Origin of the sequence: Streptomyces sp. NPDC002773, from assembly GCF_040295605.1 — a bacterium.
In the GTDB taxonomy this organism is placed as follows: domain Bacteria; phylum Actinomycetota; class Actinomycetes; order Streptomycetales; family Streptomycetaceae; genus Streptomyces.
The window spans coordinates 1-57,671 of record NZ_JBEOVO010000025.1; the positions used below are offsets into that span (position 1 = coordinate 1).

Sequence of the window (57,671 nt, forward strand, 5' to 3'; positions counted from 1 at the left end):
TGCAGGGGGGACCCTGTGGGAGAGTAGGACGCCGCCGAACAATCATTGTGGGAAAGCCCCGCACCTTATGGTGCGGGGCTTTTCTGCGTTTACGGGCCGAAACCCTTTCGGAGGGGATGCGCCGTCGCCGTTGCCCTCGTCAGAGGCGGCCGGCTGCTTTCAGGGCGAGGTACGCGTCTGCCAGAGCGGGCGCGAGGGTGTCGGGGGAGGCGTCGACGACCGTGACGCCTCGGCGCTGGAGCTGCTCTGCCGTGCGGGCGCGCTGGGACTGCGTCTGGGTGGCTGCCGCGGCCTCGTAGACGCCCTCGATCGTGCCGCGGGTGGTTGCCATCCGGGCGATGTGGGGGTCGGAGACAGAGGCCACAAGCACGGTGTGGCGCTGGGAGAGCTGCGGCAGGACGGGGAGGAGGCCCTCCTCGATCGGGGCCGCGTCGAGGCTCGTCAGCAGGACGATCAGAGAGCGGCGGGGAGCGCGTGCGAGGGCGGTCGCGGCCAGGCCGCGGGCGTCGGTCTCCACCAGTTCGGGTTCCAGCGGGGCGAGGGCGTTGACCACGGCGGGGAGGACGTCGCCGGCGGAGCGGCCCTGGACCTGGGCGCGGAGACGTCGGTCGTAGGCCAGGAGGTCCACGCGGTCACCGGCTCGGGAGGCGAGCGCGGTGAGGAGGAGTGCCGCGTCCATGGAGGCGTCCAGACGGGGGACGTCGCCGACGCGGCCGGCCGAGGTGCGGCCGGTGTCGAGGACGATGAGGATGCGGCGGTCGCGCTCCGGGCGCCAGGTGCGGACGGCGACCGTGGTCTGGCGGGCGGTGGCTCGCCAGTCGATCGAGCGGGTGTCGTCGCCGGGGGCGTACTCGCGGAGGCTGTCGAACTCCGTGCCCTCGCCGCGGGTCAGCACGCTGGTGCGGCCGTCGAGTTCGCGGAGCCTGGCGAGGCGGGACGGGAGGTGCTTGCGGCTGGTGAAGGGGGGCAGGACGCGGACGGTCCAGGGGACCTCGTGGTTGCCCTGGCGGGCGGCGAGACCGAGGGGACCGTACGAGCGGACCGTCACCCGTTCGGCGTGACGGTCGCCGCGGCGGGTCGGGCGCAGGTTCGTGGTGAGGCGGCGACGCTCGCCGGCGGGGACGGTGAGCCGCTGGCGTGAGGAGGCCTGCTCGGTGCCGGGGCGCCAGCTGCTGGGCGGCCAGGCGTCGCGGAGCTGGGCGCGGAGGGTGCGGCGGGACGGGTTGGTGACGGTGAGCTGGACGTCTGCCGCGTCACCGAGTCGAACGGATGTATCACCACTTCGGGTGAATTGGAGCGTTCGTACTGGCGCCGCCAGGGCGTAGTCGCACAGAATTGCGAGGGAGAGAGGCGCGTTCACTGCGAGCATCCCCGTCCAGCCGGGGGCGAGGATGCCGACGGGGAGCGATCCGAGGGCGGCGAGCAGCGCGGTTCGTCCGGTGAGGGCCATGGGGCGCCGTTCTCAGCGGGGGACGGGGACGTGGGCGAGGATCGAGTTGATGACGGAGTCGGGGGTTACCCCCTCCATCTCGGCCTCGGGCCGCAGGTGGATGCGATGACGCAGGGTGGGGAGAGCGAGGGCCTTCACATCGTCCGGGGTGACGTAGTCCCGGCCGGTGAGCCAGGCCCAGGCGCGGGCGGTGGAGAGCAGGGCGGTGGCGCCTCGGGGAGAGACCCCGAGCGTGAGTGAGGGGGATTCACGCGTGGCACGACAGATATCGACGACGTAGCCGGCGATCTCGGGGGAGATCGAGACCTTGGCGACAGCGGTCCGGGCGGCTTCGAGTTCGGCGGGGCCCGCGACGGGGCGGACGCCGGCGGCCTTCAGGTCACGCGGGTCGAAGCCCTCGGCGTGACGGGTGAGGACCTGGATCTCGTCCGCGCGCGAGGGCAGAGGGACCGTCAGCTTCAGCAGGAAGCGGTCCAGTTGGGCCTCGGGGAGGGGGTAGGTGCCCTCGTACTCGACGGGGTTCTGGGTCGCGGCGACCAGGAAGGGCTCGGGCAGGGGGCGCGGGGTGCCGTCGACCGTGACCTGGCGTTCCTCCATCGCCTCCAGGAGGGAGGACTGGGTCTTCGGGGGCGTGCGGTTGATCTCGTCGGCGAGCAGGAGGTTGGTGAAGACCGGGCCGGGCTGGAAGGAGAACTCGGAGGTCCGGGTGTCGTAGACGAGGGAGCCGGTGACGTCGCTCGGCATGAGGTCGGGGGTGAACTGGACGCGCTTGGTGTCGAGTTCGAGAGCGGCGGCGAGCGAGCGGACCAGGAGGGTCTTGGCGACGCCCGGTACGCCTTCCAGGAGGACGTGGCCCCGGCAGAGCAGGGCGACGACGAGACCGGTGACGGCGGGGTCCTGGCCGACCACCGCCTTCGCGATCTCGGTGCGCAGGGCCTCCAGCGAGGCGCGGGCGCTGTCCGAGTCCACGGCGGTCTCGGGGGTCGGGGCGCTCATGAGGTGCGTACCTCTCTTTCGAGGGCGTCGAGTTGGTCCGCGAGGCGGATGAGAGTGGTGTCGTCGGCGGGGGTCGGGCCGAAGAGGAGGTTCCTGGGGTCCGCGGTGGTCTCGGGGAGACGGGCGGAGAGTGCGGGGAGGAGGCGCTCGGGGGAGTGGGCGTCCTGGGAGGGGACGCCGAGCGCGGGGGCGATCCGGGACCGGGTCGCGGTGCGCAGGACGGTGGCGGCGCGGTCGCGGGCGTTCGCCTTGCGGTAGAGGCGGGCTCGGCCCTCGGTGGTCTCGGAGGCGCGGAGGGCGACGGGGAGGCGCTCGGTCACCAGGGGGCCGAGACGGCGACCGCGCCAGATGGCGGCGAGCAGGGCCGCGACCGCGAGTTGGAGGGTGCCCCACAGCCAGCCGGAGGGGATGAGGGCGAGGAAGTTGCCCGTGGTGTCGTCGTCGGGTGCGTCGACGGCGGAGGTGTCGGAGAGCGAGGGGAGGTACCAGACGAGATGGGGCCGGGAGCCGAGGAGTTGCAGGGCGAGAGAGGCGTTGCCCTGCTGGTCGAGACGGTTGTTGTAGAGGATGTCGGGCGAGCCGAGGAGGACGGTGTCGGTGGCGTCGGGGCCGGGGATGCGGACCAGGGACGGCAGGCCGTCCGAGGGGTAGCAGGCGTCGGCACCCGGGACGGTGAGGTAGCGCTCGCCGCCGAGGTCGACGCTGCCCGCGCGGTTGGCGGCCTCCAGCGTGCAGGAGGGGGCGCGGTTCTCCACGGGGGTGCTGGTGGCGCTGGTGACGTCCGGGGCCAGGGTGGGGAGGGAGGGGTGGCCGGCGCCGAGGAGGACGGTGCGGCCCGCGGTTCCCGTGATGGTCCGGCGGAGCGTGGACTGTTGAGTGTCCGTCAGCAGATCGGGTGCGGTGACGAGGAGGGTGCTCGCGGTGTCGGTCGCGGCGGTGGCCTCGTCGAGGGTGGTGGCGAGGGTGATGGTGACGCCGCGGGCCTTGAGGAGTTCGGCGACGGCGCGACTGCCGTGGGGGTCGGCGGAGCGGGGGTCGAGCGCGCCGTGGGACCCCGTGGATCGCATGGTCGCCAGGACGATGCCGCCGATGATGACCAGGGCGAGGACGAGGGCCGCGCCGCGGGCACGGGTCCAGAGCTGACGGGGTGTGAGGGCGATCGACGTGGTGCCGGTGGCCGGGCGGCTCATGCGGGTGTCCCCGTGGAGGTGGTGTCGAGGGTGGGGCGGGTCCGCTCCAGGACGGTGTCCAGTTCCTCGATGCGGCGGTACGCGGGCTCGTCGGCGGTCCGGCCGCCGTATGCGACGTCGTCGAAGGCGCGGGCCGCGAGGCGCAGTTCGTCCGCGTGGGAGGGCAGGGAGCGGCCGGCCTCGGCGGCGGCCTCGTCGGCGGTGCGGCCGGGGCGGGGGTCGAGGAGGGTGCGCTCTTCGAGGGAGCGGACGACGGCCCGCATGCGTTCCTGGAGCGCCTGGTTCCAGCGGCCGGCGGCGGCGTGCCGGGCGGCGGCGGCCCGGTGGTCGCGGGCGGTGCGGGGGCCGCCGGCGAAGAGGGAGTCGCCGGTGGTGCCGGGGGCCCGGCGCGGGGTGCCGAGGCGCCACCAGAGGGCGGCGGCGAGGGCGGCTACGAACAGGACGACCGCGACGAGGCCGACGACGCCGCCGGGGGTGGCCCCGGACGCGGCGCCGAACAGGTCGCGGAGCCACTCCCAGAAGCGGTCGAGGCCGCGCTGGAGGAGGTTCGGGTCGTTCTCGTGGTACATCGGCTTGGACAGCTCCCGCTCCGCCGCCTCGCGGGCGGGGAGGCGGGAGATGTCCACCGGTACGTCGACGTCGGCGCGCAGCCGTACCGGTGTCGCGGCCGTTCCCCCCGGGGCCGTCACGGCATCAGCCTCCGACGGTCTGGTCGCCCGGTGTGGGGCCGTAGCCGGGGAGGCCCGCGGCCCGAGCCAGTTCGAGGTCCAGGGCTTCGCGGCGGATGCGCTGGTCCACGTAGAGGAGCACCGTCACTCCGGCGGAGATCGGGTAGGTGATCGCGCTGGTGATCACACTGCCGATGCCGGTGATGATCAGGAATGGCCAGCCGAAGGTGGCCGTCGAGCCGGAGAGGAGGCCGGAGAAGCCGTCGGTGTCGGCCGCGATGCCGGCTATCGCGAACGGGATCGCGATGATCATGGAGAAGACGAGGATCAGCAGCTGGGTGAGGAGGATGATCCCGCACATCCGCCACCACGAGCCCTGGACCAGCTTGGCCGAGCGCTTGAGCGAAGGGATCACGCCCTGGCGCTCCAGCATCAGGGCGGGGGAGGCGAGGCTGTAACGGACGATGAGCCAGGCTGCCGCCGCCAGGCCGCCGAAGCCGCCGAGGAGGAGCAGGACCGCGCCCGCGGCGCCTCCGATCAGGAGGCCGGGGAGCATGCCGGTGAGGACGACGGCCGCGGCCATGGCCGCCAGCAGCAGCGTGAGACCGATCAGCTGGAGGAGCCGGGGGCGGGCCTCCTGCCAGGCCGAACTCAACGAGACCGGGCGGCCGAGTACGGCGCGGCTGATGACGACGGTCAGCAGGGCGGCACAGGCCACGGAGGCCATCAGCGTCACGAGGAGGACGGGGCCGAGACCGATCAGGGAGGCCTGGGCCGAGTCGAGGGACTGTTCGAGCGCTTCGGCGGGGGTGGCGTCGGGGTTCGCCGCCGGGGCCGCCGGGACGAGATAGCGCTGGGCGAGGATGCTGGCGACCTGGGTGATCACCGCGACCGTGACGGAGATCGTCAGGACCGTGCGCCAGTAGGTGCGCAGCGTCTTCACCGCGCCGTCGAGGATCTCGCCCACGCCCAGCGGGCGGAGCGGGATCACCCCGGGCTTCGCGGCCGGAGGCCGGCCCCAGTGGGCGTTTGGAGGCGGGCCGCCCCAGCCCTGGCCCCGTACCGGGGGTCGCGGCGGGGCCGGGGTCCGCCCGGTGGGCGGGGACCACTGGCCGGCGGGCGGCTGGTCCTTGGACCACTGCGGGGCGGAACCGTTCGCGTCGGCCGGAGCGGGCCCGGGAACCCGGGATCCGTCCTGGTCGTCGGAGGGGGCGGATCCGGGCGAGGTCCAGCCCGGAGTGTCATTCACGGTCGTCCACCTCGGAGGAATGGTCGCGGTGCCGGATCGGCGGACCGGCTCGGTCACGGCGGCCGACACCTGACACGGCGGCGGGCCGGGTGCCATCGTGCCACGCGGGGCCCGCCCGTGGGCGGGACCGGCCTTGTCCTTCGTACGTTCGTCCGGACCTTCATTGTGCGGGCGGCAGGCTGCACACTGTGCGGATACCCGATCATCTCGCGCGAACCGTGCGATGGCGGGCCGAGCGGGCCGCGGTCGACGGGATCGCGGTCCGGGCTGGGGGAGGCGCTGTGGGACAGGTCACGGCAGGTAACGATTGGCTAATGGGATGATGTCGATATGAAGGGACGCGTTCTTGTCGTCGACGACGACACCGCACTGGCCGAGATGCTCGGCATCGTGTTGCGGGGTGAAGGGTTCGAGCCGTCGTTCGTCGCGGACGGTGACAAGGCGCTTGCCGCATTTCGGGAGGCCAAGCCTGACCTGGTGCTGCTCGACCTGATGCTGCCCGGTAGGGACGGCATCGAGGTGTGCCGCCTGATCAGGGCCGAGTCGGGTGTGCCGATCGTCATGCTCACGGCCAAGAGCGACACGGTGGACATCGTCGTGGGTCTGGAGTCCGGGGCCGACGACTACATCGTGAAGCCGTTCAAGCCGAAGGAGCTCGTCGCCCGTATCCGGGCGCGGCTGCGGCGGTCGGAGGAGCCGGCTCCGGAGCAGCTCACCATCGGTGACCTCGTCATCGACGTGGCCGGGCACTCCGTGAAGCGGGACGGGCAGTCCATCGCGCTGACCCCGCTCGAGTTCGACCTGCTCGTCGCGCTCGCGCGCAAGCCGTGGCAGGTCTTCACCCGTGAGGTCCTGCTGGAGCAGGTCTGGGGCTACCGGCACGCGGCCGACACCCGGCTGGTGAACGTGCACGTCCAGCGGCTGCGCTCGAAGGTCGAGAAGGACCCGGAGCGCCCGGAGATCGTGGTCACCGTCCGTGGTGTCGGGTACAAGGCGGGGCCGAGCTGACATGAGTACGGGCAGTGCTGCTCCGAAGCCCGGGGATCCGGGAGTCCGTACGGGGCGGACTGCCGGACCGGGGCGGGGGGGCTCGCGTTCCGGCCGTCCGCCTCGCGGTGGACGGCTGTTCCGGGACGGGGCGCCGGGTGGACCGGTGCTCCGCCTCTTCGCGCGCTGGGTGCGTCGGCCGCTGCTGCCCGCTGTGCGGCTGTGGCGGCGGAACATCCAGCTGAGGATCGTCGCGGGCACCCTGCTGATGTCCCTCGGAGTGGTGCTGCTGCTCGGCCTGGTCGTCATCGGCCAGGTCCGCAACGGTCTGCTCGACGCCAAGGAGAGGGCCGCCCAGGGCCAGGCCGCGGGTGGCTTCTCCGCCGCCCAGGACAGGGCGGCGACCACCTCGTCGGCGCCCGGTCAGCAGGTCGGCGGGCGGACCGGTTCGTCCGTGAACTGGCGCTCCACCCTGGTGGAGCAGCTCGCCAGCGGTGGCCAGAGCGCCTTCAACGTGGTGGCGCTCTCCCTCGACAGCGATGACACCGCGAGCCGTGGTGTGCGTGCCTCCGGCGAGGTCGACCCGGCCGCGAGCATTCCCGCCGATCTGCGGCACGAGGTCGCCCAGGGCGCGGACACCCTCCAGAAGTTCACCAGGATCCACTACACGAGCGGCAAGGCGTCCGAGGTCGGGCTGGTGATCGGCAAGCGGCTCAACGACGCCGACGGCACCCAGTACGAGCTGTACTACCTCTTCCCGCTGACCCAGGAGGAGGACTCCCTCACCCTGGTCAAGGGCACTTTGGCGACCGCCGGTCTGTTCGTCATGGTCCTGCTCGGTGCCATCGCCTGGCTCATGGTGCGCCAGGTCGTCACGCCTGTACGGATGGCCGCCGGGATCGCCGAGCGGCTCTCGGCCGGCCGGCTCCAGGAACGCATGAAGGTCACCGGCGAGGACGACATCGCCCGGCTCGGTGAGGCCTTCAACAAGATGGCGCAGAACCTGCAGGGCAAGATCCAGCAGCTGGAGGAGCTGTCGCGGATGCAGCGGCGGTTCGTCTCGGACGTCTCGCACGAGCTGCGCACCCCGCTGACCACGGTCCGGATGGCGGCCGACGTCATCCATGAGGCGCGGGTCGACTTCGACCCCATCACCGCCCGTTCGGCGGAACTCCTCGGCGATCAGCTCGACCGTTTCGAGTCGCTGCTCTCCGACCTTCTGGAGATCAGCCGCTTCGACGCGGGCGCGGCGGCCCTGGAGGCCGAGCCGATAGACCTGCGGCAGGTCGTGCGCCGGGTCATCGGCGGCGCCGAGCCCCTGGCCGAGCGCAAGGGGACCCGGATCGTGGTCGTCGGCGACCAGCAGCCCGTGGTGGCCGAGGCGGACGCCCGCCGGGTCGAGCGGGTGCTGCGCAACCTCGTCGTCAACGCCGTCGAGCACGGCGAGGGCCGGGACGTGGTGGTGAAGCTGGCCGCCGCGGGCGGGGCCGTGGCCGTCGCCGTACGCGACTACGGGGTGGGACTGAAGCCGGGCGAGGCGACGCGGGTGTTCAACCGGTTCTGGCGGGCCGACCCGGCTCGGGCCCGGACCACCGGCGGCACCGGCCTCGGTCTTTCCATCGCGGTCGAGGACGCCCGGCTGCACGGCGGCTGGCTCCAGGCCTGGGGCGAGGCCGGTGGCGGCTCGCAGTTCCGGCTCACCCTGCCGCGTACCGCGGACGAGCCGCTGCGGGGCTCCCCGATCCCGCTGGAGCCCGAGGACTCGCGTCGCAACCGTGAGCAGACGGCCGTCGGGCGCGCCCAGGAGGGTGCCCGGCTGGCGTCGGTGCCGGAGCAGTCCGCCGGCGACCGGCAGCAGTTCCCCGTACCGCCGAGGCTTCCGGCGTCGCCGCGGGCCTCCGTCGACCCGACGGCCCTGCCCGGCAGCGGCGCACGGGTCGTGGCGCGCGCGGCGACGGACGGCGACGGCTGCGGGGTGGGTCCGGCGGCGGCGGCCGGCGGAAACGGGAACGTGGAGCGGGAGGACGGGACACGTGGGCGCTGACTCCCGAGAGGGACGCGCGGGGCGGGGCTTCCGAGTGGGGCCGGCGGTGCTGGGCTTTCGGGTGGGGCCGGCCGTGCTCGGTTTCCGAGAGGGGGCGGCGGTGCGGGTGCGGAGTACGCGCGCGGTGGTGTTCGCCGTGTGCGGCGGGCTCCTGGTGACCGGTTGCGCGACGATGCCCGACAGCGGCGACGTCCAGACCGTCAAGGGCGCCAACCAGGGCGACTCGCAGGTCCGGGTCTACGCCGTCGCGCCCCGGGAGAACGCGGACCCGGACGAGATCGTCGACGGCTTCCTCGAAGCCATGACCAGTGACGACCCCGGCTTCGCCACCGCCCGCAAGTACCTGACGAAGCACGCCGCGCGGACCTGGAAGCCGGAGGAGAGCATCACCGTGCTCACCACGGCGCCCGCCCGCGACCCTGCCGACCGCAACGCCGACCCCGACAACCAGGGCCGCGCCTACCCGCTCTCCGGCCGCAAGATCGCGACCGTGGACGCCCGTCACGCGTACCAGCCGAACAGCCCCGCCGCGTACCTGCAGTCGATCCATGTCGTGCAGCAGCCCGGCGCCGACGGCAAGGGCAAGGAGTGGCGCATCGACAGCCTGCCGCCCGGGCTGGTGCTCGGCGAGGCCGACTTCCTGCGCAACTACCGGTCGGTGAACAAGTACTACTTCGCCTCCGGGGAGGACTGGGTCGTCGCCGACCCCGTCTACATCCGGCAGCGGCAGGACCCCGTCACCCGGATGGATCCGGTGACGCAGACGGTCAAGGCGCTCCTCGAAGGCCCCACGAACTGGCTGAAGCCGGCCGTGGACTCCCGCTTCCCGTCCGGTACGGAGCTGCAGAAGGGCGTCACCACGCTGACGACCGACGACCAGTCCACGCTGAAGGTGCCGCTCAACGCCAAGGCGGACCGGGTCGGCGGCGAGGCGTGCCGGCGGATGGCCGCCCAGCTGCTGTTCACCCTGGGCGACCTGACCTCCGTCCGCGTCGAGCAGGTGGAGCTCCAGGGGGCGAAGGGCCAGTCGCTGTGTCGCCTCGGCAAGGGGCAGAAGACCGAGTTCGCCGCCGTCCGGAACACCGATCGACAGGAGAACCCGTACTTCGTCGACGACCACCACAGGCTGAAGATGTTGGTCGTCGGGGACAAGGAGGCGAACGCGTCCGTCGAGGTGCCCGGACCGCTCGGCAAGGGCACGACGCCGCTCCGCTCGATCGCCGTCGACCGGGGCGAGACCCGCGCCGCCGGGGTGGGGGAGAACGGCCGGGAGCTCTTCGTCTCCTCCATCACCACGGAACAGGAGACCCTGCCCGCGGTCCTGACCAGCAAGGCCGTCAAACCCGACGACGGGCTGTCCGCGCCCAGCTGGGACGGCCGGGGCGACCTGTGGGTCGCCGACCGCGACCCCGCCGCGCCCCAGCTGTGGATGGTGCCCGACGGCAGCGGTGACCCCGTCAAGGTACGGACGCCGTGGCTGGGGGACGACGCGAGGATCACGTCCCTGCGGGTCTCCGCCGACGGGGTCCGGATCGCGCTGGTGGTCACCCGCGGCGAGCGCACGACCCTGCAGATCGGCCGGATCCAGCGGCAGACGACGGGCGAGGAGCAGGTCGTCTCGGTGCTCGACCTCCAGCCCGCGGCGCCCCGGATGGAGTCGGTGACGGCCGTCTCCTGGGCCGGGCCGAGCCGGCTCGTCGTCGTCGGCAGGGAGGCGGGGGGCGTCCAGCAGATCCGTTACCTCCAGACGGACGGCTCGACCTCGGCGACCTCGGTGCTCCCCGGTCTGAACGGGGTGACTTCGGTGGCCGCGCCGCACGGCGACTCCGTGCCGCACGACGACTCGGCGCCGGTGGTCGCCGACTCCGGCGACGACGGCATCGTCCGGCTCGCTCCGGGCACGAACTGGCAGCCGATGGTCAAGGACGGCACCTCGCCCGTCTATCCGGGGTAGCGGGGAGCCCTGGGGGCCTCGACCTGACGTACTCCGGGGCGCCACGGAAGTCCTCGGACAACCGGCCGGAAGCCGGCGTTCCGGGGGTTTTCCACAGGGGTGGCCCGCGGGCTCCGAAAGGCGCACAGTGGAGCCATGCGGGGGTGGTGGCGCGAGATCGCCGGGCTGGTGCTGCCGGTCGCCTGCGGAGGCTGCGGCAGACCGCGTACAGAGCTGTGCCCGTCCTGCGCCGCCGTGCTGACCGGGGCGGAGGCGGGGCCGCGCCGGGTGCGGCCCTCGCCCGAGCCCGCCGGGCTGCCCGTGGTCCACGCCGTGGCGCCGTACGCCGACGCCGTGCGGGAGCTGCTGCTCGCCCACAAGGAGCGTGGGGCGCTCACCCTGGCCCGGCCCCTGGGCGGCGCCCTGGCCATGGCCGTGCAGGCCGCTGCCGGGGGCGGTGACGGCTCTTCGGCGGCTCCGCTGCTCCTCGTACCGGTGCCGTCCTCCCGGCGCTCCGTACGGGCGCGTGGCCACGATCCGACGCGGCGGATCGCGCTGGCGGCGGCGGCCCGGCTGCGGTCCCTGGGGCGGCGGGCGCGGGTCGTTCCCGTGCTGCGGCAGCGGCGGTACGTGGCCGACCAGGCGGGGCTCGGGGCGCGCGGGCGGCTCGCCAACCTCTCCGGCGCACTGGAGGTCGTGCCGGGCGGCGAGCGGCTGCTCCGGGCGGGAAGGGTGGTGCTCGTCGACGACCTGATGACCACGGGCGCCTCGCTCGCGGAGGCGGCGCGCGCCCTCGGAGCCGTACACCGTCCGTTCATTCCTGAATTACCGCACGGTTTTCCGGGCGGTTCGGCGCAGCACGGATTCGAACAGCGGGCGGCGGCTGTGATCGCATCCTCTCCCGCCTCGTTCGAATTAAACCGGAACTCCTCGGGAACTTGGATCGTTGCAGGTGGTGAGAGGTGAAAGCACCCGTACGGAGGTATGTCGCGGTAGCGGGTGCCGACACCCGTCAGGAGGGGCTATGTTCGGTTGTGAGGAATGGTGGAAGCCATCGCCTCGACGAATACTGGTTGCGCCTACAGGACAGGAGTTCAGGGCGAATTAACCTCTTGTCGATGGGGTGGGGATCATGTCGGCTGGGGAGGAGGAGGTGAAAGTCGCCAAGTCCGAGCTCCGGTAATCCACCGGAGTCTGGTGCAAAAGGAGAAGCCCGGCGGCCGAGGAGCCGATCAGGGCGATCCGGGAACGGAGTTCTGCGTGGACATCGTCGTCAAGGGCCGCAAGACCGAGGTGCCCGAGCGGTTCCGCAAGCACGTGGCCGAGAAGCTGAAGCTGGAGAAGATCCAGAAGCTCGACGGCAAGGTGATCAGCCTCGACGTCGAGGTGTCCAAGGAACACAACCCGCGGCAGGCCGACAGGTCCGACCGCGTGGAGATCACCCTCCACTCCCGAGGCCCGGTGATCCGGGCGGAAGCTGCGGCAGGCGACCCGTACGCAGCGCTCGACCTCGCGAGCGACAAGCTCGAGGCGCGACTGCGCAAGCAGCACGACAAGCGGTACACCCGCCGTGGGAACGGCAGGCTTTCGGCGGCGGAGGTCGGGGACGTGGTGCCCGGCGTCGCCCAGTTCGACGGGGATGGCAAGCTCGTCGCGGACGAGACCGACGCGGTGCCGACCAAGATGGTGGGCCCGATCGAGGTCCAGGGCGAAGGCCCGCTGGTGGTCCGGGAGAAGACCCACAAGGCCGCACCGATGACGCTCGACCAGGCGCTCTACGAGATGGAGCTGGTCGGGCACGACTTCTATCTCTTCGTCGACTCCGACACGAAGCAGCCGAGCGTCGTCTACCGGCGACACGCGTACGACTACGGCGTCATCCATCTGGAGAGCGACCCGCTCGCCGAAGGACGCGGCGCCGGCGGTGCGCTCGGCGGCTGACAAAGCCCGCCGCGCACCACACACACCTCAGTTGCCCCACACACGGTGCCCCTGGAGCGCTCTTCGCGCCCCCAGGGGCACCCCCGCGCGTCCATGGAACACGCCGTCGCCGCCCGGGCATGAAATCATGGCGTGCACGCCAACCGGTGCTCTGTGAGCACCGGTTGGAGGACCGGAAACGAATTCAGGCCACGGCCTTCAGGGGGAGGAACGATGGCGGACAGCTTCGGGCCGGTGCTCAGCGGGCGCGAGCACGGAAACGCGGTCCCGGAGGGATCGGATTCGGACAGCGACGCATGCCGCAAGGAGCCCATCCGGGTCCTGGTCGTGGACGACCACGCCCTCTTCCGCCGCGGACTGGAGATCGTCCTCGCGCAGGAGGAGGACATCCAGGTCGTCGGTGAGGCCGGTGACGGGGCCGAGGCGGTCGACAAGGCCGCCGATCTGCTGCCGGACATCGTCCTGATGGACGTACGGATGCCTCGGCGCGGCGGCATCGAGGCGTGCACCTCCATCAAGGAGGTGGCTCCCAGCGCGAAGATCATCATGCTGACGATCAGCGACGAGGAGGCCGACCTCTACGAGGCGATCAAGGCCGGCGCCACCGGCTACCTCCTCAAGGAGATCTCCACCGACGAGGTCGCGACGGCCATCCGCGCGGTCGCGGACGGGCAGTCGCAGATCAGCCCCTCGATGGCGTCGAAGCTGCTCACCGAGTTCAAGTCGATGATCCAGCGCACCGACGAACGCCGGCTCGTGCCCGCGCCCCGGCTGACCGATCGCGAGCTGGAGGTGCTCAAGCTCGTCGCGACCGGGATGAACAACCGGGACATCGCCAAGGAACTGTTCATCTCCGAGAACACCGTGAAGAACCACGTCCGGAACATCCTGGAGAAGCTGCAGCTCCACTCCCGGATGGAGGCCGTGGTCTACGCGATGCGGGAGAAGATCCTGGAGATCCGCTAGGCGCCGGAGGCCAGGCGGACCAGCTCCGGTGCCAGTTCGGGGTGGTTCATCCGGTCCGGTACCACCGACACCGCGTCGCAGCCGACCCACTCGGCCGCCTCGCGCAGCGCCGTCGCCACCGCGGGCACGGCCTTCGGGCCGTCGAGGGTCACCTGCCTGGCGACGAGCGTCCTGCCCTCGCGGGCGGGGTCCACACGGCCGACCAGACGGCCGCCGGCGAGGACCGGCATCGCGAAGTAGCCGTGGATCCGCTTCTGCTTCGGCACGTACGCCTCGAGGCGGTGGGTGAAGCCGAAGATCCGCTCCGTGCGGGGCCGCTCCCAGATCAGCGAGTCGAACGGCGAGAGCAGCGTCGTACGGTGCCGGCCGCGGGGCTCCGAGGCCAGCGCCGCCGGGTCGGCCCAGGCGGGCTTCCCCCAGCCCGCCACCGTCACCGGCACCAGACCCGCCGCCTCGACCACGGCGTCGAACTGCTCGCCCTTGATCCGGTGGTAGTCGGCGATGTCCGCGCGCGTGCCCACGCCGAGCGCCTCACCCGCCTGCCGCACGAGGCGCCGCACACACTCGGTGTCGTCCAGCTCGTCGTGGAGCAGCGCCTGCGGGATCGCCCGCTCGGCCAGGTCGTACACCCGCTTCCAGCCGCGCCGCTCGACCACGACCACCTCGCCGAACATCAGTGCGCGCTCGACGGCGATCTTGGAGTCGGACCAGTCCCACCACTCGCCCTTGTTCTTGGCGCCGCCCAGCTCGGTCGCCGTCTGGGGGCCCTCGGCCCGCAGCTGGTCGATCACCTTGTCGTACGCCCCGGCCGACAGCTCGTGGTGCCACTGCGGGCGGTCGCGGTAGGCGCGGCGGCGGAAGGCGAAGTGCGGCCACTCCTCCACGGGCAGGATGCAGGCCGCGTGCGACCAGTACTCGAAGGCGTGCGCGTCGGACCAGTAGGCGTCCTCGACCGTCGTACGGCCGACGGCGCCCAGACGCGCGTACGGAATGAGCTCGTGCGAGCGGGCGAGGACGGAGATGGTGTCGAGCTGGACCTGGCCGAGGCCGCGCAGCACCCCGCGCACCCCGGCGCGTCGGTCGGGCGCGCCCAGGAAACCCTGGGCGCGCAGCGCGATCCGGCGTGCTTCGTCGGCGGACAGTTCGGCGGCGGGGCGCGGCACAGTCGTCATGGACGGCACCCTAGGCCCCGGCACTGACAGCCGGGCCCGGGAGGGCGGTACGTCAGGCCTGGGTGGGCTGGTCGCGGGTCGTGAGGTACGGCAGGGGGCTCGGGAGGCCGAAGTCGGAGGGGAGCAGGGCGCCGACCCAGGCGTCCCTCAGCGTGCCCTTGTTGGTGAGGGCGGCGCGCTGGGCGCCCTCCATCACGAAGCCGACGCGCTCGGCCACCGCGCGCGAGCCGACGTTGCCGACCTCGGCCCGCCACACCAGGCGGGTGCAGCCGAGCGCGGTGAAGGCCCAGTGGGCCAGGGCCCGGACGGTCTCCGTCATATAGCCGCTGCCCCGGTGCTCCTCGGCCAGCCAGAAACCGACCTCCCAGACGCCCATGCCACGGCTGCTGAGGGCGACGGCGGCGAGCAGCGGGCCGCCGGCCAGCGGTTCCACCGCGAAGGCGTACTCGGTGTCGTCGCGCCAGCCGTCGGGCACGAGCTGGTGCAGGAAGAACTCGGCGTCCTGCCGGGTGTAGGGGTCGGGGACGACGGTCCAGCGCAGGATGTCCGGGTCCTGACAGATGGCGTACACCGCGTCGGCGTCCTCGGGAACCCAGTTCCGCAGGCGCAGTCGGTCGGTGGTGAGGGTGATCGGCTCCATGCCTGGATTGTGGTGAGCGGCCGCACGGGAAGCGAACACTTTTCGGGTGGGGCGGCACCTTCCGCCCACCTCGTGCGTTCTCTTTCCGGGCGGACGTACGGCTCCGGCACTGTGGGCCTCCCTTCACGAGGGCGGTCTCGCTTACGATGGCCGTTGCGGTGGGGACCACCTGCCGTGCCCGCGCTCGCGTCCATGACAAGACCCAGTGCCAGGCCCGACCGGCAAGGAGACCAGCCTCAGTGTCCGTCTTCAACAAGCTCATGCGTGCAGGCGAAGGAAAGATCCTGCGCAAACTGCACCGCATCGCGGACCAGGTCAACTCCATCGAAGAGGACTTCGTCAACCTCTCCGACGCCGAGTTGCGGGCGCTCACCGATGAGTACAAGCAGCGGTACGCCGACGGCGAGAGCCTCGACGACCTGATGCCCGAGGCCTTCGCGACGGTGCGCGAGGCCGCCAAGCGTGTCCTCGGTCAGCGCCACTACGACGTCCAGCTGATGGGTGGCGCCGCCCTCCACCTCGGCTATGTCGCCGAGATGAAGACCGGTGAGGGCAAGACCCTCGTCGGCACCCTCCCGGCGTACCTCAACGCGCTCTCCGGCAAGGGCGTCCACCTGATCACGGTGAACGACTACCTGGCCGAGCGCGACTCCGAGCTCATGGGCCGGGTGCACCGCTTCCTCGGCCTGAGCATCGGCTGCATCCTCGCCAACATGACGCCGGCCCAGCGCCGCGAGCAGTACAACTGCGACATCACGTACGGCACGAACAACGAGTTCGGTTTCGACTACCTGCGCGACAACATGGCGTGGTCCAAGGACGAGCTCGTCCAGCGTGGCCACAACTTCGCCTGTGTCGACGAGGTCGACTCCATCCTCGTCGACGAGGCCCGTACGCCGCTGATCATCTCCGGCCCGGCCGACCAGGCGACGAAGTGGTACGGCGACTTCGCCAAGCTCGTCACCCGCCTTTCCAAGGGCGAGCCCGGCAACCAGCTCAAGGGCATCGAGGAGACCGGCGACTACGAGGTCGACGAGAAGAAGCGGACCGTCGCCATCCATGAGGCCGGTGTCGCCAAGGTCGAGGACTGGCTCGGCATCGACAACCTCTACGAGTCGGTGAACACCCCGCTCGTGGGCTACTTGAACAACGCCATCAAGGCGAAGGAACTGTTCAAGAAGGACAAGGACTACGTCGTCATGGACGGCGAAGTCATGATCGTCGACGAACACACCGGCCGTATCCTCGCCGGCCGCCGCTACAACGAGGGCATGCACCAGGCGATCGAGGCGAAGGAAGGGGTGGCGATCAAGGACGAGAACCAGACCCTCGCCACCATCACCCTGCAGAACTTCTTCCTCCTGTACGACAAGCTCTCCGGCATGACCGGTACGGCCATGACTGAGGCCGCCGAGTTCCACCAGATCTACAAGCTGGGCGTCGTCCCGATCCCCACGAACAGGCCGATGATCCGCAAGGACCAGTCGGACCTGATCTACCGGACCGAGGTCGCCAAGTTCGCCGCCGTCGTCGACGACATCGCGGAGAAGCACGAGAAGGGTCAGCCGATCCTCGTCGGCACGACCTCCGTCGAGAAGTCCGAGTACCTCTCGCAGCAGCTCTCCAAGCGCGGTGTCCAGCACGAGGTGCTCAACGCCAAGCACCACGACCGCGAGGCCAGCATCGTCGCCCAGGCCGGCCGCCGCGGCGCCGTCACCGTCGCCACGAACATGGCCGGTCGCGGTACGGACATCAAGCTCGGCGGCAACCCGGACGACCTCGCCGAGGCCGAGCTGCGCCAGGCCGGTCTCGACCCGGTCGAGCACGTCGAGGAGTGGGCCGCGGCCCTTCCCGCCGCCCTGGAGCGCGCCGCGAAGGCCGTGAAGGCGGAGTTCGAGGAGGTCAAGGACCTCGGCGGCCTGTACGTGCTCGGCACCGAGCGCCACGAGTCCCGCCGTATCGACAACCAGCTGCGCGGTCGTTCCGGCCGTCAGGGCGACCCCGGCGAGTCCCGCTTCTACCTCTCGCTCGGCGACGACCTGATGCGTCTGTTCAAGGCGCAGATGGTGGAGCGCGTCATGGCCATGGCCAACGTGCCGGACGACGTGCCGATCGAGAACAAGATGGTCACCCGCGCCATCGCCTCCGCGCAGTCGCAGGTCGAGACCCAGAACTTCGAGACGCGTAAGAACGTCCTGAAGTACGACGACGTCCTCAACCGGCAGCGTCAGGTCATCTACGGCGAGCGCCGCCGCGTCCTGGAGGGCGAGGACCTGCAGGAGCAGATCCAGCACTTCATGGACGACACGATCGACGACTACATCCGCCAGGAGACCGCAGAGGGCTTCGCGGAGGAGTGGGACCTCGACCGCCTGTGGAACGCCTTCAAGCAGCTCTACCCGGTGAAGGTCACCGTGGAGGAGCTGGAGGACGCGGCCGGGGACCGGGCGGGCATCACCGCCGAGTTCATCGCCGAGTCCATCAAGGGCGACATCCACGAGCAGTACGACGCGCGCGAGAAGCAGCTCGGCTCGGAGATCATGCGTGAGCTGGAGCGGCGCGTGGTCCTGTCCGTCCTGGACCGCAAGTGGCGCGAGCACCTCTACGAGATGGACTACCTCCAGGAGGGTATCGGCCTGCGCGCCATGGCGCAGAAGGACCCGCTGGTCGAGTACCAGCGCGAGGGCTTCGACATGTTCACCGCCATGATGGAGGGCATCAAGGAGGAGTCCGTCGGCTACCTGTTCAACCTGGAGGTCCAGGTCGAGCAGCAGGTCGAGGAGGTCCCGGTGCAGGCGAGCGCTCCTTCGCTCTCCAAGGAGGACGCCCCCGCCGCGGCAGCGGCTCGTGACACTGCGGCGCCCGCCGGGCGTCCGGAGATCCGCGCCAAGGGCCTTGAGGCCCCGCAGCGGCCGGACCGGCTGCACTTCTCCGCGCCGACCGTGGACGGCGACGGCGGTGTCGTCGAAGGTGACTTCGCCTCCGACGACGCGGACGCCGGTGACGGGATGACGCGGGCGGAGCGGCGCAAGGCGCAGAAGAACGCGGGCGGCGGGCGTCGCCGTAAGAAGTGATGCCGTGCCGGTAAGCCGGTGATGCTTTGTGGTTGAGGGGTCGGTTGCCCGGTGGGCGGCCGGCCCCTTCGTCATGCGAGGTGGGGGGCCGTGCCCAGACCGTCCAGCTCGACCGCCGCGCAGCGCCAGCGCTGGTCCTCGCCCCGCTCGAGGCGGAACGCCATGGCCCGTACGCGGGCGCCGGTGGCGATCGTCGCGAAGGCCTCCACCGCGGTGCGGTCGTCGTCCACCTGGACCGAGCAGCGGCGCAGGACCGGGCGGGGGCCGAGTGAGCGCAGGGGTGTCTCCGGGGCGATCCGGACGAGCTGCTCGTACGCCTCGCCGACGGTGTGGCCGAGCATCCAGTGGACCGGGCGTTCGCCGCTGAGCACGGCGAGGAGGCGTTCGGCGAAGACGGTGTGCGGGGGCAGGGTGCGGGGGCGGCTCGTGCGGGGGCGGCTCGTGCGGGGGTGGGTGCCCGCCGGGCCGCGGGGGCGGCTGCCGGCCGGGCCGCATGGGGCTGAGCGGGGGCGCGGGGCGTGCGGAGGGCTCGGCCGGGTCGTGGCGGCGGTGGTGGTGGTGTGGGCGGGCGTCGGTGGGACGGTGGTGGTGAGCGTGGTCTGCATGGCGGTCCCCTGTCGTTGCGTGACCGGTTGGTACCGGTCAGTAACTTCCGTTGGGGATCTTGTACGGGCGGGGCGGGAGCCCCCGCAAGGAGTCCGGTGCGGTGGGGTGGGCCGAAACGTGAATCACCTATCCGGGTGATCCGGAGGAAAATCAGCTCTCCGGGGCTGGGGCGAGGTCCTTCCGCGGTGGACGCGGGCCTGCCGCGGCCGGCCACCCCGAAGGGGGACTCCGCACGTATCCTGAGGGCCTCTCCGTCGACGAAAAGTGGCCAGCCATGCGTGTGTACGTCCCCCTGACGCTCCCCGGTCTCGCACAGGCGCACAAGGCGGGCGAACTGGGTCCCGGGCCGCTGACGGCCTACGCCGTCACCCCCGCCCTGCGTGAGTGGTACGTCTCCGACGACATCGAGGAGCTGGAGTACGCGGCGCTCAACCGGGCCGCGTCCGCCTCCCTGCGCCTCCTGGCCGGCGACCCCGACGCGCCCCGGCGCCGGATCGTCGTCGCCGTCGACGTGCCCGACAAGGACGCGGCCGCGGACCCCGACCGGGGGCTCGACGCCGGTTCCGTCGGCGAGGTCCGGATCGCCGGAGCCGTACCGCTCGCCAAGGCGGCCGCGGTGCACGCCGACGCGGACGACGCGGTGGCGGACGTGACGGCCGCCGCCGGTGCGCTGGGGGCGGCGGACCAGGGAGACGACGACGCGCAGTTCGTCGTGGACGGGGCCGAGGACCACGAGCTGCTGTGGTTCGGGGTGCAGGAGATTCCGGGGCTGCTGGGCTGATCGGCCGCCGTCGCCGTTCCCACCGCCGCTCAGTCTTCGCTGTCGGTGCCGCCGGGTACCGTCTTTCCATGGGGAAGCACGACGGCTTGCGCGGCAAGCATCTGGTCTGGGACTGGAACGGGACACTGCTCGACGACACCAGCGCGGTCATCGGCGCGACGAACGCGGCCTTCGCCGAGCTCGGGCTCGAACCGATCACGCTGGAGCGGTACCGCGAGCTGTACACGGTGCCGGTGCCCAAGTTCTACGAGCGGCTCATGGGGCGGCTGCCCACCGACGCCGAATGGACCCTCATGGACGGGGTCTTCCACCGGCACTACCGGCTGCGCGCCGAGAACTGCGGGCTGACCTCCGGGGCCGCGGAGCTGCTCGCGGCGCGGCAGGCGTCCGGGTTCACGCAGTCGCTGCTGTCCCTCGCGCCGCACACGGATCTCGTCCCGCTGGTCCAGCGGTACGGGATCGCCGAGCGGTTCCTGCGGATGGACGGGCGGGTCGACACCTCGACGGACGGGAAGTCCGGGCACATGGTGCGGCACCTGGCCGCGCTCCAGGGGGTCCCGGCGGACCGGGTCGTCGTCATCGGCGACGCGGCGGACGACGCGGTGGCGGCGGCGCACGTGGGGGCGCGGGCGGTGCTGTACACCGGCGGGTCGCACAGCCGGGCGTCGCTTGAGCGGGTGGGGGTGCCGGTGGTGGACTCGCTGGAGGAGGCGGTGGCGGTGGCGGAGGAGCTGGTCTAGGCGCCGGCGGGTGCGGGACGCCACAGGTGGCGCCCGCAGCCCCCTGGGGCGTCAGCCCTTCGTGCGGAGGACCTTCAGGAATTCGCGCATCCAGGTGGGGTGGTCCGGCCAGGCCCGGGAGGAGACCAGGAGGCCGTCCACGACCGCCGCGCTGTCCTGGAAGGTCGCCCCCGCCGCCTGCATGTCGAGTTCGAGCGCCGGGTACGCCGTGACCCGGCGGCCCTCGAGCCCGCCGACCGCCGCCGTCAGGAGCGGGCCGTGGCAGATCTGGGCCACCGGCTTGTCCGCGTCGAAGAAGGCCTTGAGCACCTTGCGGAGTTCCGGGTCGTTGCGCAGGTACTCCGGCGCCCGGCCGCCCGGGATCACCACCGCCACGTACGCGCCCGGGTCGACCTCCGAGAAGGCCAGGTCCGCGGGCCAGGTGTAGCCGGGCTTCTCGGTGTACGTGTCGAAGCCGGGCTCGAAGTCGTGGACGACGAACCGGAGCTGCTTGCGGGCCGGGGCCGCGATGTCGACCTCGTATCCCTCCTCGAGCAGCCGCTGGTAGGGGTACATCACCTCCAGCGACTCCGCCGCGTCCCCGGTCACGATCAGGATCTTCGCCATGGCTCTCCCAGATCACAGATGGTCGGTCTGCCGTGCCGCGCCCGTGCTCCCGTACACGCTGCCCGTGGCGGGGCACTTTGCCAAGAGGACATGTGTCGCTGTCCATAACGTCAAACTTCCACCCCCTCTTTTGTACACATACGGACCATGACGGTGTGGGGGGCGAGGGCGATAGGCTTTTCCCGTGATCAGCGCGATACGCCGAGGGGGCAATGCAGCCCCCGGCTGCCGCCCGGCCCGCTCCAGGGGCCGGGCCGACCGTGCGTTCGCCGATCCTCTCCGTCCGGGCGCGCCGCTCTCCGTGGCCGATAACGACCCGGGCATCTCTCATCCGGGCATAACGTCGTCTTCGACCGGTATCACCGCGTCGTGGCGTTGTGCCCTTTCTTCCACCGACGTCACGCAACGGCGCGCGACAGGAGTCAGAGGACATGCAGACCAAGCTGGACGAAGCCAAGGCCGAGCTGCTCGAAAGGGCCGCGCGGGTAGCTGAGCACAGCCCGGTCGGGGGGCGACTTCCGACGGGCCCGGAGGGTGCTGGGGAGCGCCCCGACCGGGACGCCGTACTCGAGTACCTCCAGCGCTACTACCTCCACACGGCGCCGGAGGATCTCGGTGACCGGGACCCGGTCGACGTGTTCGGTGCCGCGCTGTCCCACTACCGGCTCGCGGAGAACCGTCCGCAGGGCACCGCGAACGTGCGCGTCCACACTCCGACGGTCGAGGAGAACGGCTGGACAAGCAGCCACTCCGTCGTCGAGGTCGTCACCGACGACATGCCGTTCCTCGTCGACTCGGTCACCAACGAGCTGTCACGCCAGGGCCGCGGCATCCATGTCGTGATCCACCCGCAGGTCCTCGTCCGCCGTGATGTCGCGGGCAAGCTGATCGAGGTCCTCTCGGCCCAGATCCACGGCGAGCTGCCGCACGACGCGCTCACCGAGTCCTGGATCCACGTCGAGATCGACCGTGAGACCGACCGCGCCGACCTCAAGCAGATCACCGCCGATCTGCTGCGCGTCCTGTCCGACGTCCGCGAGACGGTCGAGGACTGGGACAAGATGCGCGAGGCCGCCCTGCGGATCGCCGACGGCCTCCCGGGCGAGCCCACCGCGACCGACCTGCGCCCGACCGAGGTGGAGGAGGCCCGCGAGCTGCTGCGCTGGCTCGCCGACGACCACTTCACCTTCCTCGGCTACCGCGAGTACGCCCTGGTCGACGGTGACGCCCTGTCCGCCGTCCCCGGTACGGGCCTCGGCATCCTGCGCTCCGACCCGCACCACTCGGGCGACGACGAGGGCCACCACGCCCACCCCGTCTCGCCGTCCTTCAGCCGGCTGCCCGCGGACGCCCGCGCCAAGGCGCGTGAGCACAAGCTGCTGATCCTGACGAAGGCCAACAGCCGGTCGACCGTGCACCGCCCCTCGTACCTCGACTACGTCGGTGTGAAGAAGTTCGACGCCGACGGCAACGTCATCGGTGAGCGCCGTTTCCTCGGCCTGTTCTCCTCGGCCGCCTACACCGAGTCCGTCCGCCGCGTCCCCGTCGTCAAGCGGAAGGTCCAGGAGGTCCTGGAGGGCGCCGGCTTCTCGCCGAACAGCCACGACGGCCGCGACCTGCTCCAGATCCTGGAGACGTACCCCCGCGACGAGCTGTTCCAGACCCCGGTCGACCAGCTCCAGTCCATCGTCACCAGCGTCCTGTACCTCCAGGAGCGGCGCCGGCTGCGGCTCTACCTGCGCCAGGACGAGTACGGCCGCTACTACTCGGCCCTCGTCTACCTGCCGCGCGACCGCTACACGACCCGCGTCCGGCTGCGGATCATCGACATCCTGAAGGAGGAGCTCGGCGGCACCAGCGTCGACTTCACCGCCTGGAACACCGAGTCGATCCTGTCCCGGCTGCACTTCGTCGTCCGCGTCAAGCCCGGCACCGAGCTGGCGAAGCTCACCGACGCCGACGTCGACCGCATCGAGGCCCGGCTCGTCGAGGCCGCCCGCTCCTGGTCCGACGGCTTCGCCGAGGCGCTGAACGCCGAGTTCGGCGAGGAGCGCGCCGCCGAGCTGCTCCGCCGCTACGGCAACGCCTTCCCCGAGGGCTACAAGGCCGACCACTCGCCGCGCTCGGCCGTCGCCGACCTCGTCCACATGGAGGCCCTCGCCCGCACCAGCGGCAAGGACTTCGCGCTCTCCCTGTACGAGCCGGTCGTCGCGGGCCCCGGCGAGCGCCGCTTCAAGATCTACAAGACGGGCGACCCGATCTCGCTCTCCGCCGTCCTGCCGGTCCTCAACCGGCTCGGCGTCGAGGTCACCGACGAACGTCCGTACGAGCTGCGCTGCGCCGACCGTACGCACGCCTGGATCTACGACTTCGGTCTGCGCCTTCCCGTCTCCACCGGCAACGGCGGCGACTCCTTCGGCGACGACGCCCGCGAGCGTTTCCAGGAGGCCTTCGCCGCCACCTGGACCGGCGAGGCCGAGAACGACAACTTCAACTCGCTCGTCCTCTCCGCCGGGCTCACCTGGCGCGAGGCGATGGTGCTGCGCGCGTACGCCAAGTACCTGCGCCAGGCCGGTGCGATGTTCAGCCAGGACTACATGGAGGACACCCTCCGCGACAACGTCCACACCACCCGGCTGCTCGTCTCCCTCTTCGAGGCCCGGATGTCCCCGGAGCGCCAGCGCGCCGGCACCGAGCTGACCGACGGCATCCTGGAGGAGCTGGAAGGCGCCCTCGACCAGGTCGCGAGCCTGGACGAGGACCGGATCCTGCGGTCCTTCCTCACCGTCATCAAGGCCACGCTGCGGACGAACTTCTTCCAGATGACGCAGGACGGCAAGCGCCACTCCTACGTGTCGATGAAGTTCGACCCGCAGGCCATCCCCGACCTCCCGGCGCCCCGCCCGGCCTTCGAGATCTGGGTGTACTCCCCGCGCGTCGAGGGCGTCCACCTGCGCTTCGGCAAGGTCGCCCGAGGCGGTCTGCGCTGGTCCGACCGCCGTGAGGACTTCCGTACGGAGATCCTCGGCCTGGTCAAGGCGCAGATGGTGAAGAACACCGTCATCGTGCCGGTCGGCGCCAAGGGCGGCTTCGTCGCCAAGCAGCTCCCGGACCCGTCCGTGGACCGTGACGCCTGGCTGGCCGAGGGCATCGCCTCGTACAAGACGTTCATCTCGGCGCTGCTCGACATCACCGACAACCTGGTCGCGGGCGAGGTCGTGCCGCCGGTCGACGTCGTCCGCCACGACGAGGACGACACGTACCTCGTGGTCGCCGCCGACAAGGGCACCGCGACCTTCTCGGACATCGCCAACGGGGTCGCGGAGTCGTACGGCTTCTGGCTCGGTGACGCCTTCGCCTCCGGCGGCTCCGCCGGCTACGACCACAAGGGCATGGGCATCACCGCCCGCGGCGCCTGGGAGTCCGTCAAGCGCCACTTCCGCGAGCTGGGCCACGACACCCAGACCGAGGACTTCACGGTCGTCGGTGTCGGTGACATGTCCGGCGACGTCTTCGGCAACGGCATGCTGCTCTCCGAGCACATCCGCCTGGTCGCCGCCTTCGACCACCGGCACATCTTCATCGACCCGAACCCGGACGCGGCCGTCTCCTACGCCGAGCGCCGCCGCCTCTTCGACCTGCCCCGCTCGTCCTGGGCCGACTACGATGCGACGCTGCTCTCCGCCGGCGGTGGCATCCACCCCCGCAGCGCCAAGTCGATCCCGGTCAACGCGCAGGTCAGGGCCGCCCTCGGCATCGAGGACGGCGTCACCAAGATGACCCCGGCCGAGCTGATGAAGGCGGTGCTCCACGCACCCGTCGACCTGCTGTGGAACGGCGGCATCGGTACGTACGTCAAGTCGACCGCCGAGTCCAACGCCGACGTCGGCGACAAGGCCAACGACGCCATCCGCGTCGACGGCCAGGACGTCCGCGCCAAGGTCATCGGCGAGGGCGGCAACCTCGGCGCGACCCAGCTGGGCCGCATCGAGTTCGCCCGCGTCGGCGGCCCCGAGGGCCACGGCGGCAAGGTCAACACCGACGCCATCGACAACAGCGCCGGCGTCGACACCTCCGACCACGAGGTCAACATCAAGATCCTGCTCAACGGGCTCGTCGCCGAGGGCGACATGACCGTCAAGCAGCGCAACAAGATCCTCGCGGAGATGACCGACGAGGTCGGCACGCTCGTCCTGCGCAACAACTACGCGCAGAACACGGCCCTGGCCAACGCCGTCGCCCAGTCGCCCTCGCTCCTCCACGCCCACCAGCGGTACATGCGCCGCCTGGGCCGCGACGGAGCCCTCGACCGGTCCCTGGAGTTCCTGCCCAACGACCGCCAGATCCGCGAGCTGCTCAACAACGGCAGGGGCCTCAGCCAGCCGGAGCTCGCCGTCCTCCTCGCGTACACCAAGATCACGGTGGCCGACGAGCTCATCGCCACGGGGCTGCCGGACGACCCGTACCTGCGCGGGCTGCTCCACGCGTACTTCCCGACGCTGCTGCGCGAGAGGTTCCCCGAGGCCGTCGACAACCACGCCCTGCGCCGCGAGATCGTCACCACGATCCTCGTCAACGACACCGTCAACACCGGCGGCTCGACCTTCCTGCACCGCCTCCGCGAGGAGACCGGCGCGTCGATCGAGGAGATCGTCCGGGCGCAGACCGCCGCCCGCGTCGTCTTCCGCCTCAGCCAGGTCTGGGACGCCGTCGAGGCCCTCGACAACCGGGTGCCGGCCGAGGTCCAGACCCGGATGCGGCTGCACTCGCGCCGGCTCGTCGAGCGCGCCACCCGCTGGCTGCTCAACAACCGGCCGCAGCCGCTCCAGCTCACCGAGACCATCGAGTTCTTCGCCGAGCGCGTCGACGAGGTCTGGGAGCAGCTGCCGTCGCTGCTGCGCGGCGCCGACCTGGAGTGGTACCAGTCGATCCTGGACGAGCTGACCGCGTTCGGTGTGCCGGAGGAGCTCGCGCTGCGGGTCGCCGGCTTCTCGTCCGCGTTCCCGATCCTCGACGTCGTCGCGATCGCGGACCGCACGGGCAAGGAGTCGCTCGCGGTGGCCGAGGTCTACTACGACCTGGCCGACCGGCTGCGGATCACCGACCTGATGGACCGGATCATCGAGCTGCCGCGCAGCGACCGGTGGCAGTCGATGGCCCGCGCCTCGATCCGTGAGGACCTGTTCGCGGCGCACTCGGCGCTGACGGCGGACGTCCTGGCGGCGGGGAGCGACACGGCGAGCCCGGAGGAGCGGTTCAAGGCCTGGGAGGAGAAGAACGCGGCGATCCTGGGCCGCGCGCGGACGACCCTGGAGGAGATCCAGGGGTCGGACACCTTCGACCTGGCGAACCTGTCGGTGGCGATGCGGACGATGCGGACGCTGCTTCGTACGCACAGCTAGGGGTGTGAGAGGGAAGGGCCCCGCCGGTGGTCCGGCGGGGCCCTTCCCTATGCCGCCTCCTCTGGAGGTCCCGTGACCGTCGACGTCCACAGGCGGCGGGCGGCCAGCAGTGCCGCCGCGAGCAGGAGGCCGTTGCGGAGCACCATCACGGTCAGCCCCTGGTTCGTGCCGGCGACGACCTCGTCGTAGAGGACGGGGTACGCGAGGGAGCTCAGCGCGGCCGCCGGGAGCAGCAGCAGCGCCACCGGGCGCATCACGGTGGCCCGGGACGTCAGACAGACGGCGGCGAGTCCGAGCAGCCAGATCATGTACTGGGGGCTGATCACCCGGCTGGTGGCGGTGAACAGCAGGACGGCGGCGAGGGCCGCGTCGAGCGGGGTGGCGGGGGTCCAGCGGCCGGCCCGTACGCGCCACAGGAGCAGCCAGCCGAAGGCGATGACGGTGAGCAGCAGGGAGAGGTGGCCGAGGGTGGAGACGTACGGGCCGACGTACTCGAAGGCCCCGTAACGGAACTCGACCCTGCCGGGCCAGGTGCCGGCGGCCCCGGCGAGCGCGAGGACCGTGCCGCCGAGGGACTCGATCTGGATGCCGCGGCCGCCTTGCTGGCGCAGGAAGCCGAGGGGTCCGGAGAAGAAGAGCGCGAGGGTGGCGAGGAGGGCGAGGGCGGCGACGGCCGCGGCGGTCCACGCCTCGCGGGTGGTACGGCCGCGGGGGGTGCCGATCAGGGTGAGCACCGGCCAGACCTTGACCATCGCGCCGAGGCCGGCGAGCGCTCCGCCGAGCCGCTGGGAGGCGGTCGAGCGGGCGCCGACGGCGAGCAGGGCGAGTACGGCGAGGGCGGTGGTCTGCACGTCGTACCGGGCGAGGGGCAGGTGCAGGAGGAGCGGCAGGCCGCAGACCCAGACCCAGGCGCCGTGGGTGAGGCGGGCGCTGTCGGCGCGCGCCAGGGCGAGGGCGACGACCGCGTCGGCGAGGAGGCTGAGCACGACGAACGCCTGGAAGTACGTCAGCCAGGGCACGAGGCCCGGCGACATGATCACGAGCCCCGCGCCGGGCGGGTACTGCCAGGTGACGTCGCCGGTCGGGAAGGTGCCCTGCGCGAACTGCGCGTACCAGTGCCGGTAGAGGTCCACCTCGCGGCCGACCCCGCCGATGCCGAGGGTGTCGCGGACGAGCAGCACGACCATCCCGACGCGGGTGAGGAGCCAGACGGAGGCGAGGGCGAGATAGGGGCCGTTGCCGACGGTGACGAAGGTGGCGGAGGTGAAGGTGTCCGAGTCGAAGGGGGAGCCGGTGAGGGAGGGGAGCTCGGTGCCGGCGCGGGGCGGGGGCTCGGTGCTCTCGGGCCCGGGCCGGGCCTCGGTGCCGGGCTGCGGTGGGGGCTCGGCTGCGCTCCCGGGCTCGGGTCCCGTCGCGGGCGGCGGCTCGGGTCCCGTCCCAGGGGGTGACTCGGTTCCCGGTCCGGCGGGCGACTCGGTTCCCGTACCGGGTGGCGACTGAGGGTGATCGTTCGTCATCCCTCCGTACTGTAGACCTCTATGTCTTATTTGCCCCGTTCCTTCGCCCCTGTATGGGTGAACTCCTCGTACGCCGCCACCACCTCGTCCGCGGGGCCGTCCATCCGCAGCGTGCCCGCCTCCAGCCACAGCGCCCGCTCGCAGGTCTCCGTGATGGTGGAGTTCGAGTGGCTGACCAGGAAGACCGTCCCCGCCTCCGCCCGCAGCTCGTCGATCCGTCGGCGGCTGCGGCGGCGGAAGCGCGCGTCGCCGGTCGCCAGGGCCTCGTCGATGAGCAGGACGTCATGGCTCTTCGCGGCGGCGATGGAGAAGCGCAGCCGGGCCCCCATCCCGGAGGAGTACGTCCGCATCGGGCGGGAGATGGCGTCGTCCTTCTCGTTGATGCCGGAGAAGTCCACGATGCCGTCGTAGCGCTCCCGGACCTCCGCGCGGCTCATGCCCATCGCGAGACCGCCCAGGATCACGTTCCGCTCACCCGTCAGATCGTTCATCAGGGCCGCGTTGACGCCGAGGAGCGAGGGCTGCCCCTGGGTGTAGATCCGGCCCCGCTCGACGGGCTGGAGGCCCGCGACCGCCTTCAGGAGGGTGGATTTCCCCGATCCGTTCGAACCGATCAGGCCAATTGCCTCGCCCCGGTACGCGACGAAGCTGACCCCCTTCACGGCGTGGACGCGCCGGGCGGCCGGAGCCGGGCCGCCGCGGCGCAGGACGCGGGCGAGGGCGGCCGTCGCCGCGCCGCGGCCGGCGGAGTGGCCACCGTTGACCGTGTACGTGATGTGGACGCCGTCGGCCACGACGGTCGGGGCCCTTCGGTCGATGATCGGGTCGTCAGCCACGGCCGTACGTCTCCTCCGCCTTCCAGAACCAGATGAAACCGCCCGCGAAGGCCAGGCCGGCCCAGCCGGCGGCGAGCGCCCAGACGTGCGGCGGCAGCTGCGCCGCGGTGTAGCTGTCGATGAGGGCGAAGCGCATGAGGTCGATGTAGACCGCCGCCGGATTGCACTGGAGGGCCAGCACCACGCCGTCCGGGAAGCGGCCGCCGCTCGCCAGGTTCTGGATCGACCACATCGCGCCCGAGGCGTACATCCAGGTGCGGAGCACGAACGGCATCAGCTGTGCGATGTCCGGGGTACGGGCCGCGATCCGGGCCAGCACGAGCGCGAGGCCCGTGTTGAACAGCGCCTGGCAGAGGAGCGCGGGGACCGCGAGCAGCCAGCTCCAGGCGGGGAACTCGCCGAAGCAGAACAGGATCACGGCGAGCGCGACGAGTGAGAGGAGCAGCTGCTGGAGCCGCTGGAGCGCGAGCGACACCGGCAGGGCGGCGCGCGGGAAGTGGAGGGCGCGGACCAGGCCCAGGTTGCCGCTGATCGCCCGGCTGCCGGCCATGAGCGAGTCGGAGGTGAACGTCCACACGAAGACGCCGGTGAGGAGGAACGGGACGTAGTCCGGGATGCCGTGCTGGGCGTTCATCAGGACGCCGAAGATCACGTAGTAGACGGCCGCGTTGAGGAGCGGGGTCATCACCTGCCAGACCTGGCCGAGGCGCGCCTGGCTGTACTGGGCGGTCAGGCGGGCGGTCGCGAACGCGCCGATGAAGGCGCGGTGGGACCAGAGCTGCCGGACGTAGGCGGGGAGCGAGGGCCGGGCGCCGCTCACGGTGAGGCCGTGGCGCAGGGCGAGGGCGCGGAGGTCCGATGGGGGCGCCGGCCGGGCGGGGGGCGGGGCCGGGGGCTCGGGTGGGGCGTACGGGGTCGTGGGCTGTGGGGCTAGGGGCTCGGGTGTGGCGTACGGGGTGGGGTGTGGGGCGAGGGTCTCGGGGGTCACGAGGGGCACGCTTTCGACGAAGGGTGCGGGCGTCGTCGGCGATGGAACGGGTCCGTATCGTCGCTACGTGGACAGTAGGGGGGTGTGCGACGGAACGCAACCGTATCGTCGTGACGGCCTCGGGCCGTCGCCGTTGGTTAGGATGCCGTTCATGACCGAACCGCCCCCCCGCCGCGCCCCCGCCGGGGCCGCCGTACTCCGCGAGGACGTGACCGAGGCCATCCGCGCCGCCGTCTTCGAGGAGCTCGCGGCCGTCGGCTTCGCCCGTATGTCCATCGAGGGCATCGCGCGCCGCGCGGGCGTCGGCAAGACCGCCGTCTACCGGCGCTGGAAGTCCAAGCTCTCCCTCGTCCTCGACCTCGTCGGCGCCTTCGCGGCCCAGGGCATGCCGGCCCCCGCCACCGGCTCCCTCCACGGCGACGTGCGCGCGCTCCTCGAAGTGGCCTCGGGCGCCCTGCGCCACCCGGTCGCCTCGCAGGTCATCCCCGACCTGCTCGTCGAGGCCGCCCGGCACCCCGAGATCGCCGACGCCGTCACCGCCGCGCTCCTCGACGGCCAGCAGGGCGTCATGACCCGGATCGTCCGCGAGGCCGTCGCGCGCGGCGAACTCCCGGAGGGCGCCGACCCGGGCCGTGCCCTCGACCTGGTCGTGGGGCCGCTCTACTGGCGGCTCGCCGTGGTCCGTACGCCGCTGCCTCCGGGGTACGTGGACGATCTCGCGCGGTCGGCGGTGGCGGCGCTCAAGGCCTGAGCGAGCACGACCGGGCCTGGCCGCGCCAGACCGGGGGGCTACTTCACCGCACCCGCCATCACCCCGGACGCGAACTGCCGCTGGAAGGCGAAGAACACCACCAGCGGCACCACCATCGACACGAAGGCCCCCGGCGCGAGCACGTCGACGTTGTTGCCGAACTGCCGTACCTGCTGCTGGAGCGCCACCGTGATCGGCGGCGACTGCGAGTCCGCGAAGATCAGCGCGATCAGCATGTCGTTCCAGACCCACAGGAACTGGAAGATCCCGAGCGAGGCGATCGCGGGACCGCCGAGCGGCAGCACCACCCGGGTGAAGAGGCGGATCTCGCCCGCGCCGTCGAGGCGCGCCGCTTCGAGCAGCTCGCGCGGGATCTCCGCGAAGAAGTTCCGCAGCAGGAAGATCGCGAACGGCAGCCCGAAGGCGGTGTGGAAGAGGACCACCCCGAGGGTCGTCTCGAAGAGCCCCACCGCCCCGAACAGCTTCGACACCGGGACCAGGGCGACCTGCACCGGTACGACGAGCAGGGCGACCACGCCCAGGAACCACCAGTCCCGGCCCGGGAACTCCAGCCACGCGAACGCGTACCCGGCGAACGAGCCGATGACGAGCACGAGCAGCGTCGCCGGGACGGTGATCAGGATGGTGGAGCCGAGGGAGCCGGTGATCGTGTCGTTCGCGAGGAGACGGCTGTAGTTCTCGGTGGTCAGCTGGGCCGGGGCGGTGAGCACCTCCCACCAGCCGCTCGCCGCGATGTCGGACGGCGAGCGGAGCGAGGAGAGCAGCAGCCCGACCGTCGGCAGCAGCCAGAACAGGCCGGTCAGGACGAGGAAGACACGTACCGCGCCCCCGGCGGCGCGGGCGGCGACCCGCGCGACGAGGGGGCGGGACGACCGGGCGTCGGGGGTACCCACCCGGGACGACCGGACGTCGGGGGTACCCACCCGGGACGACCGGACCTCGGAGGAACTCATCGGCGGGCCTCCTGGCGCAGGCGGCGGATGTTGAAGACCATCACCGGGACCACCAGGAGCAGCAGCAGGACGGCGATGGCCGAGCCGACCCCGAGATCGGCGTCCGTACCGAAGGACGAGCGGTACAGCTGGAGCGCGAGCACGTTCGCGTCGTCCTGGGCGGAGCCCGGCGCGATGACGAAGACCAGGTCGAAGACCTTGAGCACGTTGATCATCAGGGTGACGAGGACGACCGCGAGGACCGGGGCGAGCAGCGGCACCGTGATCCTGCGGAACACCTGCCACTCGTTCGCCCCGTCCACCCGCGCCGCTTCGAGCAGCTCACGCGGCACGGCGGCGAGCCCGGCGCCGATCAGCACCATCGCGAACCCGGCCCACATCCACACGTACGCGCCGATGACCGCGGGGGTGACGAGCGAAGGCCCCAGCCACTCCACGCCGTTGTACTGCTCGCGGAAGTTGCTCGCCGGCAGCCGCAGTACGGCTCCGTCGACGCGGTCGGCGGGCAGCGTGAAGGTGCCGTCGGCGCCGGCCGTGGCCCTGGCGACGACCTTTCCGTCCCGTACGGCCTCGATCCGCAGCCCCGCGAGGCCCAGTTCGGCCGGGTCGACGGCGTTCGGCCGCCCGCCGCCGCCCCGGGTGAAGTCCAGCCAGGCCGTACCGGTGACGGTGTCCGGTGAGGGCGTGTTCTCACGGGCCGGGCGGGCCTCCTCCGGCATCTGCCCCGGTGCCACCCCGATCAGCGGAAGCCGTACGGGCTCCCCGGCGCGCACCGGATCCTTCGTGACGAACGCGCCGCCGCCCGCCGCCTCCAGCGGATGGACGGGCAGTGGCCGGGCCCGGGGGAAACCGGACGACTCGGCGAAGGTGTCGTGGACCCCGACCCAGACCGCGTTGGCGACCCCCCGGTCCGGATCCTGCTCGTAGACGAGCCGGAAGATGATCCCGGCGGCGAGCATCGAGATCGCCATCGGCATGAAGACGACCAGCTTGAACGCCGTACCCCAGCGCACCCGTTCGGTGAGCACGGCGAAGACCAGACCGAGAGCGGTCGCGACCGCGGGGGCGAGAACCAGCCAGATCAGGTTGTTGCGGACGGCGGTACGGAGCGAATCGTCGGTGACGAGGGCGATGTAGTTGTCCAGACCGACGAAGGAGTCGCCGGAGCGGTCGAAGAGCGAGCGCTGGACGGAGTACCCGATCGGGTAGACGACGAGCGCGCCGAGCAGGAGCAGGGCGGGGAGCAGGAAGCCTGCGGCGACAGACCTGCTCCTGTTGCCGCTCCTGACGCCGTGGTGGTGTGTCCTCGGCATGCCGGGGCCTCAGCTCTTCGCCGCGGCCCGGTACGCCTTCTCCGCGTCCGCCTCAAGACGTGCCTGAGCCCCCGCGATGTCCTTCGGGTTCTTCAGGAAGTCCTGGAGCGCCTTCCACTCGCCCTTGCCCGGCGTCCCGCCGAAGGACTGCGGCATCTGGTCCGACATGTCGAAGCGGAAGGAGTCACCGGCGCCGATGAGCGCCTTCGCGATCTCGCGCTGGACGTCGTTCGGGTACGCCGCCGGGTCCAGGTTCTTGTTGGGGGAGAGGAAGCCGCCCTCGGCCGCCCAGATCTTCGCCGCGTCCGGGGAGGCGAGGAAGGCGAGCAGCGCCTTCGCGCCCTTGGTGTCCTTGAGGGCCACGGCCGCGTCGCCGCCCGTCACCACCGGGCTCGACCCCGCGCCGACGGTGGGGAACGGGAAGACCTTCGCGTCCGTACCGATCTTCGCCTTCGTCTGCGCGATGTTGACGGCGGCGAAGTCGCCCTCGAAGACCATCGCCCCCTTGGGCTGGTCCCCGCCGGTGAAGGTCTGGGTGACCGAGGTCGGATACTCCGTCTGCAGCGCGCCGCTCGTCCCACCGGCGAGCAGCGCCGGCTTGCCGAACAGTTCGGCGAGCGTGGTCAGGGCCGCGGTGACCGACGGGTCGGTCCACTTGATCTCGTGCTTCGCCAACTGGTCGTACTTGGCCGGGCCCGCCTGGGAGAGATAGACGTTCTCGAACCAGTCGGTGAGGGTCCAGCCGTCCGCGCCGCCGACCGAAACCGGGGTGACGCCGGAGGCCGAGATCGTCTCGGCCGTGGCGAGGAACTCCTTCCAGGTCTTCGGCTCGGTGGCGCCCGCGTTCTCGAAGACGGCGGAGTTGTACCAGACCAGGGACTTGTTGGCGGCCTTGAAGTAGACGCCGTACTGGGTGCCGCCGACCGCGCCGAGCTCCTGCCAGCCGCGCGAGTAGTTCGCCGCCAGCTGGGCCTCGGCGTCCGGGCCGACCGGTTTGAGCCACTTCTGGGCGGCGGCCTGCTGGATCGCGCCCACCTGCGGGAGCATCGCCACGTCCGGCGGGGCGCCGCCCGCGATCTTCGTACCGAGGAAGTTCACGATCGGGTCCTGGGCCGGCACGAAGGTGACGGTCGCGCCCGTGCGCTTCTCGAACTCCTTCAGAACCTTGGTGAAGTTCTCCTGCTCCGGGCCCGTCCAGACGGCCGCGACCTCGATCTTCTCGCCCTTGAGGGGGAGCGCGCCGCCACTGGGCGCGGAGGTCCCCGGATCCTTGTCGGCGCCGCCGTCGCCGCCACCGCCGCATGCCGCGAGGGTGAGTGCGGCGAGCGCGGCGAACGCCGTCATGCTCACCGCGGCCTTGCGTGGACGAAGAGTTGTACGCATCGCTGCCCCGTCTCTCCCGTGCGCTTCGCTGTCCCGTGTCGACAGGTCTACGCCGGGTGGCGGGGCCCCGCAATACCGCCTTCCGTGTCAAGCGGGGGATCGTGACTGCCTCGTGACGTGACGTCAGCTGTGGGACGCGGGGGTCAGCGGGGGCACGGGGGTCGCCTCGACCGAGCGGGCCGCCCGGTCGAGCGCGCTCGCCAGGAGGGCCAGATCCGTCGGTCCGTTGCCCAGCTCGCGGACCGGGCGGCGGGTCGGCGGATCACCCATCCGCTCCCACTCCAGCGGGACCACCGTCGGGCGGAGCGTCGCCGTCCGGGGGATCCGGCCGGTGACGCGGCCCGCCTGGAAGGGGGTGACCCGGCCGTCCGGATGGCCGAGGCGCCCGCGCCCGGCCGCCGGCACGTCGGGCCCGGCGGTCACCGGCGGCGCGTCAAGCACGATCCGCAGCCGGGCCCCGTGCGCGAGCTCCGTGTCGGAGGTCCGGTCCGGACGCGCGGAGGTCGCGACGAGGTGCACCCCGAGCCGCTCGCCGTTCCGCGCGACGGCCTCCAAGGCCCGCACGACGGACCCGGCGGCGGGCCGGCCGGAGGCACCGAGCGCGGGGGCGACGAGAGCGTCGAAGTCGTCGACGAGGACGACGAGCCGGGGGAGGTAGACGGAACCCCCGGCCCTGGCGGACTCGCCGGTGGCGGGGCGGGGGAGGCGACCGCTGGGGTGGTCGGTGGGGTCGCCGGGGGTGGGGTGGGGGATGCGACCGCCGGCGTCGTCCCCGGTGGTTGTGCGTCTGCTCGGGTGGTCGGTGAGGTCGCCGGTTCCGGGGCGGGGCGTGCGTCCGCTGGGGTGGCTGGTGAGGTCGCCGTCGCCCGTGCGGAGGGTGCGGCTGCTGGGGCGGTCGTCCAGGGGGACGCCGTCCCGTCGCGGCAGGCGCCCGCTGGGAGTGTCGGCCAGGAAGGCCTCACCGCCCGGGCGCGTCCGGGCCCCGGACCGCTCGGCGACCGGGGCGTCCCCGGGGCGGGGTGTGCGGCCGCTGGGGAGGTCGGTGAGGTCGCCGGGTCCGGGGCGGGGCGTGCGTCCGCTGGGGTGACCGCCCAGGTCCTCGGCTCCCGGTCGGGGTACGCGTCCGCTCGGGTGGTCGGTGAGGTCGCCGTCGCCCGTGCGGAGCGTACGGCTGCTGGGGCGGGCGCCGGGGTCGCCCCCCGGGTACGCGGTCCGGCCGCTCGGACGGCCGCCGAGGTCGTCGCCGCCGGGGTACGGCGTACGGCCGCCGGCTCGGCCTTCGAGGTCGCTGGGGTACGGCGTCCGGCCGCTGGGGCGGCCGCGGAGGTCGTCGCCGCTGGGGTACGGCGTACGGCTGCTGGTTCGGCCGTCGATGTCGGTCGGGTACGGCGTTCGGCCGCTCCCTCGGCTGTCGAGGTCGCCGGGGTACGGGGTCCGGGCACTGGGGCGTCCGCCGAGGTCGTCGTTGCCGGGGTACGGCGTGCGGCTGCTGCTTCGGCCTTCGATGTCGGTGGGATACGGGGTCCGGCCGCTGCCTCGGCCTTCGAGGTCGGTCGGGTACGGCGTGCGGCTGCTGGGTCGCTCTTCGGGGGCGCCCGGGTACGTGGGTCGGCCGTCCGGGGGGCTGTACGTGATGCGGCCGCTGGGGCGGCCGCCGAGGTCGTCCGTGGCGGGGTACGGGTCGCCCGTCCGTCCGCTCCGGGAGCTCGGCAGGGAGCCGATCGTGCCGTCGCCCGTGCGGAGGGTCCGGCTGCTCGGGCGGTTCGGGAGGTCGCCGGCGTCCTGGACGCGGACGGTCGCTCGGGCGCCCTGCGGCACCGACTCCGCCGCGCTCGGGGCGCGCTGGCCGATCAGGCGGTCGGCGCCGCGCGCGCCACGGCGGTCGGCGAAGTGGCCGTCGCCGATGAGTTCCGCCCGGCGCTTCAGCTCCGCGCCGAGCGCCTGCGCGAACTCCCGCATCCGCACCGGGTCCGAGGCGACCAGGTGCTCGGTGACGTGCGGCAGCTCCGTACAGGCCGCGAGTCCTTCGCCGCGCTCGCCGCCCGCCCCGTCCACCAGGAGCAGACCGAGCCGGTCGGGGCGCCCGCCCGCCGCGAGCGACGCGGCGATCGAGCGGAGCAGCTCCGTCCGCCCGCTCCCCGCCGGGCCTTCGATCAGCAGGTGCGGGCCCTCCCGGGTGAGGTCCACCGCGAGCGGCCCGCGCGGACCGGCGCCCAGGACGGCCGTGCCGTCACCGGCGGAGGCCCAGCGGGCCATCAGCGACGCGGGGGTGGCGCGGGCGAGCCCGAGCTCGTCCAGGAGCCGGGCCGACGGGGGCAGCGCGGCGGCCCGGGCACCCGGGGCCGCCGTCGTGTCCGTACGCAGCGGGGCCAGCGCGCGTCCGAACCGCTCGGCCCAGGCGACGGAGACCGCGTCGACCACGCCGACGGTGCCATGGCCCGCGACCCGGCCGCCGGAGGTCCGCAGCAGCCGCAGCGCCGTCGCCACGTCGCCGCTGAGGAGTACGGCGGCCCCGCACTCGCGGAACGCGAGCGACGAGGCGCAGGCGGTCTCGTACGTGGCGGCCACCGGCGAGACCGGGGACGCCGAGGGCGCCTCGGCGAGACACAGGAGGTGGATACCGGCAGCCGCCCCCGCCCCGGCCAGCCGCGCCACCGTCTCGCGGAGCGCCGCCGAACCGGGGTCGCCGTCGACGACCACGACCGTCGTAGGCCCCTCGTGGCGCGCCGCGACCTCGGCGATGGACGCGCGGTCGGCGCTGGGCCAGCCGGGGCCGAGCGGGCCGTCGTCGAGCCGCCGGGTCAGTTCCGCCGTACGGGCCTGGGCCTGCTCGCGGTCGTACGCCAGGAGCAGTCGGCAGTCCTGGCCGTGGGCCGGGCGGACGTGCGGGAGCCAGCCGAGCCAGCCCCAGGCACGGCGCCGCTCGTCGAGCGAGCGGTTCCGGTCGGCGCTGATCAGCACGATCTCCAGGTCGGAGGGGGAGTGCAGGGCGGCGAGCTGCGCGACCACCGACCGGGCGAGGCCGGCGAGCCGGTCGGCGGGGCCCGCGAGACCGAGGGAACCGGCCTCGCGCAGCGCCACGGTGACGGGCACGCCGGAGAGTTCCGCGCGGTCCGTCGTGCCGAGCCGGACCACCAGGGACTCGGGGTGGTCCTCGCCGCGCTCCCAGAGCCGGGGGCCGGGGCCGAGTGCGGTGAGCAGGAGGGTGGCCGGGTCGGGCCAGGTGTCGGCCGCCGGTCCCGGCACGGGTGCGCCGTCCCGCGCGCCGGTGCCGGTGCCGGGCCGGATGCCGGCGTGTGTGGCCGGGGCGGTACGGGGGTCGGCGGCGGGTGCCGGGAGCTCCTCGCGGCCGCCCGCCAGACGCCGGGCCCACGCCCCGAGCCCGCGCTTGCCACCCGCGCGCGTGGGCGCGGTCGGGGCCTCGCCCCCGGCCTGACGGGTTCCGCTGTGCGCCACGCCACCGCCGGGGACGCCTTCGGGTCCGTCGGGGTGGTTCCCGTGGTCTCCCGCGCGCGCGTGGCCGGGGGAGCCGGCGCCGTACGGACCGTCGCCGTACGGCTCCGAGGCCGCGCCGCCGCCGTCGTCGTACCGGACACCGCGGGCATCGCCGTGGGGGCGGGTGCGGGGGGAGTCGTGGGCGGCGCCCACGGGGGTCCCGGGAACCGCGCCGGGCACACGCGCGTACTCCGGCCGGTCGGCCCGGTCGGTCTGGCCGGCCTCGTCGGCCCGGTCGGACTGGTCACCCTTGTAGACCCGGTCGGCCCGGTCGGACTCGGCCCTGTAGGCCTGTTCGTACCGGTCGGACCCGGCGGACCGGTCGGACCCGACGGACCCGTCGTACCGACCCTGCCCGCCCATCCGGCCCGGCCCGTCCATCCGGTCCGCCCGCTCCGCCCAGCCCCCTCCCTCATCCGCTCCCCGCGCGACCCGCAGGTGCCCCTCCCCGTCCGGGGCCGTCGCCCTCGCGTCCGTGCCGCGGAGGTCGTCGCCCGCGCCGGTCAGGCGGAGGGCGGACTCGCCGAGCCGCAGCAGCGCGCCCGCGGGGAACCGGACCGGGCGGTCGCCGACGGGCACGCCGTCGAGGGTCGTGCCGTTCGTCGAGCCGCGGTCGGCGACCGTGACCCGGCCGTCGTCGCCGACGGTCACCACGCAGTGCGCACGGGAGACGTCCGGGTCGTCGAGCGGAACGTCGGCGTCGGCGGAACGGCCGATTCTGATCGGTCCGCCGTGCAGCAGGTGCACCCCGCCCGCGTCCGGGCCCGCCACCACGTGCAGCCGGGCGGAGGCCTTCTCGCCGGCCCGGTCGTCCGGTCCCGGGACCTGGAGGGAGAGCACGGCGCCGTCGACCAGCGGGGGCTCGCCGAGGACGCTGCGGCGGGTGTCGAGCCGCTCCGCGCCCGCGTAGAGCACGGTCGTGCCCGAGGCGGAGGTGTCGGGGCCCGTGACGGCCGCCGCGAGGTTCGAGGCCACGGCGGCGAGCGCCGTCCCGGCGGGGGCCGTGACGAGCACGTCGCAGGCGCGCCCGGTGCCGTGGCCGGCGTACGGCGCGAGGACGGTCAGCCGGATCTGCATCGCCGTCAGCGGTCCCTTCTGCGCGACATGCCCGGCAGGGGGACCGCCCTGTGACTCCCCCCACCCGGCACGGACACGTCGTCCGGTACAGGTCGGCACGGCGCAGGGGCTCCCGACCCCTCGACGCGACGTGCTGGAGGCATCCTCGCACCTGCCACCGACAGCCCGCCCACGGGTCGGCTGGAAGTGATCTTGAATGGTCGGCTGTGGACGTAAAAGTGCCTGGTTGAGCATGCCTTCGGAAGGTGCCCGGCAACCGTCGCGGCCTCAGGAGCGTCTCCTTCCGGACAGGTGTCCGGTCGTTCCAGGGCCCCGGCCGGGACCGCCCCGGCACGCCGGGCCCGGGCCCCCACCGCGAGGAACCTCCGGCGACCCCGTCCACAGGCATCGGAATCGGCCTGTGGACGACCGGCCGGTACCCCGTTCGGCGGCACTAAAGTGGGTCGGACACCCGGACGGGTCACAACAGAGGACAGGGACCCCGGGTACATCACCGGAGCAGCCCCGACCACGGACAGCAGGGAGCGCGTGACGTGCGGCCTATCGGCAGCAAGTACCTGCTCGAGGAGCCGCTCGGCCGCGGCGCCACGGGCACCGTCTGGCGAGCCCGCCAGCGGGAGACGGCGGGCGCCGAGGCGGCCGTGCCCGGCCAGCCCGGCGAGACCGTGGCCATCAAGGTCCTCAAGGAGGAGCTGGCCAACGACGCGGACATCGTGATGCGCTTCCTGCGCGAGCGGTCCGTGCTGCTCCGGCTCACCCACCCGAACATCGTGCGCACCCGCGACCTGGTGGTCGAGGGCGATGTCCTCGCGCTCGTCATGGACCTCGTCGAGGGCCCCGACCTGCACCGGTACATCAGGGACAGCGGCCCGCTCACCCCGGTCGCCGCCGCCCTCCTGACCGCCCAGATCGCCGACGCGCTCGCCGCGAGCCACGCCGACGGCGTCGTCCACCGCGACCTCAAGCCGGCCAACGTCCTGCTCGCCGAGCAGGGCGGCCAGATGCACCCGATGCTCACCGACTTCGGCATCGCGCGCCTCGCGGACTCCCCGGGCCTGACCCGGACCCACGAGTTCGTCGGCACGCCCGCGTACGTGGCGCCCGAGTCCGCCGAGGGGCGCCCGCAGACCTCCGCCGTCGACATCTACGGCGCGGGCATCCTGCTGTACGAGCTGGTCACCGGCCGGCCCCCGTTCGCGGGCGGCACCGCCCTCGAAGTGCTCCACCGGCACCTCAGCGAGGAGCCGCGCCGCCCGTCGACCGTGCCCGGCCCGCTGTGGACGGTCATAGAGCGCTGCCTCAGCAAGGACCCGGACCGGCGGCCGAGCGCCGTCAACCTCGCCCGTGGTCTGCGCGCGGTCGCCGCCGGCATCGGCGTGCACTCCACGCCCGCCCAGATCGAGGCGGCGGACGGCGTCGGAGCGCTCCTCGCGCCGGACCCGGCGCCCGCGCCCGTACCCGAGACGCCGGGGGCCGCGGACCCCACCCAGGTGCTGCCCAGCGGCGCCGGGACGCCGCCGCGGTACGACCCCGCCGGCGCGACCAGCGTCATGCCGACCAGCGGCCCGGGGGGCGGCGCCGCCGACCCGACGGCCGTCATGCCTCCCGTACCGCCGCGGCCGCCGGAGTCCGGGCAGGGCGCGCAGTCCGAGGAGCCGCACCCCTGGCAGAACCAGCTGCGGGCGGCCCGCGACCGCAACGAGCAGACGCAGGTGCAGTACCTGGACCCGAGCCAGGACCCGCTGCGCCGACGCCCCCAGCGGCAGCCGCAGCAGCCGCAGGACCGGCAGCAGCAGCCCGGCGCGTACGGGCAGCAGCAGCCGCCTCAGCCGTACCAGCAGCAGCGTCCCGCCCCGCAGCGGCCTGCCCCCCAGCAGTACCAGCACCAGCAGCACCAGCCGCAGCAGTACGCGCCGCCACCCGCCCCGCAGCAGTACGCCCAGCCCCAGCAGCAGTACACCCCGCCGCAGCCGCCGCCCCAGGCCCCGGCGCCGCGCGAGCCGCGCCCGCCGCGCCAGCGCAGCGCCAACCCGGTGCGGATCCCCGGGCTCGGCTGCCTCAAGGGCTGCCTGGTCATGATCGTCCTGTTCGTGGTCGCGGGCTGGCTCGTCTGGGAGCTGACCCCGCTCCAGGACTGGATCGCCGAGGGCAAGAGCTACTGGGAGGCCATCGGCGACGGCATCACGACCGTGACCGACTGGATCTCCACGATCGGCGACGCCACCGGCTCCTCCGGGGGTACTACCGGCGGTACGGGACAGTAATCCCGGGTAATACTGCCGATTTATCGACTTCCCAGGGGTGATTTCCCCTCGGAAGTGACGACCGGCGGCTGCGGACGCGTAACTTTGCTCGCGAACCGCAGCCGCTGAGGGAGCAGTCTTGGCACGGAACATCGGCAGCCGCTACACCACCCACCAGATCCTCGGGCGGGGCAGTGCCGGAACGGTGTGGCTCGGCGAGGGGCCCGAGGGTCCCGTCGCCGTCAAACTGCTGCGCGAGGACCTGGCGTCCGACCAGGAGCTCGTCGGCCGCTTCGTCCAGGAGCGCACCGCCCTGCTCGGCCTCGACCACCCCCGGGTCGTCAAGGTCCGCGACCTCGTCGTCGACGGCAACGACCTGGCCCTCGTCATGGACCTCGTGCGCGGCACCGACCTGCGCACCCGCCTCGACCGGGAACGGCGGCTCGCCCCCGAGGCCGCCGTCGCGATCACCGCCGACGTCGCCGACGCCCTCGCCGCCGCGCACGCGGCCGGGGTCGTCCACCGGGACGTCAAGCCCGAGAACATCCTGCTCGACATGGAGGGCCCGCTCGGGCCCGGCGGCGCCCACCCCGCCCTCCTCACCGACTTCGGCGTCGCCAAGCTGATCGACACCCCCGGCCGCACCAAGGCCACCCGGATCATCGGCACCCCCGACTACCTCGCCCCCGAGATCGTCGAGGGCCTCCCGCCGCGCGCCGCCGTCGACATCTACGCCCTCGCGACGGTCCTGTACGAGCTGCTCGCCGGCTTCACCCCCTTCGGCGGCGGCCACCCCGGCGCCGTCCTGCGCCGCCACGTCACCGAGACCGTCGTCCCGCTGCCCGGCATCCCCGAGGAGCTGTGGCAGCTGATAGTGCAGTGCCTGGCGAAGGCCCCGGCCTCCCGGCTGCGCGCCTCCGAACTCGCCGCCCGCCTCAAGGACGTCCTGCCGCTGCTCAAGGGCATCCCGCCGCTCGACGTCGACGAGCTGGACCCGGAAGAGACGGCGCCGACGCCGGAACCGGAACCGGAGGCGTACGCCACGGGTACGGGCGCCGGTGAGCCCGGCCCGCGCCGGGCCGCCGTCCCGCTCGTCCCGGGCGCCTCGGCCGACTCCAACCGCGACACCCACACCTCCATGCGGGTCCCCGCCCCCGACGAGCTCTCGGGCGGACCCCTCGGCACCGCGCGGGCCCCGCGTCCGGCCGGCGCCCGCCGCCCGGGCTCGGCCCGCCACAAGGCGGAGGCGGTCCGCAAGCGCCGGATCACCCTCGCCGTCGCGGCGGTCGTCGTCGCGGGCGCACTGGGCGCCGGCGGCTACATGGTGGCCTCGGGGGACGCGGACACCCCGCCCCAGGACTCGAAGCAGTCCTCCCTGCCGTAGGCGCCCCGGCGGCGGCGGCGGTGGCCAAAGGTTCGGCTCCTTGCCCGGAGCCGTTACGCTGGACGCGTGGCAGTCGTCGATGTATCCGAAGAGCTGAAGTCCCTCTCCTCGACCATGGGGTCGATCGAGGCCGTCCTGGACCTCGAGAAGCTGAGGGCCGACATCGCCGTGCTCGAAGAGCAGGCCGCGGCCCCGTCCCTGTGGGACGACCCGGAGGCGGCGCAGAAGATCACGAGCAAGCTTTCGCACCTCCAGGCCGAGGTCCGCAAGGCCGAGACCCTGCGCGGGCGCATCGACGACCTCGGGGTGCTCTTCGAGCTCGCCGAGGAGATGGACGACCCGGACACCCTCGCCGAGGCCGAGACGGAGCTCACCTCCGTCCGCAAGGCCCTCGACGAGATGGAGGTCCGCACCCTCCTCTCCGGCGAGTACGACGAGCGCGAGGCCCTGGTCAACATCCGGGCGGAGGCCGGCGGCGTCGACGCCTCCGACTTCGCCGAGCGGCTCCAGCGCATGTACCTCCGCTGGGCGGAGCGCCACGGCTACTCGACCGAGATCTACGAGACCTCGTACGCGGAGGAGGCCGGCATCAAGTCGACCACCTTCGTGGTGAAGGCGCCGTACGCCTACGGCACGCTCTCCGTCGAGCAGGGCACCCACCGCCTGGTCCGCATCTCGCCCTTCGACAACCAGGGTCGCCGTCAGACCTCCTTCGCCGGCGTCGAGATCCTGCCGGTCGTCGAGTCCTCCGACCACGTCGAGATCGACGAGGGCGAGCTGCGCGTCGACGTCTACCGCGCCTCGGGCCCCGGCGGACAGGGCGTCAACACGACCGACTCGGCCGTGCGCATCACGCACCTCCCGACCGGCATCGTGGTCTCCTGCCAGAACGAGCGCTCGCAGATCCAGAACAAGGCGAGCGCGATGAACGTCCTCCAGGCCAAGCTGCTTGAGCGCCAGCGCCAGGAGGAGCGGGCCAGGATGGACGCCCTGAAGGACAGCGGCAGCTCCTGGGGCAACCAGATGCGTTCGTACGTCCTCCACCCGTACCAGATGGTCAAGGACCTCCGTACGGAGTTCGAGGTCGGCAACCCGCAGGCTGTTCTTGACGGTGAGATCGACGGCTTCCTCGAGGCGGGCATCCGCTGGCGCAAGCAGCAGGACAAGTAGTCCCGCAGCAGCACACGTCCGGGCCCCGCACCTTCCGGTGCGGGGCCCGTCGCCGTTCCGCCCGAGGCGTGCGTCCGCTCTGCGGATTCGCTGACGCAAGCGGAAAGAGGGCGGGTGGGACGCTTTGTCGACAAGGGAACTGGTGCTGTGGGGCCCGGAGTTCTGGGTTTACGTCACAGTTGCATCGTCGCATGTGGGGCAGCCGGTGATCTTTCGGACATCGCACGCGCAACGGCCTTGACGCTTCATCGGAAACTCGGAAGGGTGGCGTACTGGCATGCGCAATTCTGGGGCGCGTGTGAACGGGGGCCGGCCCAGTCGTGACGCCGCCCCTGCTGTGCGGGCCCAGAGCGCTGCCCCATGACGAGATGGACTACTGGGGGTAGCACCTAGATGAGCAGAAAAATGCGAGTGCGCTTCGTGCGTATCGCGGCCGGTGCCATGATCGCCGCCGGCGCTTCGCTGACGGCGGCGGGCGCCGCGCAGGCGTTCGGCGTCACTGACGAGCCGCCCGTGTGCCTTCCCGAGAACGTCGGCTGCGAAGAGCCGCCGGTTGAGCCGCCTGTCGAGCCGCCGGTTGAGCCGCCGGTGGAACCGCCGGTCGAGCCGCCGGTTGAGCCGCCGGTTGAGCCCCCCGTCGAGCCGCCGGTCGAGCCGCCGGTTGAGCCGCCGGTTGAGCCGCCGGTTGAGCCCCCCGTCGAGCCGCCGGTCGAGCCGCCGGTCGAGCCGCCGGTTGAGCCGCCGGTCACCACCACGCCCACCACGCCCGGCACGCCGGACGACGGCGGTGACGACAACGGGAACGACAACGGGAACGGGAACGGGAACGGCAACGAGACCACCGCACCCACCACGCCCACCACGCCGGGCGGCACCGACGACTCCGGCAACAACGCCGGCACCTGCACCGTCGACCTCGACGGCGCCGAGTGCGTGGACGGTGGCAACAACAACACCGACACGAACAACGCCGGCTCGCAGCCCGTGCAGCAGGGTCAGGCCAAGGAGGAGCTCGCCGAGACCGGTGCGGCCGAGACCTCGTTCCTGATCATCGGTGCAGCGACCATGATCGCCGGTGGCATCGGCTTCCGTATGCTGCCGCGTCTCGTCGCCGGTGGTCGTACCGCCGTCTGATCGATGCGCTAGAGAAGAAGGGCCGGGGAGCTTCTCCCCGGCCCTTCCTCGTGCTTTCCGGCTCGTGTGGACGCCCGCGCGGCCCGGCTAGGCTGTACGGACCGCCGCGAGCAGTGCGACAGCGGCCAGTAGAGCGATCGCGAGCGTCAGCAGCATCGCGGGCGAAAGACCCTGCGGGGTCAGCCGCTCCCGGTTCGCGCGGCAGACGCGGCAGCGCCCCTCGGCGACAGGGGCCGCGCAGTTGGCGCACACCAGTCGGTCGTAGGTCATGCGCTCTCCTCCTCCCGCACTGGGGGCTACTCATCGGGAGAACGTCCGACAGGGCCGGGACGTTCCCCCTACCACTGTGCCAGCTCGGCGGCGTTTCGGCGCGCCCCACCGGACAGCTTCCGGCCCGCCGAGAAGGGCGAAAAGGATAAAGCACGCAAGCCAGGACCGCGACTGCGCGGGGCTACCCCGTTCGCGTAAGGTCACGCACACCTACTCCCGGCCGACCGTGGTGCATCCGTGATCCGATTCGACAACGTCTCCAAGTCCTATCCGAAGCAGAACCGCCCCGCGCTCCGGGATGTCTCCCTGGAGATCGAGAAGGGGGAGTTCGTCTTCCTCGTCGGTTCCTCCGGCTCCGGTAAGTCGACTTTCCTGCGCCTGCTCCTTCGAGAGGAGCGCGCCAGCCAAGGCCAGGTGCACGTCCTCGGCAAGGACCTGGCCCGGCTGTCCAACTGGAAGGTGCCGCACATGCGGCGTCAGCTCGGCACCGTCTTCCAGGACTTCCGCCTGCTGCCCAACAAGACCGTCGCCGAGAACGTGGCCTTCGCCCAGGAGGTCATCGGCAAGCCGCGCGGCGAGATCCGCAAGGCCGTGCCGCAGGTGCTCGACCTGGTCGGGCTCGGCGGCAAGGAGGACCGGATGCCGGGCGAGCTCTCCGGTGGTGAGCAGCAGCGCGTCGCCATCGCCCGTGCCTTCGTCAACCGCCCGATGCTGCTGATCGCCGACGAGCCCACCGGCAACCTCGACCCGCAGACCTCGGTCGGCATCATGAAGCTGCTCGACCGCATCAACAGGACAGGGACCACCGTCGTCATGGCGACCCACGACCAGAACATCGTCGACCAGATGCGCAAGCGCGTCATAGAGCTCGAGAAGGGCCGCCTGGTCCGCGACCAGGCGCGCGGCGTCTACGGATACCAGCACTGAGCCTGTAGCGAGTAGGAGAAAGCAGACCCATGCGCGCTCAGTTCGTGCTCTCCGAGATCGGTGTCGGTCTCCGGCGCAATCTCACGATGACCTTCGCCGTCGTCATCTCCGTGGCCCTCTCGCTCGCCCTCTTCGGCGGCGCGCTGCTCATGCGCGAGCAGGTCAGCACGATGAAGGACTACTGGTACGACAAGGTCAACGTCTCCATCTACCTCTGCACCAAGGGCGACGCGACCGAAGGGACCAAGTGCCCCAAGGGCGCGGTCACGGCCCAGCAGAAGAAGCAGATCGAGGCCGATCTGAAGAAGATGGACGTCGTCGAGACCGTCTACTACGAGTCGGCCGACGAGGCGTTCAAGCACTACAAGGAGAAGTACAGCGACACCGCCATCGCCTCCGTCATCACGCCGGACCAGATGCCGGAGTCGTTCCGGGTCAAGCTCAAGGACCCGGAGAAGTACAAGGTGGTCGCCACCGCCTTCGCGGGTCGAGAAGGTGTCCAGTCGGTGCAGGACCAGCGGGAGATCCTGCAGAACCTGTTCGACCTGATGAACGGTATGAACATCGCCGCCGTCGGCGTCATGGGCCTGATGCTGGTCATCGCGCTGATGCTGATCGTCAACACCGTGCGCGTCTCGGCGTTCAGCCGCCGCCGAGAGACCGGCATCATGCGGCTCGTCGGCGCGTCCAGTTTCTACATCCAGATGCCGTTCATCATGGAGGCGGCGTTCGCCGGGCTCCTCGGCGGCGCGTTCGCCTGCGTGCTGCTGCTCGTCGGCCGGTACTTCCTGATCGACCACGGCATCGCCCTCGCGGACAAGATGCAGCTGGTCAACTTCATCGGCTGGGACGCCGTCTTCTCGGTGCTGCCGCTCGTGATCGCCATCGGGCTCCTCATGCCCGCCATTGCCGCCTTCATCGCGCTGCGCAAGTACCTGAAGGTGTGAGAAGAGACCACTGACAGCGGATGGCGTCGTACGGCCAAAGCCCGTGCGGCGCCATCGTCTTGTCCTACAGTGGGCGGCATGTCGGCCGACACCGAACACCTCTGTATCCGGCCCCGCGGAGTGCTCCGTGGGGCCGTTCTGACGTTGGTCTTCGCCGCGGTCCTCGCCACCGCCGCCGCAACCGGCTCCCTGCCGCGGCAGGACGCGGCGGGCGAACCCTCCGGCGCCTCCATGCGCGCGGGGCAGCGGCCCCCGGCCGGCGCGCCCGTCGACAGCGCCGCCCTGAACCGCGCCGCAGCCGCGGCCATGGCCGACGGGAAGTCGGGCAAGCAGGCCGCCGAGGAGTTCGTCAGCCGCAGCGGCGACCGCTGGGGCGCGGTGTACGACAAGCGGGAGTACGCCGAGTTCGAGCAGGCCCTCGACGGCACCTACACCGGCGTCGGACTCTCCGCCGGGCGGGCCGGTGAGAACCGCGTCCGGGTGACCCGGGTGCAGGCCGGCGGCCCCGCCGAGCGGGCCGGGCTCCGGACCGGCGACCGGCTCGTCTCCGTCGACGGACGCCCCGTCGACGGGCTCTCGGTCTCCGAGGTCGTCGCGCTGCTGCGCGGCGACGGCGTGGCCGGTTCGGCCGTCGCCCTCCGCGTCGAGCGCGGCCGCGCCGCCTGGACGCAGACCCTGCGCCGGGCCCGGCTCGCCACGGACCCGGTCACCGTCCGCCGCCTGGACGACGGGACCCTGCTCATCCGGGTCGCCGCCTTCACCAAGGGCGCGGGCACGCGCGTGCGTGACGCGGTACGGGCCGCCCCGGCCGGCGCCGGTGTCCTCCTTGACCTGCGGGGCAACGCGGGCGGCCTGGTCGCCGAGGCCGCCGTGGCCGCCTCCGCCTTCCTCGACGGCGGCCTGGTCGCCACGTACGACGTGGAGGGCGAGCAGCGGGCCGTGTACGCCGAGGGCGGCGGCGACACCGGACGGCCCCTGGTGGCGCTGATCGACGGGGGCACCATGAGCGCGGCCGAGTTGCTCACCGGCGCCCTCCAGGACCGGGGCCGGGCGGTCACGGTCGGTTCGCGCACCTTCGGCAAGGGCGCGGTCCAGATGCCGAGCGCCCTGCCGGACGGCTCCGTCGCCGAGCTGACCGTCGGCCACTACCGCACACCGGCCGGGCACGCGGTCGACGGCCGGGGCATCACCCCCGACCTGACGGCCGGGGAACGGGCCGAGGAACGGGCGAAGACGGTATTGAGTGGCCTCGGAGGGGGCTCGTAGTGCGAAAATGACCGCACTATGGCAAAGGGACTCGTGAACGTGCAGGGCAAGCCTGCGAAGAAGAACCAGGACAAGGCGCCCGAGCGCAAGATCATCGCGCAGAACAAGAAGGCGCACCACGACTACCACATCGTCGACACCTACGAGTGCGGTCTGGTCCTCATGGGTACCGAGGTGAAGTCGCTGCGGATGGGCCGCGCCTCGCTCGTCGACGGCTTCGTGCAGATCGACAACCACGAGGCGTGGCTGCACAACATCCATGTGCCCGAGTACATGCAGGGCAGCTGGACCAACCACTCGGCGAAGCGGAAGCGGAAGCTGCTGCTGCACCGCGAGGAGATCGACAAGCTGGAGTCGAAGTCGCAGGAGACGGGTCACACGATCGTGCCCCTCGCGCTGTACTTCCTGAACGGCCGGGTCAAGGTCGAGATCGCGCTCGCCAAGGGCAAGAAGGAGTTCGACAAGCGGCAGACCCTGCGCGAGAAGCAGGACACCCGCGAGACCAACCGGGCCATCGCGGCGGCCAAGCGCAGGGAGCGGGCGGCCAAGATCGCCTAGCGGCGCGGCCGCGGGTAATACGCTGGCGACAGCGGCCGTCGGTCACGTACGATGGGCTCTGCACACCTCGTAAGGGGCGTGCGCGTTGAAAAATAAACATGGGGATGATCGGTTTCGACAGCGGATACCGATGCAGAGGAAGCGTGTCGAGGAAGCGGCAATGATCTCGTTAACCATATGTCGCAACCAATAATCGCCAACTCCAAGAGCGATAACTCCCGCTTCGCCCTCGCTGCCTAATTTTAGGTAACGACAAGAAGCCTCTGTGAGGAGCGTCAGCCCGGGGATGGTCCCGACCCGGATCCTGGCGTCATTTAGGGATCTAAACCTCTCAACCCGGTCACGGGGCTGAGGGGGAAATCAAACAGTGACTGAGCCCGTCGGAGACTTGTCCGCGTGATCTCCGGGGCTGAGAAACTCGTAGCGGACTGCACACGGAGAAGCTCTGTTTCCGTACCGTTGGACGCGGGTTCGATTCCCGCCATCTCCACCGAGCGTCCGAGGGGCTTGCCCGCTCGGACACCTCATCCCATGTGGGCGAAGGCCCGGCAGTCAGCAGACTGCCGGGCCTTCGTCATGTCTCAGTAGTGGTAGCGGGCCTTGAGGATCTTCACTTCCTTGTCGTCCGCCCGGTAGACGAGCCGGTGCTCGTCATCGATCCGGCGGGACCAGTAGCCCGACAGGCCACCCTTCAGCGGCTCGGGTTTGCCGATCCCGCTGAAAGGGTCCCGCTGGACCTCGCCGATCAAGCGGGTGATCCTGCGGGCCGTCTTCCGGTCCGAGGAGAGCCAGAAGAGAAAGTCCTCCCAGGCGGCAGGGTCGAAGTGGACGCTCCTCATTCCTCGCCCCCGGCCAACTCCCTCAGCTCGTCCATCGTCTTCGCGACCACGGGGGCGCTCTCGCGGTCGCGGGCCACGGCTTCCATCAGACGCAGGGCGTTGGCGGGAGAGCGGAGCAGGTAGACGGTCTCCTGCCAGGAGTCGTAGTCGTCCGCCGACATGAGAACGGCGTCGCCGCTCTTGGAGGTGATGCGCACGGGGGTGTGGTCGGTATTGACGCGCTCGATCAGGGGGAACAGGGTGGCCCTGGCTTCGCTGGCGCTGATGGACATGGTGGCCGCTCCTCTACCCTGTGCGAGTTTGTGGTACGGGTGTCGTACTGAAATCTCGTACCAGTCTAACGGGGTGAGCGCCGGGTTCCCACGGTCGTCGCGCAGACGGTCAGGGCCAGGCTTGCCGCGGCGACCGGGATCAGGAAGCCGAAGGTGGGGGAGGGGGCGTGGTCGGCGGTCCAGCCGCCGGTGGCGGAGCCGGCCGCGATGCCGCCGAGGAGGGCGGTCACGGCCAGGGTCATGCCCTCGTTGAGCTGGGACGCCGGCGTCAGGCGCTGGACCATGCCCATGCCCGTCACCATCGTCGGGGCCGTCGCCATGCCCGCGACCAGGAGCCCGGCGGCGAGGGCGAGCAGCGAGCCGGTCGACGCGGCGAGCAGGGGCAGCGTCATCAGGACGGCCATCGCGGCCAGGCAGGTGCTCAGGCGGGCGGTGCGGTGGGCGCGGCCGAAGAGGAGGCCCGCCGCGCAGGACCCGGCGGCCTGGAGGGCGAGGACGGGACCGGCGGCGGGGCCGTCCACGTACGCGAGGGCCACCACCTCCATGGAGCCGAAGACCGCACCGGTGGCGAGGAAGACCGCGAGGAGGGGGACCATGCCGGGGACCCGCAGCGGGGAGCCCGCGGCGGTACGCGGCGCGATCGGCGGTTCGGTGGAGCGCTGCGCGGCGAAGACCAGGACCCCGCCGAGGAAGAGGGTGGCGGCGACGAGGGTGCCCGCCTCGGGGAACAAGGTCGAGCAGACGAGTGCGGCGACGACCGGGCCGAGCATGAAGCAGAGTTCGTCGACGGCCTGCTCGAAGGCGTTGGCGGTGTGCAGGGCGTCCCGGTCGCCCCGGAAGAGGTGGGCCCAGCGGGCCCGGGACATACCGCCCGTGTTGGGGCTCGTGGCGGTGAGGGCGGCCGTGGCGAAGAGCGCCCAGGCGGGCGCCTTCGCGTGGACGCAGAGGAGCAGGACCAGCTGGCCCAGGACCGCGTAGGCGGTCGCGGGGACCGCGATCCGCGCCTGGCCGTACCGGTCGACCAGCCGGGCGATCCAGGGGGCGGTGAGGGCCCCGGCGGCCGTGCCGGTGGCGGTGACGGCGCCCGCGAGCGCGTACGAGTCATAGGCCGCGGCGATCATGATGACGGCGCTGACGCCGAACATGCCCATGGGGAGCCGGGCGATCAGATTGCCCGCCGTGAAGGCGCGGGCGCCGGGGGCGGCGAAGAGGCGGAGGTAGGGGTTGCGGGGGGTGGGGGCGGGGGTGCGCTCGCCGTTGTCGCCGGTGGCGTGCTCGCCGTCGCCGGGGGCGGCGGGAGTGGTGGGGGTGGTGTGCGGGCGTACGCGCGCGCGTGGCGCGGCGTTCGGTTGTTCCCGCGCGCATGGGGCGGCGGTCGGGGTGAGGTCCGGTTGCGGCATGGAGCAAGGCTCCGGGAGCGGGGCGGGCGGGGTCCAACACTTGTTCGGTGGTCATTCACGCGCCTGTGTTGTTAAATGCGGCGGTGCCCGCCACCCCGTCCCCGTACGACACCGACCCCCGCCTCCTCCGCGCCTTCACCGCCGTCGCCGAGGAGCTGCACTTCACCCGCGCCGCCGCCCGCCTCTACGTCGCCCAGCAGGCCCTCAGCCGCGACATCCGGCGCCTGGAGCGCGAGCTGGGCGCCGAGCTGTTCGTACGGACCACCCGGCAGGTCGCCCTCACCCCGGACGGCGAACGCCTCCTCCCGTACGCACGCCGGGTCCTGGCCGCCCACGACGAGCTGACCGAGGCCTTCCGGGCCGTGCCCCGGCCCCTCCTCGTCGACCTCAACAGCCCCGGCCTCGTCCAGGAGCGCGTCCTGCACCGGGCCCGTGAACTCGCCCCGGAACAAGAGCTGATGGCCCGCTACGAGAGCGGGCTCACCGGCGCGGTGCGGGACATCCTCGCCGGACGGCTCGACACCTCCTTCGGGCGGTACGGAGGGCTCGAAGCGGGGCTGCGGGCGCGGCTCGACTCCCAGTTCGTGCGGTACGAGCGGATGGCGGTGATCCTCCCCGAGGACCACCCGCTGGCCGGCCTGCCCGCGGTGCCGCTCGCCCGCCTCGCCGGGGAACGGATCTACGCGGGCGCGGGGAACGACCGCACGCCCGAGTGGACCGACCTCGCCGCCCGGCTCTTCGCCGGGCGCGGCATCGAGGTCGCCCCGCCCGCGCCGCTCGCGGTCGGCCACGAGGAGTTCCGCCGCATCATGGCCAAGCACCGCAACCCGGTGCTCGCCGTCGTCGACTTCCCGCCCATGCCGGGCTGCGTCCTGCGCCCCCTCACCGACCCCGTACCCCTGTCACCCGTGAGCCTGGTGTGGCGCAAGGGGCTGCGCCACCCCGGCCTCGACGCCCTGCGGGCCGCCGCCGCGGAGATCGGCGCGGCGGAGGGTTGGCTGGAACGGCCCCCCGGCTCATGGCTGCCGGAGCGGGAGCCGGGGCTGGCCTGACGGGGGCCTCGGGGCACACGGTGAGCCCGGCTCCAGCGCCCCGGAGGCGAACCGAGCCCTAAAAGAAGAGGGGCCCCCAAGCGCTCACAGCTCGTCCTCGCGCCGGGTGAGAGCAAGGTTCCGCTCTCGTCACCTCTCGGCATCGGGCCGAAACGCGACCTCTCTAGCCTTCTGGCAGGTGGACCGGGGCTGTGGACGCCCCAGGACCCGACACCCGCGGAGGTACGACATGGGCGGCGGCCGGTGGATCGAGCAGTGGGAGCCGGAGGACGAGACCTTCTGGCGCGACAAGGGGGAGCGGATCGCCCGGAGGAACCTGATCTTCTCCGTGCTCTCCGAGCACATCGGCTTCTCCATCTGGAGCCTGTGGTCGGTCATGGTGCTCTTCATGGGGCCGCAGTACGGCATCGACCCGGCCGGCAAGTTCTTCCTGATCGCGACCGCGACCTTCGTCGGCGCGCTGATCCGGATCCCGTACACCTTCGCCGTCGCCCGTTTCGGCGGCCGTAACTGGACCGTCTTCAGCGCCCTGCTCCTCCTGCTGCCCACGGGCTTCGCCTTCGCGGTGATGGAGCCCGGCACCTCGTACACCACGTTCGTCCTGGTGGCGGCGCTCACCGGCGTCGGCGGCGGCAACTTCGCCTCCTCGATGACCAACATCAACGCGTTCTTCCCGCTCCGCAAGAAGGGCTGGGCGCTCGGGCTCAACGCGGGCGGCGGCAACATCGGCGTCCCCGTCGTCCAGCTCGTCGGCCTCCTCGTCATCGGCACGGCGGGCGCGATGCACCCCCGGATCGTGCTCGGCGTCTACCTGCCCCTGATCGTGATCGCCGCCGTGTGCGCCGCGCTCTTCATGGACAACCTCGCCCCCGTCAAGAACGACACCGGGGCCGCGAAGGAAGCCGTGCGGGCCCGCCACACCTGGATCATGGCCTTCCTGTACATCGGCTGCTTCGGCTCCTTCATCGGCTACAGCTTCGCCTTCGGCCTCGTGCTCCAGACCCAGTTCGGACGCACTCCGCTCCAGGCCGCCTCCCTCACCTTCATCGGCCCGCTGCTCGGCTCGCTGATCCGGCCCATCGGCGGCTCCCTCGCCGACCGGCACGGTGGCGCCCGCATCACCCTGTGGACCTTCGCCGCGATGGCCGCCGCGACCGGCGTCGTGATCTACGCCTCCGTGATCGAGTCGCTCGCCGTCTTCCTCGTCGGCTTCATCGCCCTCTTCGCCCTCAGCGGCCTCGGCAACGGCTCCACGTTCAAGATGATCCCGGCGATCTTCCTCGCCCAGGGGCACCGCAAGGGGCTCGCGGGCGACGCGGCGGAGGCGTACGGCCGGCGTCTCTCCGGGGCCGCCATGGGTCTCATCGGAGCGGTCGGCGCGCTCGGCGGACTCGGCATCAACCTCGCCTTCCGCCAGTCCTTCCAGACCTCGGGCTCCGGCACCGCGGCCTTCGTCGCCTTCCTGGCCTTCTACGCGGCCTGCATGGTCGTCACCTGGGCGGTATACCTTCGGCGGCCCTCCGCCGTCCCCGAGACCGCGGAGGCGGTCACCGAGGCGGAGCCCCGGCCCGGCTACGCGAAGGTGTGATCCCCGGTGCCCGGCGCGGACCGTAACGGCCAGGAAATACGGGAGAACCGAGTCTGTCACGCGTCCACGTCAGGCTCGGGCCCCATGGACGAGCAAGAACACGGCCCCCTCGCCGGCTTCACCGTCGGCGTCACCGCGGCGCGTCGCGCGGACGAACTCATCGCGCTGCTGCGCCGGCGCGGCGCGGCCGTCGTCCACGGCCCCGCCCTGCGGATCGTGCCCCTCGCGGACGACACCGAGCTCCTCGCCGCCACCAAGGAACTCCTCGGCAACGCCCCGGACGTCGTCGTCGCCACCACGGCGATCGGCTTCCGGGGCTGGGTCGAGGCGGCCGAGGGCTGGGGGTACGGGGAGGAACTCCTCGCCGTCCTGCGGGACGTCGAACTCCTCGCCCGGGGGCCCAAGGTCAAGGGCGCGGTACGGGCCGCCGGGCTCACCGAGTCCTGGTCGCCCAGCTCCGAATCGATGGCCGAGGTCCTCGACCGGCTCCTCGCCGAGGGCGTCGACGGCCGTCGGATCGCGCTCCAGCTGCACGGGGAGCCGCTGCCCGGCTTCGTGGAGGCGCTCACGGCCGCGGGGGCCGAGGTCGTCGGCGTCCCCGTCTACCGCTGGATGCCCCCGGAGGACACCGGGCCGCTCGACCGGCTCCTCGACGCGGCCCTCGCCGGCAGCCTGGACGCCGTCACCTTCACGAGCGCGCCCGCGGCCGCGTCGCTGCTGTCCCGGGCCGAGGAGAAGGGGGTACGGGACGCGCTCGTCGCCGCGCTGCGGCACGAGGTGCTCGCGGTGTGCGTGGGGCCCGTGACGGCGCTGCCGCTCCAGGCCGAGGGCATCGACACGTACCAGCCGGAGCGGTTCCGGCTCGGGCCGCTCGTCCAGCTCCTCTGCAAGGAACTGCCCGCCCGCTCGCAGGTCCTGCCGGTGGCGGGGCACCGGGTGGAGGTCCGGGGCCACGCCGTCCTCGTCGACGGCGGCCTGCGGCCCGTACCGCCCGCCGGGATGGCCCTCCTCGGGCTGCTCGCCCGCCGACCCGGCTGGGTGGTGTCCCGGGCCGACCTGCTGCGGGCGCTGCCCGGAGCGGGGCGGGACGAGCACGCGGTGGAGACGGCGATGGCGCGGCTGCGCGCGTCCCTCGGCACGCCGAAGCTGATCCAGACGGTGGTGAAGCGGGGGTACCGGCTGGCGCTGGATCCGTCGGCGGACGCGAAGTACGACGGCTAGGGGGACCCCCACGCCCTGGGGGTCCCCCCGGACGGAGTCTGGGGGACGAACAGTTGCCCACAACGAGGGGGCGAGGGTGGCGCCGTAGTGGGGCGCCGTCCCTTTCATCCGGTCCCGCGCGACATCCGCCCCCAGGAATTGATCGCGCCTGACACGGTGCCCCCCAGTGGCGTACGCTCGACGGCTGCCCAGTGCACGTCAGAAGGGGGCCTTAGGTGGCCGCGCAGGAAGCCGTGGACACGGTCAGAGACCGTGAGATCGGTGTCGAGCAGGAACATCTCGATCACGTCTACCGCCGACTGGAGGAGAAGATCCACGAGGCGGAGTTCCTGATGAACGACGCCGCCCAGCGGGGCCAGGTCGGCACGCCCGGCGCCCTCGCCGAGCGCGACGCCCAGGTCTTCCGGGCCGGCATCCACCTCAACCGGCTCAACAACGAGTTCGAGGACTTCCTCTTCGGCCGGATCGATCTGCTGTACGGCAAGGACGGCAAGAAGGGACCCGACGGGGCCTACACGTCCGTCGAGCCCGCCGAGGACGCCGTACGGCCCGACAACACCGCCGAGATCGGCGAGACCCTCCACATCGGCCGGATCGGCGTCCTCGACTCCGACTACGCGCCGCTGGTCATCGACTGGCGCGCGCCCGCCGCCGCGCCCTTCTACCGGTCGACCCCGGTCGATCCCGGCCGGGTCGTACGGCGCCGTGTCATCCGCTCCAAGGGCCGCAAGGTCCTCGGCGTCGAGGACGACCTGATGCGCCCCGAGCTCCGGGCCACCCTCGACGGGCGCGAGCTGCCCGTCATCGGCGACGGCGCCCTGATGGCCGCCCTCGGCCAGGCCCGCAGCCACACCATGCGGGACATCGTCTCCTCCATCCAGGCGGAGCAGGACCTCGTCATCCGCGCGCCCGCCGCCTCCGTCACGTACGTGGAGGGCGGGCCGGGGACAGGGAAGACGGCGGTCGCGCTGCACCGGGCCGCGTACCTGCTCTACCAGGACCGGCGGCGGTACGCGGGCGGCATCCTGATCGTCTCGCCGACCCCGCTCCTCGTCTCGTACACCGAGGGCGTCCTGCCCTCCCTCGGCGAGGAGGGCCAGGTCGCCATCCGGGCCGTCGGCTCGCTGGTCGACGGCGCCGAGGCGACCGCGTACGACGATCCGGCCGTCGCCCGGATCAAGGGCTCCTCCCGGATGCTCCACGTGCTGCGGAAAGCGGCCCGCGGTGCCCTGGAGACGCCCGCGCCCAGGGCTCAGCCCGAGTTGGGTGACGACGACGCTCCGGCCCCCACCGGCACGCCCACGCGCCTGCGTGTCGTCGCCTTCGGCCGCCGTCTGGAGCTGGAGGCCGACGAGCTGCGGCGCATCCGCCACAACGTCCTCGGCGGCACCACCCCCGTCAACCTGCTCCGTCCCCGCGCCCGCCGGCTGCTCCTCGACGCGCTGTACGCCAAGTCCGGCGCCGTCGGCCGGCACAGCGACCCCGAGCTCGCCGCCGAGCTGCGCTCCTCCTTCGACGAGGACGTCTCCACCGAGGACTCCTTCCTCACCTTCCTCGACGCCTGGTGGCCCGAACTCACCCCGCGCCGGGTCCTCGACGCGATGGCCGACGAACGGCGGCTCGGCCGCTGGGCCCGCCGCATCCTCAACCCGGGCGAGGTACGGCGGCTCGCCCGCTCGCTGCGCCGCCGGGAACTCTCCGTCCACGACGTGGCGCTCCTCGACGAGCTGAGCACCCTCATCGGCGCCCCGGCGCGGCCGAAGAAGCGTCGGGAGTACGACCCGCTGGACCAGCTCACGGGCCTCGAGGAGCTGATGCCCGGCCGGGAGGAGACCCAGTGGGAGCGGGCCGAGCGGCTCGCGGCGGAGCGCACCGAGTACGCGCACGTGATCGTCGACGAGGCGCAGGACCTCACGCCCATGCAGTGGCGGATGGTCGGGCGCCGCGGCCGGCACGCCACCTGGACGGTCGTCGGCGACCCGGCCCAGTCCTCCTGGTCGGACCCGGACGAGGCCGCGGAGGCCCGTGACGAGGCCCTCGGCTCCCGGCCGCGGCGCCGCTTCGAGCTGACGGTGAACTACCGGAACCCGGCCGAGATCGCCGAACTCGCCGCCAAGGTCCTCGCCCTCGCCATGCCGGGCAAGGAGTCGCCGCGCGCCGTCCGCTCCACGGGCGTCGAGCCCCGTTTCGTCGCCGTACCGGAGAAGACCGCCGATGCGGGTCTGGCCGAAACCGTACGGTCCGAGGCGCGGCTGCTCCTGGAGCGGGTGGAGGGCACCGTCGGTGTCGTCGTCGCCATGAGGCGGCGTGCGGAGGCCGCCCGCTGGCTCGCCGACCTCGGCGACCGGGTGGTGGCCCTCGGCTCCCTGGAGGCGAAGGGCCTGGAGTACGACGCCACCGTGGTCGTCTCGCCGGCGGAGATCGCCGACGAGTCGCCGGCCGGCCTGCGGGTGCTGTACGTGGCCCTCACCCGGGCGACGCAGCAGCTCACGGTGGTCGCGGGGGCGGGCGACATGCCGGACGAGGCGGGGGTCCCGGACCTGCTGAGGGACTGATCCCGCCGAGCGGGAGACACCGATTTCAGGTCAACCTGTGGCGCTGGAATCACCGACCAGGGTGGT

General features: G+C 72.2%; 43 protein-coding genes and 1 other RNA gene. 24 read left to right on the forward strand and 20 right to left on the reverse strand.

The window, feature by feature from the left end; genetic code table 11:
* Positions 1–139: 139 nt before the first annotated feature.
* Genes ABT034_RS25740 through ABT034_RS25760 form a run of 5 tightly spaced genes read right to left on the reverse strand, consistent with a single transcriptional unit; the run spans position 140 to position 5,553 of the window.
* The gene (locus tag ABT034_RS25740; RefSeq protein ID WP_351219120.1) at positions 140–1,450 is read right to left on the reverse strand and encodes a DUF58 domain-containing protein; all 1,311 of its coding nucleotides are present in this window, start codon (positions 1,448–1,450) and stop codon (positions 140–142) included.
* 12 nt (positions 1,451–1,462) lie between these two features.
* Positions 1,463–2,446 (reverse strand): AAA family ATPase, encoded by a 984-nt coding sequence (locus ABT034_RS25745; protein ID WP_351219122.1) that lies wholly within the window; start codon positions 2,444–2,446, stop codon positions 1,463–1,465.
* On the reverse strand, positions 2,443–3,636 hold the full coding sequence (locus ABT034_RS25750; RefSeq protein ID WP_351219124.1) for a DUF4350 domain-containing protein: 1,194 nt from the start codon (positions 3,634–3,636) through the stop codon (positions 2,443–2,445). Before ABT034_RS25750 ends, ABT034_RS25745 begins: the two co-directional genes overlap by 4 nt.
* Positions 3,633–4,325, reverse strand: coding sequence for a DUF4129 domain-containing protein (locus ABT034_RS25755; protein ID WP_351219126.1), 693 nt, complete (start codon positions 4,323–4,325; stop codon positions 3,633–3,635). The genes ABT034_RS25750 and ABT034_RS25755 overlap by 4 nt, the downstream gene beginning before the upstream one ends.
* A gap of 4 nt (positions 4,326–4,329) precedes the next feature.
* Positions 4,330–5,553: a DUF7544 domain-containing protein gene (locus ABT034_RS25760; protein ID WP_351219128.1), complete on the reverse strand. Its 1,224-nt coding sequence runs from the start codon at positions 5,551–5,553 to the stop codon at positions 4,330–4,332.
* 330 nt (positions 5,554–5,883) lie between these two features.
* Here ABT034_RS25760 and mtrA point away from each other — a divergent pair, with 330 nt between their 5' ends.
* The 6 genes from mtrA (at position 5,884) to ABT034_RS25790 (ending at position 13,424) form a co-directional block, all read left to right on the forward strand.
* The gene (gene mtrA / locus ABT034_RS25765; RefSeq protein ID WP_250769064.1) at positions 5,884–6,561 is read left to right on the forward strand and encodes a two-component system response regulator MtrA; all 678 of its coding nucleotides are present in this window, start codon (positions 5,884–5,886) and stop codon (positions 6,559–6,561) included.
* A gap of 1 nt (position 6,562) precedes the next feature.
* A complete protein-coding gene (gene mtrB, locus ABT034_RS25770; RefSeq protein ID WP_351219130.1) occupies positions 6,563–8,584 on the forward strand; it encodes an MtrAB system histidine kinase MtrB in 2,022 nt (673 codons plus the stop codon).
* A gap of 172 nt (positions 8,585–8,756) precedes the next feature.
* Positions 8,757–10,538 (forward strand): LpqB family beta-propeller domain-containing protein, encoded by a 1,782-nt coding sequence (locus ABT034_RS25775; protein ID WP_351219260.1) that lies wholly within the window; start codon positions 8,757–8,759, stop codon positions 10,536–10,538.
* A gap of 135 nt (positions 10,539–10,673) precedes the next feature.
* Positions 10,674–11,483 carry a ComF family protein gene (locus tag ABT034_RS25780; RefSeq protein WP_351219132.1) on the forward strand — a complete coding sequence of 270 codons (810 nt, stop codon included), beginning with the start codon at positions 10,674–10,676 and terminating at the stop codon, positions 11,481–11,483.
* A 294-nt stretch (positions 11,484–11,777) separates the two neighbouring features.
* Positions 11,778–12,458 carry a ribosome hibernation-promoting factor, HPF/YfiA family gene (gene hpf / locus ABT034_RS25785; RefSeq protein ID WP_351219134.1) on the forward strand — a complete coding sequence of 227 codons (681 nt, stop codon included), beginning with the start codon at positions 11,778–11,780 and terminating at the stop codon, positions 12,456–12,458.
* Positions 12,459–12,671: 213 nt separating this feature from the next.
* The gene (locus ABT034_RS25790; protein ID WP_351219136.1) at positions 12,672–13,424 is read left to right on the forward strand and encodes a response regulator; all 753 of its coding nucleotides are present in this window, start codon (positions 12,672–12,674) and stop codon (positions 13,422–13,424) included.
* Here the strand turns inward: ABT034_RS25790 and ABT034_RS25795 are convergent.
* Together ABT034_RS25795 and ABT034_RS25800 are read right to left on the reverse strand one after the other, a co-directional pair.
* Positions 13,421–14,596 carry a winged helix-turn-helix domain-containing protein gene (locus ABT034_RS25795; RefSeq protein WP_351219138.1) on the reverse strand — a complete coding sequence of 392 codons (1,176 nt, stop codon included), beginning with the start codon at positions 14,594–14,596 and terminating at the stop codon, positions 13,421–13,423. The two genes, ABT034_RS25790 and ABT034_RS25795, sit on opposite strands and share 4 nt — an antisense overlap.
* Before the next feature lie 52 nt (positions 14,597–14,648).
* Positions 14,649–15,236, reverse strand: a complete 588-nt coding sequence (locus tag ABT034_RS25800; protein ID WP_351219140.1) for a GNAT family N-acetyltransferase — start codon at positions 15,234–15,236, stop codon at positions 14,649–14,651.
* A 239-nt stretch (positions 15,237–15,475) separates the two neighbouring features.
* Here ABT034_RS25800 and secA point away from each other — a divergent pair, with 239 nt between their 5' ends.
* Positions 15,476–18,310 (forward strand): preprotein translocase subunit SecA, encoded by a 2,835-nt coding sequence (secA, locus tag ABT034_RS25805; protein ID WP_351219142.1) that lies wholly within the window; start codon positions 15,476–15,478, stop codon positions 18,308–18,310.
* A gap of 71 nt (positions 18,311–18,381) precedes the next feature.
* Here the strand turns inward: secA and ABT034_RS25810 are convergent, their stop codons facing one another.
* The gene (locus tag ABT034_RS25810; RefSeq protein ID WP_351219144.1) at positions 18,382–18,915 is read right to left on the reverse strand and encodes an Rv3235 family protein; all 534 of its coding nucleotides are present in this window, start codon (positions 18,913–18,915) and stop codon (positions 18,382–18,384) included.
* Positions 18,916–19,190: 275 nt separating this feature from the next.
* Between ABT034_RS25810 and ABT034_RS25815 the strand changes: the two genes are divergently transcribed.
* Together ABT034_RS25815 and ABT034_RS25820 are read left to right on the forward strand one after the other, a co-directional pair.
* Positions 19,191–19,697 carry a DUF6912 family protein gene (locus ABT034_RS25815; RefSeq protein ID WP_351219146.1) on the forward strand — a complete coding sequence of 169 codons (507 nt, stop codon included), beginning with the start codon at positions 19,191–19,193 and terminating at the stop codon, positions 19,695–19,697.
* Between the two features lie 68 nt (positions 19,698–19,765).
* Entirely contained in the window at positions 19,766–20,437 is a 672-nt protein-coding gene (locus ABT034_RS25820) for an HAD family hydrolase (protein WP_351219148.1), read from the forward strand.
* Positions 20,438–20,488: 51 nt separating this feature from the next.
* On the opposite strand, the gene ABT034_RS25825 is transcribed toward ABT034_RS25820, so the two are convergent.
* Entirely contained in the window at positions 20,489–21,043 is a 555-nt protein-coding gene (locus ABT034_RS25825; RefSeq protein WP_351219150.1) for a DJ-1/PfpI family protein, read from the reverse strand.
* A 431-nt stretch (positions 21,044–21,474) separates the two neighbouring features.
* Between ABT034_RS25825 and ABT034_RS25830 the strand changes: the two genes are divergently transcribed.
* Entirely contained in the window at positions 21,475–26,445 is a 4,971-nt protein-coding gene (locus ABT034_RS25830) for an NAD-glutamate dehydrogenase (RefSeq protein ID WP_351219152.1), read from the forward strand.
* Between the two features lie 47 nt (positions 26,446–26,492).
* Here ABT034_RS25830 and ABT034_RS25835 read toward each other — a convergent pair whose 3' ends face one another.
* From ABT034_RS25835 to ABT034_RS25845, 3 genes are all read right to left on the reverse strand, one after another.
* Positions 26,493–27,632, reverse strand: a complete 1,140-nt coding sequence (locus tag ABT034_RS25835) for a glycosyltransferase 87 family protein (RefSeq protein WP_351219262.1) — start codon at positions 27,630–27,632, stop codon at positions 26,493–26,495.
* 356 nt (positions 27,633–27,988) lie between these two features.
* A complete protein-coding gene (locus ABT034_RS25840; protein WP_351219154.1) occupies positions 27,989–28,798 on the reverse strand; it encodes an ABC transporter ATP-binding protein in 810 nt (269 codons plus the stop codon).
* On the reverse strand, positions 28,791–29,636 hold the full coding sequence (locus ABT034_RS25845; RefSeq protein WP_502973057.1) for an ABC transporter permease: 846 nt from the start codon (positions 29,634–29,636) through the stop codon (positions 28,791–28,793). Before ABT034_RS25845 ends, ABT034_RS25840 begins: the two co-directional genes overlap by 8 nt.
* 301 nt (positions 29,637–29,937) lie before the next feature.
* On the opposite strand from ABT034_RS25845, the gene ABT034_RS25850 reads away from it, so the two are divergent.
* Positions 29,938–30,537, forward strand: coding sequence for a TetR/AcrR family transcriptional regulator (locus tag ABT034_RS25850; RefSeq protein WP_351219158.1), 600 nt, complete (start codon positions 29,938–29,940; stop codon positions 30,535–30,537).
* Positions 30,538–30,575: 38 nt separating this feature from the next.
* On the opposite strand, the gene ABT034_RS25855 is transcribed toward ABT034_RS25850, so the two are convergent.
* From ABT034_RS25855 to ABT034_RS25870, 4 genes are all read right to left on the reverse strand, one after another.
* Complete coding sequence (locus ABT034_RS25855) at positions 30,576–31,511, reverse strand: carbohydrate ABC transporter permease (protein WP_351219160.1); 936 nt, start codon at positions 31,509–31,511, stop codon at positions 30,576–30,578.
* Positions 31,508–32,824 (reverse strand): carbohydrate ABC transporter permease, encoded by a 1,317-nt coding sequence (locus tag ABT034_RS25860; RefSeq protein WP_351219162.1) that lies wholly within the window; start codon positions 32,822–32,824, stop codon positions 31,508–31,510. The genes ABT034_RS25855 and ABT034_RS25860 overlap by 4 nt, the downstream gene beginning before the upstream one ends.
* Before the next feature lie 9 nt (positions 32,825–32,833).
* Positions 32,834–34,207, reverse strand: a complete 1,374-nt coding sequence (locus ABT034_RS25865) for an ABC transporter substrate-binding protein (protein WP_351219164.1) — start codon at positions 34,205–34,207, stop codon at positions 32,834–32,836.
* Between the two features lie 123 nt (positions 34,208–34,330).
* Positions 34,331–38,779 (reverse strand): FHA domain-containing protein, encoded by a 4,449-nt coding sequence (locus ABT034_RS25870; protein WP_351219166.1) that lies wholly within the window; start codon positions 38,777–38,779, stop codon positions 34,331–34,333.
* 533 nt (positions 38,780–39,312) lie between these two features.
* On the opposite strand from ABT034_RS25870, the gene ABT034_RS25875 reads away from it, so the two are divergent.
* The 4 genes from ABT034_RS25875 to ABT034_RS25890 all read left to right on the forward strand — a co-directional run bounded on the left by ABT034_RS25875 (position 39,313) and on the right by ABT034_RS25890 (position 44,710).
* Positions 39,313–41,043, forward strand: a complete 1,731-nt coding sequence (locus tag ABT034_RS25875) for a serine/threonine-protein kinase (protein ID WP_351219168.1) — start codon at positions 39,313–39,315, stop codon at positions 41,041–41,043.
* Positions 41,044–41,161: 118 nt separating this feature from the next.
* Positions 41,162–42,406, forward strand: a complete 1,245-nt coding sequence (locus ABT034_RS25880; protein ID WP_351219170.1) for a serine/threonine-protein kinase — start codon at positions 41,162–41,164, stop codon at positions 42,404–42,406.
* A 66-nt stretch (positions 42,407–42,472) separates the two neighbouring features.
* Entirely contained in the window at positions 42,473–43,576 is a 1,104-nt protein-coding gene (prfB, locus tag ABT034_RS25885; RefSeq protein WP_351219172.1) for a peptide chain release factor 2, read from the forward strand.
* A 420-nt stretch (positions 43,577–43,996) separates the two neighbouring features.
* Complete coding sequence (locus ABT034_RS25890) at positions 43,997–44,710, forward strand: LPXTG cell wall anchor domain-containing protein (RefSeq protein WP_502973055.1); 714 nt, start codon at positions 43,997–43,999, stop codon at positions 44,708–44,710.
* Between the two features lie 87 nt (positions 44,711–44,797).
* Here the strand turns inward: ABT034_RS25890 and ABT034_RS25895 are convergent, their stop codons facing one another.
* Positions 44,798–44,980 (reverse strand): hypothetical protein, encoded by a 183-nt coding sequence (locus ABT034_RS25895; RefSeq protein WP_351219176.1) that lies wholly within the window; start codon positions 44,978–44,980, stop codon positions 44,798–44,800.
* A 237-nt stretch (positions 44,981–45,217) separates the two neighbouring features.
* On the opposite strand from ABT034_RS25895, the gene ftsE reads away from it, so the two are divergent.
* The 5 genes from ftsE to ssrA all read left to right on the forward strand — a co-directional run bounded on the left by ftsE (position 45,218) and on the right by ssrA (position 49,171).
* The gene (gene ftsE / locus ABT034_RS25900; RefSeq protein WP_030223113.1) at positions 45,218–45,907 is read left to right on the forward strand and encodes a cell division ATP-binding protein FtsE; all 690 of its coding nucleotides are present in this window, start codon (positions 45,218–45,220) and stop codon (positions 45,905–45,907) included.
* A gap of 29 nt (positions 45,908–45,936) precedes the next feature.
* A complete protein-coding gene (ftsX, locus tag ABT034_RS25905) occupies positions 45,937–46,854 on the forward strand; it encodes a permease-like cell division protein FtsX (RefSeq protein ID WP_351219178.1) in 918 nt (305 codons plus the stop codon).
* Between the two features lie 78 nt (positions 46,855–46,932).
* Positions 46,933–48,120, forward strand: coding sequence for a S41 family peptidase (locus ABT034_RS25910; RefSeq protein ID WP_351219180.1), 1,188 nt, complete (start codon positions 46,933–46,935; stop codon positions 48,118–48,120).
* 18 nt (positions 48,121–48,138) lie between these two features.
* A complete protein-coding gene (smpB, locus tag ABT034_RS25915; RefSeq protein WP_351219182.1) occupies positions 48,139–48,678 on the forward strand; it encodes an SsrA-binding protein SmpB in 540 nt (179 codons plus the stop codon).
* Between the two features lie 100 nt (positions 48,679–48,778).
* Positions 48,779–49,171, forward strand: a transfer-messenger RNA (tmRNA) gene (ssrA, locus tag ABT034_RS25920).
* A gap of 88 nt (positions 49,172–49,259) precedes the next feature.
* On the opposite strand, the gene ABT034_RS25925 is transcribed toward ssrA, so the two are convergent.
* The 3 genes from ABT034_RS25925 to ABT034_RS25935 form a co-directional block, all read right to left on the reverse strand.
* Complete coding sequence (locus ABT034_RS25925; RefSeq protein WP_351219184.1) at positions 49,260–49,517, reverse strand: Txe/YoeB family addiction module toxin; 258 nt, start codon at positions 49,515–49,517, stop codon at positions 49,260–49,262.
* Positions 49,514–49,789: a type II toxin-antitoxin system Phd/YefM family antitoxin gene (locus tag ABT034_RS25930; protein WP_351219186.1), complete on the reverse strand. Its 276-nt coding sequence runs from the start codon at positions 49,787–49,789 to the stop codon at positions 49,514–49,516. Before ABT034_RS25930 ends, ABT034_RS25925 begins: the two co-directional genes overlap by 4 nt.
* Before the next feature lie 65 nt (positions 49,790–49,854).
* Positions 49,855–51,189, reverse strand: a complete 1,335-nt coding sequence (locus tag ABT034_RS25935) for an MFS transporter (protein ID WP_351219188.1) — start codon at positions 51,187–51,189, stop codon at positions 49,855–49,857.
* Positions 51,190–51,272: 83 nt separating this feature from the next.
* On the opposite strand from ABT034_RS25935, the gene ABT034_RS25940 reads away from it, so the two are divergent.
* From ABT034_RS25940 to ABT034_RS25955, 4 genes are all read left to right on the forward strand, one after another.
* Complete coding sequence (locus tag ABT034_RS25940; RefSeq protein WP_351219264.1) at positions 51,273–52,241, forward strand: LysR family transcriptional regulator; 969 nt, start codon at positions 51,273–51,275, stop codon at positions 52,239–52,241.
* A 229-nt stretch (positions 52,242–52,470) separates the two neighbouring features.
* Positions 52,471–53,829: a nitrate/nitrite transporter gene (locus tag ABT034_RS25945; RefSeq protein ID WP_351219190.1), complete on the forward strand. Its 1,359-nt coding sequence runs from the start codon at positions 52,471–52,473 to the stop codon at positions 53,827–53,829.
* An 84-nt stretch (positions 53,830–53,913) separates the two neighbouring features.
* On the forward strand, positions 53,914–55,050 hold the full coding sequence (locus ABT034_RS25950) for a uroporphyrinogen-III synthase (RefSeq protein ID WP_351219192.1): 1,137 nt from the start codon (positions 53,914–53,916) through the stop codon (positions 55,048–55,050).
* 215 nt (positions 55,051–55,265) lie between these two features.
* Positions 55,266–57,605, forward strand: a complete 2,340-nt coding sequence (locus tag ABT034_RS25955; RefSeq protein WP_351219194.1) for a HelD family protein — start codon at positions 55,266–55,268, stop codon at positions 57,603–57,605.
* The last annotated feature ends 66 nt before the right edge of the window (positions 57,606–57,671 follow it).

Coding starts and splice junctions, on each gene's coding strand:
- ABT034_RS25740 (WP_351219120.1), bottom strand. CDS start 1,450: ATGGCCCTCACCGGACGAACCGCGCTGCTCGCCGCCCTCGGATCGCTC.
- ABT034_RS25745 (WP_351219122.1), bottom strand. CDS start 2,446: ATGAGCGCCCCGACCCCCGAGACCGCCGTGGACTCGGACAGCGCCCGC.
- ABT034_RS25750 (WP_351219124.1), bottom strand. CDS start 3,636: ATGAGCCGCCCGGCCACCGGCACCACGTCGATCGCCCTCACACCCCGT.
- mtrA (WP_250769064.1), top strand. CDS start 5,884: ATGAAGGGACGCGTTCTTGTCGTCGACGACGACACCGCACTGGCCGAG.
- mtrB (WP_351219130.1), top strand. CDS start 6,563: ATGAGTACGGGCAGTGCTGCTCCGAAGCCCGGGGATCCGGGAGTCCGT.
- ABT034_RS25775 (WP_351219260.1), top strand. CDS start 8,757: ATGCCCGACAGCGGCGACGTCCAGACCGTCAAGGGCGCCAACCAGGGC.
- ABT034_RS25780 (WP_351219132.1), top strand. CDS start 10,674: ATGCGGGGGTGGTGGCGCGAGATCGCCGGGCTGGTGCTGCCGGTCGCC.
- ABT034_RS25790 (WP_351219136.1), top strand. CDS start 12,672: ATGGCGGACAGCTTCGGGCCGGTGCTCAGCGGGCGCGAGCACGGAAAC.
- ABT034_RS25795 (WP_351219138.1), bottom strand. CDS start 14,596: ATGACGACTGTGCCGCGCCCCGCCGCCGAACTGTCCGCCGACGAAGCA.
- ABT034_RS25800 (WP_351219140.1), bottom strand. CDS start 15,236: ATGGAGCCGATCACCCTCACCACCGACCGACTGCGCCTGCGGAACTGG.
- ABT034_RS25810 (WP_351219144.1), bottom strand. CDS start 18,915: ATGCAGACCACGCTCACCACCACCGTCCCACCGACGCCCGCCCACACC.
- ABT034_RS25815 (WP_351219146.1), top strand. CDS start 19,191: ATGCGTGTGTACGTCCCCCTGACGCTCCCCGGTCTCGCACAGGCGCAC.
- ABT034_RS25820 (WP_351219148.1), top strand. CDS start 19,766: ATGGGGAAGCACGACGGCTTGCGCGGCAAGCATCTGGTCTGGGACTGG.
- ABT034_RS25825 (WP_351219150.1), bottom strand. CDS start 21,043: ATGGCGAAGATCCTGATCGTGACCGGGGACGCGGCGGAGTCGCTGGAG.
- ABT034_RS25830 (WP_351219152.1), top strand. CDS start 21,475: ATGCAGACCAAGCTGGACGAAGCCAAGGCCGAGCTGCTCGAAAGGGCC.
- ABT034_RS25835 (WP_351219262.1), bottom strand. CDS start 27,632: ATGGTCGTGCTGCTCGTCCGCGACACCCTCGGCATCGGCGGGGTCGGC.
- ABT034_RS25850 (WP_351219158.1), top strand. CDS start 29,938: ATGACCGAACCGCCCCCCCGCCGCGCCCCCGCCGGGGCCGCCGTACTC.
- ABT034_RS25855 (WP_351219160.1), bottom strand. CDS start 31,511: ATGAGTTCCTCCGAGGTCCGGTCGTCCCGGGTGGGTACCCCCGACGTC.
- ABT034_RS25860 (WP_351219162.1), bottom strand. CDS start 32,824: ATGCCGAGGACACACCACCACGGCGTCAGGAGCGGCAACAGGAGCAGG.
- ABT034_RS25865 (WP_351219164.1), bottom strand. CDS start 34,207: ATGCGTACAACTCTTCGTCCACGCAAGGCCGCGGTGAGCATGACGGCG.
- ABT034_RS25870 (WP_351219166.1), bottom strand. CDS start 38,779: ATGCAGATCCGGCTGACCGTCCTCGCGCCGTACGCCGGCCACGGCACC.
- ABT034_RS25895 (WP_351219176.1), bottom strand. CDS start 44,980: ATGACCTACGACCGACTGGTGTGCGCCAACTGCGCGGCCCCTGTCGCC.
- ftsX (WP_351219178.1), top strand. CDS start 45,937: ATGCGCGCTCAGTTCGTGCTCTCCGAGATCGGTGTCGGTCTCCGGCGC.
- ABT034_RS25910 (WP_351219180.1), top strand. CDS start 46,933: ATGTCGGCCGACACCGAACACCTCTGTATCCGGCCCCGCGGAGTGCTC.
- smpB (WP_351219182.1), top strand. CDS start 48,139: ATGGCAAAGGGACTCGTGAACGTGCAGGGCAAGCCTGCGAAGAAGAAC.
- ABT034_RS25925 (WP_351219184.1), bottom strand. CDS start 49,517: ATGAGGAGCGTCCACTTCGACCCTGCCGCCTGGGAGGACTTTCTCTTC.
- ABT034_RS25930 (WP_351219186.1), bottom strand. CDS start 49,789: ATGTCCATCAGCGCCAGCGAAGCCAGGGCCACCCTGTTCCCCCTGATC.
- ABT034_RS25935 (WP_351219188.1), bottom strand. CDS start 51,189: ATGCCGCAACCGGACCTCACCCCGACCGCCGCCCCATGCGCGCGGGAA.
- ABT034_RS25945 (WP_351219190.1), top strand. CDS start 52,471: ATGGGCGGCGGCCGGTGGATCGAGCAGTGGGAGCCGGAGGACGAGACC.
- ABT034_RS25950 (WP_351219192.1), top strand. CDS start 53,914: ATGGACGAGCAAGAACACGGCCCCCTCGCCGGCTTCACCGTCGGCGTC.